At 37.4% G+C, this 57,671-nt stretch carries 51 protein-coding genes, 1 tRNA gene and 1 pseudogene; 40 read left to right on the plus strand and 13 right to left on the minus strand.

Annotated features, from left to right (window positions below; genetic code table 11):
* The first annotated feature begins 67 nt into the window (after window positions 1-67).
* From ACSKT4_RS04255 to ACSKT4_RS04290, 8 genes are all read left to right on the plus strand, one after another.
* Window positions 68-141: transfer RNA gene (locus ACSKT4_RS04255), tRNA-Gly, on the plus strand.
* A gap of 142 nt (window positions 142-283) precedes the next feature.
* On the plus strand, window positions 284-1,435 hold the full coding sequence (queG, locus tag ACSKT4_RS04260) for a tRNA epoxyqueuosine(34) reductase QueG (protein ID WP_186869256.1): 1,152 nt from the start codon (window positions 284-286) through the stop codon (window positions 1,433-1,435).
* 11 nt (window positions 1,436-1,446) lie between these two features.
* Window positions 1,447-1,962 carry a methylated-DNA--[protein]-cysteine S-methyltransferase gene (locus ACSKT4_RS04265; RefSeq protein WP_465822873.1) on the plus strand — a complete coding sequence of 172 codons (516 nt, stop codon included), beginning with the start codon at window positions 1,447-1,449 and terminating at the stop codon, window positions 1,960-1,962.
* A gap of 42 nt (window positions 1,963-2,004) precedes the next feature.
* On the plus strand, window positions 2,005-2,847 hold the full coding sequence (locus tag ACSKT4_RS04270) for an amidase domain-containing protein (protein ID WP_186869258.1): 843 nt from the start codon (window positions 2,005-2,007) through the stop codon (window positions 2,845-2,847).
* A 54-nt stretch (window positions 2,848-2,901) separates the two neighbouring features.
* Window positions 2,902-3,375: a TrmH family RNA methyltransferase gene (locus ACSKT4_RS04275; RefSeq protein ID WP_186869259.1), complete on the plus strand. Its 474-nt coding sequence runs from the start codon at window positions 2,902-2,904 to the stop codon at window positions 3,373-3,375.
* A 902-nt stretch (window positions 3,376-4,277) separates the two neighbouring features.
* Window positions 4,278-7,142: a 2-oxoglutarate dehydrogenase E1 component gene (locus tag ACSKT4_RS04280; RefSeq protein ID WP_186869260.1), complete on the plus strand. Its 2,865-nt coding sequence runs from the start codon at window positions 4,278-4,280 to the stop codon at window positions 7,140-7,142.
* Window positions 7,129-8,382: a 2-oxoglutarate dehydrogenase complex dihydrolipoyllysine-residue succinyltransferase gene (odhB, locus tag ACSKT4_RS04285; RefSeq protein WP_465822875.1), complete on the plus strand. Its 1,254-nt coding sequence runs from the start codon at window positions 7,129-7,131 to the stop codon at window positions 8,380-8,382. Before ACSKT4_RS04280 ends, odhB begins: the two co-directional genes overlap by 14 nt.
* A 145-nt stretch (window positions 8,383-8,527) precedes the next feature.
* Window positions 8,528-9,715, plus strand: a complete 1,188-nt coding sequence (locus tag ACSKT4_RS04290) for a NupC/NupG family nucleoside CNT transporter (RefSeq protein ID WP_186869262.1) — start codon at window positions 8,528-8,530, stop codon at window positions 9,713-9,715.
* A 189-nt stretch (window positions 9,716-9,904) separates the two neighbouring features.
* Here ACSKT4_RS04290 and ACSKT4_RS04295 read toward each other — a convergent pair whose 3' ends face one another.
* Window positions 9,905-11,275 carry an MATE family efflux transporter gene (locus ACSKT4_RS04295; protein ID WP_465822877.1) on the minus strand — a complete coding sequence of 457 codons (1,371 nt, stop codon included), beginning with the start codon at window positions 11,273-11,275 and terminating at the stop codon, window positions 9,905-9,907.
* 218 nt (window positions 11,276-11,493) lie between these two features.
* Here ACSKT4_RS04295 and ACSKT4_RS04300 point away from each other — a divergent pair, with 218 nt between their 5' ends.
* On the plus strand, window positions 11,494-12,564 hold the full coding sequence (locus ACSKT4_RS04300) for an undecaprenyldiphospho-muramoylpentapeptide beta-N-acetylglucosaminyltransferase (protein WP_186869264.1): 1,071 nt from the start codon (window positions 11,494-11,496) through the stop codon (window positions 12,562-12,564).
* A gap of 123 nt (window positions 12,565-12,687) precedes the next feature.
* Window positions 12,688-13,701, plus strand: coding sequence for a DUF3231 family protein (locus ACSKT4_RS04305; RefSeq protein WP_186869265.1), 1,014 nt, complete (start codon window positions 12,688-12,690; stop codon window positions 13,699-13,701).
* A gap of 60 nt (window positions 13,702-13,761) precedes the next feature.
* Here ACSKT4_RS04305 and ACSKT4_RS04310 read toward each other — a convergent pair whose 3' ends face one another.
* Window positions 13,762-16,875 carry an MMPL family transporter gene (locus tag ACSKT4_RS04310; RefSeq protein ID WP_186869266.1) on the minus strand — a complete coding sequence of 1,038 codons (3,114 nt, stop codon included), beginning with the start codon at window positions 16,873-16,875 and terminating at the stop codon, window positions 13,762-13,764.
* 16 nt (window positions 16,876-16,891) lie between these two features.
* Window positions 16,892-17,323 carry a MarR family transcriptional regulator gene (locus ACSKT4_RS04315; RefSeq protein ID WP_186869267.1) on the minus strand — a complete coding sequence of 144 codons (432 nt, stop codon included), beginning with the start codon at window positions 17,321-17,323 and terminating at the stop codon, window positions 16,892-16,894.
* A 582-nt stretch (window positions 17,324-17,905) separates the two neighbouring features.
* On the opposite strand from ACSKT4_RS04315, the gene ACSKT4_RS04320 reads away from it, so the two are divergent.
* The 3 genes from ACSKT4_RS04320 to ACSKT4_RS04330 all read left to right on the plus strand — a co-directional run bounded on the left by ACSKT4_RS04320 (window position 17,906) and on the right by ACSKT4_RS04330 (window position 21,048).
* The gene (locus tag ACSKT4_RS04320; RefSeq protein WP_186869268.1) at window positions 17,906-18,898 is read left to right on the plus strand and encodes an ABC transporter substrate-binding protein; all 993 of its coding nucleotides are present in this window, start codon (window positions 17,906-17,908) and stop codon (window positions 18,896-18,898) included.
* A gap of 90 nt (window positions 18,899-18,988) precedes the next feature.
* Complete coding sequence (locus ACSKT4_RS04325) at window positions 18,989-19,840, plus strand: ABC transporter permease (RefSeq protein WP_186869269.1); 852 nt, start codon at window positions 18,989-18,991, stop codon at window positions 19,838-19,840.
* Complete coding sequence (locus ACSKT4_RS04330; RefSeq protein ID WP_186869270.1) at window positions 19,840-21,048, plus strand: quaternary amine ABC transporter ATP-binding protein; 1,209 nt, start codon at window positions 19,840-19,842, stop codon at window positions 21,046-21,048. The genes ACSKT4_RS04325 and ACSKT4_RS04330 overlap by 1 nt, the downstream gene beginning before the upstream one ends.
* Before the next feature lie 57 nt (window positions 21,049-21,105).
* Here ACSKT4_RS04330 and ACSKT4_RS04335 read toward each other — a convergent pair whose 3' ends face one another.
* Genes ACSKT4_RS04335 through ACSKT4_RS04345 form a run of 3 tightly spaced genes read right to left on the minus strand, consistent with a single transcriptional unit; the run spans window position 21,106 to window position 24,867 of the window.
* Window positions 21,106-22,245: a Ger(x)C family spore germination protein gene (locus ACSKT4_RS04335; RefSeq protein WP_186869271.1), complete on the minus strand. Its 1,140-nt coding sequence runs from the start codon at window positions 22,243-22,245 to the stop codon at window positions 21,106-21,108.
* The gene (locus ACSKT4_RS04340; RefSeq protein ID WP_186869272.1) at window positions 22,242-23,357 is read right to left on the minus strand and encodes a GerAB/ArcD/ProY family transporter; all 1,116 of its coding nucleotides are present in this window, start codon (window positions 23,355-23,357) and stop codon (window positions 22,242-22,244) included. The genes ACSKT4_RS04335 and ACSKT4_RS04340 overlap by 4 nt, the downstream gene beginning before the upstream one ends.
* 7 nt (window positions 23,358-23,364) lie before the next feature.
* The gene (locus tag ACSKT4_RS04345; RefSeq protein WP_186869273.1) at window positions 23,365-24,867 is read right to left on the minus strand and encodes a spore germination protein; all 1,503 of its coding nucleotides are present in this window, start codon (window positions 24,865-24,867) and stop codon (window positions 23,365-23,367) included.
* Between the two features lie 512 nt (window positions 24,868-25,379).
* On the opposite strand from ACSKT4_RS04345, the gene ACSKT4_RS04350 reads away from it, so the two are divergent.
* The 5 genes from ACSKT4_RS04350 to ACSKT4_RS04370 all read left to right on the plus strand — a co-directional run bounded on the left by ACSKT4_RS04350 (window position 25,380) and on the right by ACSKT4_RS04370 (window position 32,266).
* The gene (locus ACSKT4_RS04350; protein WP_186869274.1) at window positions 25,380-27,131 is read left to right on the plus strand and encodes an ABC transporter ATP-binding protein; all 1,752 of its coding nucleotides are present in this window, start codon (window positions 25,380-25,382) and stop codon (window positions 27,129-27,131) included.
* Window positions 27,131-29,161: an ABC transporter ATP-binding protein gene (locus ACSKT4_RS04355; RefSeq protein WP_465822878.1), complete on the plus strand. Its 2,031-nt coding sequence runs from the start codon at window positions 27,131-27,133 to the stop codon at window positions 29,159-29,161. Before ACSKT4_RS04350 ends, ACSKT4_RS04355 begins: the two co-directional genes overlap by 1 nt.
* A 29-nt stretch (window positions 29,162-29,190) precedes the next feature.
* Complete coding sequence (locus ACSKT4_RS04360; RefSeq protein WP_186869276.1) at window positions 29,191-30,024, plus strand: S1C family serine protease; 834 nt, start codon at window positions 29,191-29,193, stop codon at window positions 30,022-30,024.
* Between the two features lie 347 nt (window positions 30,025-30,371).
* The gene (gene sigI / locus ACSKT4_RS04365; protein WP_255488095.1) at window positions 30,372-31,100 is read left to right on the plus strand and encodes an RNA polymerase sigma-I factor; all 729 of its coding nucleotides are present in this window, start codon (window positions 30,372-30,374) and stop codon (window positions 31,098-31,100) included.
* The gene (locus ACSKT4_RS04370) at window positions 31,097-32,266 is read left to right on the plus strand and encodes an anti-sigma-I factor RsgI family protein (RefSeq protein WP_186869277.1); all 1,170 of its coding nucleotides are present in this window, start codon (window positions 31,097-31,099) and stop codon (window positions 32,264-32,266) included. Before sigI ends, ACSKT4_RS04370 begins: the two co-directional genes overlap by 4 nt.
* A gap of 131 nt (window positions 32,267-32,397) precedes the next feature.
* On the opposite strand, the gene ACSKT4_RS04375 is transcribed toward ACSKT4_RS04370, so the two are convergent.
* Window positions 32,398-32,634, minus strand: a complete 237-nt coding sequence (locus tag ACSKT4_RS04375) for a YhdB family protein (protein ID WP_186869278.1) — start codon at window positions 32,632-32,634, stop codon at window positions 32,398-32,400.
* A gap of 160 nt (window positions 32,635-32,794) precedes the next feature.
* On the opposite strand from ACSKT4_RS04375, the gene ACSKT4_RS04380 reads away from it, so the two are divergent.
* The 8 genes from ACSKT4_RS04380 to ACSKT4_RS04415 all read left to right on the plus strand — a co-directional run bounded on the left by ACSKT4_RS04380 (window position 32,795) and on the right by ACSKT4_RS04415 (window position 40,173).
* Window positions 32,795-33,427, plus strand: a complete 633-nt coding sequence (locus tag ACSKT4_RS04380; RefSeq protein WP_186869279.1) for a YhcN/YlaJ family sporulation lipoprotein — start codon at window positions 32,795-32,797, stop codon at window positions 33,425-33,427.
* A 181-nt stretch (window positions 33,428-33,608) separates the two neighbouring features.
* Window positions 33,609-34,247 carry a class I SAM-dependent DNA methyltransferase gene (locus ACSKT4_RS04385; RefSeq protein WP_465822879.1) on the plus strand — a complete coding sequence of 213 codons (639 nt, stop codon included), beginning with the start codon at window positions 33,609-33,611 and terminating at the stop codon, window positions 34,245-34,247.
* Window positions 34,248-34,268: 21 nt separating this feature from the next.
* Window positions 34,269-34,730: an S-ribosylhomocysteine lyase gene (locus ACSKT4_RS04390; RefSeq protein WP_186869281.1), complete on the plus strand. Its 462-nt coding sequence runs from the start codon at window positions 34,269-34,271 to the stop codon at window positions 34,728-34,730.
* Window positions 34,731-34,746: 16 nt separating this feature from the next.
* Window positions 34,747-35,685, plus strand: coding sequence for a PLP-dependent cysteine synthase family protein (locus ACSKT4_RS04395; protein ID WP_186869282.1), 939 nt, complete (start codon window positions 34,747-34,749; stop codon window positions 35,683-35,685).
* 1 nt (window position 35,686) lies between these two features.
* The gene (locus ACSKT4_RS04400; RefSeq protein WP_211741762.1) at window positions 35,687-36,823 is read left to right on the plus strand and encodes a bifunctional cystathionine gamma-lyase/homocysteine desulfhydrase; all 1,137 of its coding nucleotides are present in this window, start codon (window positions 35,687-35,689) and stop codon (window positions 36,821-36,823) included.
* A 166-nt stretch (window positions 36,824-36,989) separates the two neighbouring features.
* Window positions 36,990-38,360, plus strand: a complete 1,371-nt coding sequence (locus ACSKT4_RS04405) for a dipeptidase (RefSeq protein WP_186869284.1) — start codon at window positions 36,990-36,992, stop codon at window positions 38,358-38,360.
* Between the two features lie 55 nt (window positions 38,361-38,415).
* Window positions 38,416-39,399 carry a phosphotransferase enzyme family protein gene (locus ACSKT4_RS04410; RefSeq protein WP_186869285.1) on the plus strand — a complete coding sequence of 328 codons (984 nt, stop codon included), beginning with the start codon at window positions 38,416-38,418 and terminating at the stop codon, window positions 39,397-39,399.
* Between the two features lie 15 nt (window positions 39,400-39,414).
* Window positions 39,415-40,173 (plus strand): (S)-benzoin forming benzil reductase, encoded by a 759-nt coding sequence (locus ACSKT4_RS04415; RefSeq protein WP_186869286.1) that lies wholly within the window; start codon window positions 39,415-39,417, stop codon window positions 40,171-40,173.
* Between the two features lie 54 nt (window positions 40,174-40,227).
* On the opposite strand, the gene ACSKT4_RS04420 is transcribed toward ACSKT4_RS04415, so the two are convergent.
* Window positions 40,228-40,326 carry a YjcZ family sporulation protein gene (locus ACSKT4_RS04420; protein WP_186869287.1) on the minus strand — a complete coding sequence of 33 codons (99 nt, stop codon included), beginning with the start codon at window positions 40,324-40,326 and terminating at the stop codon, window positions 40,228-40,230.
* Between the two features lie 81 nt (window positions 40,327-40,407).
* Window positions 40,408-40,500, minus strand: a pseudogene (locus ACSKT4_RS04425) (YjcZ family sporulation protein); the annotation flags it as partial.
* A gap of 219 nt (window positions 40,501-40,719) precedes the next feature.
* Between ACSKT4_RS04425 and map the strand changes: the two are divergent.
* The 3 genes from map (at window position 40,720) to ACSKT4_RS04440 (ending at window position 42,621) form a co-directional block, all read left to right on the plus strand.
* A complete protein-coding gene (gene map / locus ACSKT4_RS04430; RefSeq protein ID WP_211741760.1) occupies window positions 40,720-41,472 on the plus strand; it encodes a type I methionyl aminopeptidase in 753 nt (250 codons plus the stop codon).
* 127 nt (window positions 41,473-41,599) lie between these two features.
* Entirely contained in the window at window positions 41,600-42,328 is a 729-nt protein-coding gene (locus ACSKT4_RS04435; RefSeq protein WP_186869290.1) for an AzlC family ABC transporter permease, read from the plus strand.
* The gene (locus tag ACSKT4_RS04440; protein ID WP_186869291.1) at window positions 42,325-42,621 is read left to right on the plus strand and encodes an AzlD domain-containing protein; all 297 of its coding nucleotides are present in this window, start codon (window positions 42,325-42,327) and stop codon (window positions 42,619-42,621) included. Before ACSKT4_RS04435 ends, ACSKT4_RS04440 begins: the two co-directional genes overlap by 4 nt.
* 135 nt (window positions 42,622-42,756) lie before the next feature.
* Here the strand turns inward: ACSKT4_RS04440 and ACSKT4_RS04445 are convergent, their stop codons facing one another.
* Window positions 42,757-43,476 (minus strand): anti-sigma factor, encoded by a 720-nt coding sequence (locus tag ACSKT4_RS04445; RefSeq protein ID WP_186869292.1) that lies wholly within the window; start codon window positions 43,474-43,476, stop codon window positions 42,757-42,759.
* A 9-nt stretch (window positions 43,477-43,485) separates the two neighbouring features.
* Window positions 43,486-44,049, minus strand: coding sequence for an RNA polymerase sigma factor (locus tag ACSKT4_RS04450; protein ID WP_186869293.1), 564 nt, complete (start codon window positions 44,047-44,049; stop codon window positions 43,486-43,488).
* 132 nt (window positions 44,050-44,181) lie between these two features.
* Here ACSKT4_RS04450 and ACSKT4_RS04455 point away from each other — a divergent pair, with 132 nt between their 5' ends.
* The 9 genes from ACSKT4_RS04455 (at window position 44,182) to ACSKT4_RS04495 (ending at window position 53,735) form a co-directional block, all read left to right on the plus strand.
* Window positions 44,182-45,324 carry a COG1470 family protein gene (locus tag ACSKT4_RS04455; RefSeq protein WP_465822881.1) on the plus strand — a complete coding sequence of 381 codons (1,143 nt, stop codon included), beginning with the start codon at window positions 44,182-44,184 and terminating at the stop codon, window positions 45,322-45,324.
* A 3-nt stretch (window positions 45,325-45,327) separates the two neighbouring features.
* Window positions 45,328-46,281, plus strand: coding sequence for an ABC transporter ATP-binding protein (locus ACSKT4_RS04460; RefSeq protein ID WP_186869295.1), 954 nt, complete (start codon window positions 45,328-45,330; stop codon window positions 46,279-46,281).
* Window positions 46,271-47,314: an ABC transporter permease gene (locus ACSKT4_RS04465; protein ID WP_465822882.1), complete on the plus strand. Its 1,044-nt coding sequence runs from the start codon at window positions 46,271-46,273 to the stop codon at window positions 47,312-47,314. The genes ACSKT4_RS04460 and ACSKT4_RS04465 overlap by 11 nt, the downstream gene beginning before the upstream one ends.
* A 423-nt stretch (window positions 47,315-47,737) precedes the next feature.
* A complete protein-coding gene (gene metK, locus ACSKT4_RS04470) occupies window positions 47,738-48,928 on the plus strand; it encodes a methionine adenosyltransferase (RefSeq protein WP_186869409.1) in 1,191 nt (396 codons plus the stop codon).
* A complete protein-coding gene (locus tag ACSKT4_RS04475; protein ID WP_186869297.1) occupies window positions 48,928-50,424 on the plus strand; it encodes an aminotransferase class I/II-fold pyridoxal phosphate-dependent enzyme in 1,497 nt (498 codons plus the stop codon). Before metK ends, ACSKT4_RS04475 begins: the two co-directional genes overlap by 1 nt.
* Before the next feature lies 1 nt (window position 50,425).
* Window positions 50,426-50,857: an adenosylmethionine decarboxylase gene (speD, locus tag ACSKT4_RS04480; RefSeq protein WP_186869298.1), complete on the plus strand. Its 432-nt coding sequence runs from the start codon at window positions 50,426-50,428 to the stop codon at window positions 50,855-50,857.
* Window positions 50,857-51,711 carry a polyamine aminopropyltransferase gene (gene speE / locus ACSKT4_RS04485; protein ID WP_186869299.1) on the plus strand — a complete coding sequence of 285 codons (855 nt, stop codon included), beginning with the start codon at window positions 50,857-50,859 and terminating at the stop codon, window positions 51,709-51,711. The genes speD and speE overlap by 1 nt, the downstream gene beginning before the upstream one ends.
* Window positions 51,704-52,561 carry an agmatinase gene (gene speB / locus ACSKT4_RS04490; RefSeq protein ID WP_186869300.1) on the plus strand — a complete coding sequence of 286 codons (858 nt, stop codon included), beginning with the start codon at window positions 51,704-51,706 and terminating at the stop codon, window positions 52,559-52,561. Before speE ends, speB begins: the two co-directional genes overlap by 8 nt.
* A 334-nt stretch (window positions 52,562-52,895) precedes the next feature.
* Window positions 52,896-53,735: a P-loop NTPase family protein gene (locus tag ACSKT4_RS04495; protein ID WP_186869301.1), complete on the plus strand. Its 840-nt coding sequence runs from the start codon at window positions 52,896-52,898 to the stop codon at window positions 53,733-53,735.
* A 212-nt stretch (window positions 53,736-53,947) separates the two neighbouring features.
* Here the strand turns inward: ACSKT4_RS04495 and ACSKT4_RS04500 are convergent, their stop codons facing one another.
* Window positions 53,948-54,814 (minus strand): cation diffusion facilitator family transporter, encoded by an 867-nt coding sequence (locus ACSKT4_RS04500; protein ID WP_186869302.1) that lies wholly within the window; start codon window positions 54,812-54,814, stop codon window positions 53,948-53,950.
* Window positions 54,815-55,030: 216 nt separating this feature from the next.
* Between ACSKT4_RS04500 and ACSKT4_RS04505 the strand changes: the two genes are divergently transcribed.
* Window positions 55,031-55,264, plus strand: a complete 234-nt coding sequence (locus ACSKT4_RS04505; protein WP_186869303.1) for a hypothetical protein — start codon at window positions 55,031-55,033, stop codon at window positions 55,262-55,264.
* Window positions 55,265-55,391: 127 nt separating this feature from the next.
* Entirely contained in the window at window positions 55,392-56,852 is a 1,461-nt protein-coding gene (locus ACSKT4_RS04510) for a methyl-accepting chemotaxis protein (protein ID WP_186869304.1), read from the plus strand.
* A 289-nt stretch (window positions 56,853-57,141) separates the two neighbouring features.
* Here the strand turns inward: ACSKT4_RS04510 and ACSKT4_RS04515 are convergent, their stop codons facing one another.
* Window positions 57,142-57,525, minus strand: a complete 384-nt coding sequence (locus tag ACSKT4_RS04515; RefSeq protein WP_186869305.1) for a hypothetical protein — start codon at window positions 57,523-57,525, stop codon at window positions 57,142-57,144.
* Window positions 57,526-57,671: the final 146 nt, after the last annotated feature.

Below are 57,671 nucleotides of genomic sequence, written 5' to 3' on the forward strand. Positions count from 1 at the left end.
TGAAAAACTAGTAGACGCAGGGGCATGACTTTGCGTGAGTAATTATATTTAAATAAATTCACTTAATGCGGGTGTAGTTTAATGGTAAAACTCTAGCCTTCCAAGCTAATGTCGTGGGTTCGATTCCCATCACCCGCTCCATACATATGTCCTAACGCAGTGTCTCGTAATTACTTACGAGATGTTGCGTTTTTACTTTTCTTCTACAATAATTCCTCAGAATACTTAACAAAACAATTTCCACGTAGTATGGTAAAGATAATCAGAGAAGGGAGGAATGGCGATGAATACCGACCAGCTTAAACAGGAAATTATTGACTACAGTAAAGAAATTGGTATTGATAAGATTGGCTTCACAACGGCTGATGTGTTCACTGAACTAAAAGAGCGGTTGAAGCGACAGCAAGAGCTAGGGTATCAATCGGGTTTTGAAAAAGGTACTAATGAAGAACGAACGGAGCCAAAACGATTGTTGCCTGGAGCCCAATCCATCATTTCTATTGCCATGGCATACCCTTCCCGGATGAGAAAAGATGCACCTAAGAGTAGGAAGGAAGAACGGAGAGGTTTTTTCTGTCGTGCATCTTGGGGGATGGATTATCATGATGTTCTTCGGGATCGACTGCAGAAACTAGAACGATTTATCCATGAAAAAGTAACGGATGCTGTTACGAAGGTGATGGTTGACACGGGGGAGTTATCTGACCGTGCCGTAGCAGAGCGTGCAGGAGTTGGCTTTACAGGTAAAAACACCTTGCTGATTACCGAAGAATTTGGTTCCTTTGTATATTTAGGGGAACTCATCACCAATATTCCATTCATACCAGACAGCCCGATAGAGGATGGTTGTGGAGATTGTCGTAAATGTATTGACGCATGTCCAACTGGAGCGATTGTTCAAGGGGGGCAATTGAATGCACAGCGTTGTATTGCTTTTCTAACGCAAACTAAGGATTTTCTTCCTGAGGAGTTTCGTTCCAAGCTTGGAAATCGCGTTTATGGCTGTGACACATGTCAGCTAGTTTGTCCGAAGAATCAGAAGGTCGATTTTCATCATCATCCAGAATTTGAACCTGAAGACGATATTGCTAAACCACTACTTAAACCAATGCTGACAATATCCAATCGGGAATTTAAAGAACAGTTTGGCCATATTTCAGGTTCTTGGCGCGGAAAAAAACCAATTCAACGAAATGCGATTATTGGACTTGGTCATTATAAGGATAAAACGGCAGTAGACGAATTAATTTCTATTATGAATAATGACCCCCGGCCGGTAATTCGTGGTACAGCAGCATGGTCCCTAGGTAAAATCGGAACAGAGGAAGCATTTGATGCAATAACAAAAGCAATGGAAAAAGAATCGGATCAGGATGTGCTTTTTGAAATGGAGAAGGGCTTAGCATTTCGTGAAGTACAATCATCCAAAGGATAGGTGAATGGTTTATGGTAACGATTTATTATGGTGAAATTGACACACCAATCGGAAAGTTACTTATATTGACGGACGGGGAACAACTATACCGCATTGATTACGGATCATTTTCTGAGAATGAATCGAAGGTGATGAAATGGCTGGAAAAGCATATTCCACATACTTCCCTTGTTCATGATGAAGCAAAGGTTGCTCCAATAAAGGACCAGCTTGTTGCGTATTTTCAAAAGGATAGAAAAGAATTCACATTTCGCTTTGCCTTCTATGGGACTGCATTTCAAAAGAAAGTGTGGCAAACTCTGGTTGAAGAGATTCCTTTTGGGAAGGCAAAAACGTATAAGGATATTGCAATAGCTATAGGAAATCCAAAGGCTGTCCGTGCGGTTGGAGGAGCGGTAAACAAGAATCCTTTTTCCATTGTCGTTCCGTGTCATCGTGTCCTCGGGTCTGATGGCAGACTTGTGGGTTATAATGGTGGATTGGATAAGAAAGAATATTTATTAAAACACGAAGAAATTTTATCTTAGACATGCCTTCCCTCCATATATATTTTAATGGAGGGATTTTATATGAATATACTGGAGAAATTCTGGTTGGAGCTATTTGAATCAAATGATCCAAAGTTCGACTGGATAGAAAGTCATAAATTATTACATGATAAGCGTAATGTCAAGCTTGTTCGAGTACATGGGAAAGGTCATATTTACCAAAGAATGAAGTATGATCAGGAGGAAAAGGTATATTACCATTTACACTTAACGATGCTACTGAAGCAAGGGGATCATTTTACACGAGAAGAACGGACCATCCCGTACGAGTTTATTTTAAAAAATGGCAACATTATTGACCACAAGCAAACACTAGTAAGACAAACGGAAGAACCTACTGGTAAATTAGAACCTGATTCTGGGCAAAGTGAGTATGACCGATTCAGCTATGATCGCCTTGCTGCAGTTCAGTATGCAGAACGGTGGTGGAATAGTTATAATCCACAATATCGAAAATTCGATGTCGATTGTACTAACTATGTTTCCCAATGTTTGCGTGCAGGTGGAGCGCCAATGAGAGGAGCGCCGAATCGGAATCAGGGCTGGTGGTATACAGGTGATAATTGGAGTTATAGTTGGGCTGTTGCCCATTCTTTACGATGGTTTTTAGCTGGATCGACGCACGGTTTAAAGGGGACAGAAGTTGATTCTGCCAGCGAACTGCAGCCGGGTGATGTTATTTGCTATGATTTTCAAGGAGATGGCAGGTGGGACCATACAACTATTGTCGTCGCTAAAGATAGGGACGGGATGCCTTTAGTCAACGCTCATACCCAAAACAGCCGACATCGATATTGGTCATATGAAGATTCAAGTGCTTATACACCGAATATAAAATATAAGTTTTTCCGTATTGGTGATTAGTGATATAATAGTTCAGTTACTAGTGCAAAGGAATAAAGCAAGGAGAAATGAATAGTGAGTTTACATGTCGTATTATTTGAACCAGAAATTCCAGCTAATACAGGGAACATCGGAAGAACATGCTTAGCAACAGATACAAAGCTACATTTAATTCATCCATTAGGATTTTCTACGGATGAAAAGGCGGTTCGCCGAGCTGGATTAGATTATTGGCAACATGTTGATATGGCGGAGTATCAATCCATATTTGAGTTATATGATAAATATCCACAAGGGAAGTTTTATTATATTGAAAACTTCGGTACAAAGCATTATACCGATTATGATTATAGCAATATGGAGGAAGACATCTTCTTTGTCTTTGGCAAAGAATCAACAGGATTTCCTAAGGAGCTATTAGTAGGAAAAGAAGATCAATGCCTTAGAATTCATATGAATGACAAGGTTCGTTCTTTGAACTTATCCAATACAGCAGCAATCATCATATATGAAGCATTAAGACAACAAGGCTTTCCGAAATTAATCTAGGTTGGACGTCACTCACTAATATCGTGGGTGGCGTTTTTGTTTGCTATAGCAAAGTGAATATTGTCTGTACCCTGATTTGAGAGTTTGCCGTGGAAAAGGTAACAGAGAGAGGCTGTCAGTGCCCAAAAAGGAGAAAGCTCCGTGAAAAAGGTAACAGAGGAAGGCTGTCAGTGCCCAAAATGTAGAAAGTGCGGCGAAAAAGGTAACAGAGAGAGGTTGTCAGTGCCCAAAATGTAGAAAGTGCGGTGGAAAAGGTAACAGAGAGAGTTCGTCTGTACCCTAAATAGAAAATGTTAATAACAGAGAGAGCGCCTTTACTCTCTATATAGTGAATTTGCCAGAGTATAAAATGATATGTGTAAGAAAGAGGCAACCTGGAACTTATCCCCTATAAAAATCAGTACTATATTCGAGTAATCAAACACAAACATCTACCCACAAAACCCCAGCCAAACAAAAAACTAGCTCCATTTCGAAGCTAGTTTCTCTTATTTCAATTATTGATTTTTCTTAGGTACTCCTGGTTTTCCTTCATAGCCAGCAGTGAAGATGGATACTAGAAATGTTACTGAAACACCTATGATTAGGGCTAACTTCATGTTGGGGCCTCCTTTAAATTAAATACATATGTAAGAAAAGTTCATTATATCTGTCCTCATTATAGCGAAAAATATTCAGAATGTGAACTAAGATTGGTTACAAATGTATGAAATGATAAGTAAGAAAATTCGGCAAATTACTAATTCGATACAATTCTAGAATAATGGGCATAAGATATATTGTTTCCGCCCTGAAAATAAGGTATATTAGTTGATGTAGAATTAAGTCAGTTCTATAATAGAATTGCAATTAAAAACCGTTTTCATACGGAGAAATGTTAACTTCTAATGGGGGTATAAGACGTGGCACAAAATGATGAATCTTCACAAAGATTCTGGGGAGAGTTTCATGGTCCTAACATGGGGTATGTGGAAGAACAGTATGAGCTATATAAAGAGGACCCTCGAGCTATTGATCAGTCATTAAGACAGTTGTTTGATCAATATGGAGCTCCTAATTGGTTGGGCACTTCAACCGATAGTATTCAACAAAGTTCTACAAGCACTTCCATAAGCGATGTCAAGAAAATTACCTCAACCTATAGATTAGTTGAGGCTATTCGTCGTTTCGGACATTTGGAAGCAGATATTTACCCAGTAAATATTAACGAGGAAAGAAAATCGGAATTACTTAACCCACAGACCTATGGTTTAACAGAAGCAGATTTAAAAGAAATGCCTGCTAATTGGGTTTGGGAAAAAGCGCCTGTCGGTGTGGATACAGCGCTTGATGTCGTTCGCGAACTAAGAAAATATTATACGGGTACGATTACATTTGAATATGACCATGTAGATAGTGATGAAGAAAGAGCATGGTTATCCGATTATATTGAGTCAGGAAAAGCTCGTCTAGATTTAACCAATGAAGAGAAAAAGCAACTATTAGATCGTTTAGCTAACGTAGAAGGTTTTGAAGGATTTTTACAGAAGACTTTTGTCGGACAAAAGCGTTTCTCTATTGAGGGACTAGAATCCATGGTTCCTATGCTTGATCATATTGTTAAATATGCGACAGAAGATAACGTGGAAAATATTATGATGGGGATGGCACACCGTGGTAGATTAAGTGTGCTAGCGCATATATTAGGTAAACCAATGGATAAAATCTTCTCTGAATTCCATCATTCACCGAACAAGGAGTTAATTCCTTCAGAAGGTTCTAGAGGCATTAACTATGGATGGACTGGAGATGTTAAATACCATTTTGGTGCGGTTAAGGATGTAAAAGATGGAGAAGAAACAACGATAAAGATTACTTTAGCACATAATCCATCACATCTGGAATTTGTTAATCCGGTAGTAGAAGGATTTGCTAGAGCAGCACAGGATGATCGTACGCAAAGTGGGTATCCAAAGCAGGATGTTTCTAAAGCGATTCCAGTATTAATTCATGGTGATGCTGCATTTATCGGGGAAGGTGTCGTTGCAGAAACACTTAATCTGGCAAATTTACCTGGATATAGAACCGGTGGAACATTACACATCATTGCGAATAACTTGTTAGGGTATACAACGGACAGGGAGGATGGCCGTTCAACTCGTTATGCAAGTGATTTAGCAAAAGGATTCGAAATTCCAGTTATTCACGTAAATGCGGATGACCCAATTGCTTGTGTGTCAGCGATAAAACTCGCTTATGACTATCGTCAGAAGTTCAACAAGGATATTTTAATAGACTTAGTCGGATATCGTCGTTATGGTCACAATGAAATGGATGAGCCTAGGGTGACACAACCTAAGCTATATAGCTTGATCGATAATCATCCAACTCCTGCCAATGTTTTTGCTAATGAATTAATGGGTAAAGGAGTAATAACAAAAGAAGAATTTGACCAAATGGTAGAGAAGGTTGAACAAAATCTAAAAGCAATTTACGATGGTATGAAAGAAACGGAAATTGCTAAAGTAGAATGTAAACCGATGCCAGATGCACTAAATACCGATTTAGAAAAATATGAAACTGCTGTATCCATGGGTGATTTAGTAGCGCTTAATGAAGAATTATTTAAGCGACCTGAAGGCTTTACAGAAAATAAAAAGCTTGCAAGAATCTTTAAGCGTCGTAAAGAAGCATTAAACGAAGGAAATACAGTTGATTGGGGTGCAGGGGAAGCGCTTGCTTATGCAAGTATTCTTAAAGACGGTATACCTATTCGTTTAACAGGTCAGGACTCTGAACGTGGTACATTTGCACACCGCCATGCTGTTTTAAATGATGCGGTTACAAACGAAAAGTATAGTATCTTTCATGGGGTAGATGCTAATGCATCGTTTGAAGTCCGAAACAGCCCACTTTCCGAAGTGGCGGTTTTAGGATTTGAATATGGCTATAGTGTTCAAGCTCCTAATACATTAGTTCTCTGGGAAGCACAGTTTGGTGACTTTGCTAACGTAGCACAAACGGTCTTTGATCAATTTATCTCTGCTGCCCGGGCTAAATGGGGAGATAAGTCTAATATGGTTATGTTGTTACCACATGGCTATGAAGGACAAGGGCCAGAACACTCAAGTGCAAGATTAGAGCGTTTCTTACAAATGGCAGCTGAGAATAACTGGATTGTAGCGTATGTAACGTCATCTGCACAATTCTTCCATCTAATTCGAAGACAGGCAGCTTTGCGTAATAAGGAAGAAGCACGTCCATTAGTACTAATGACTCCTAAGAGTAGCTTACTTCGAAATCAACGTATTGCGTCAGTTGCGAAGGATTTCACAGAAGGGAAATTCGAGCCACTACGTAATCAACCAAACTTAAAAGTAAGTAAGAAAAATGCGAAACGTTTACTTATTGGTACTGGTAAAGTCATGGTAGATATTGAAGAGGCTATTGATAATTCTAATGAAAAGTATGATTGGCTACGCGCAGTGCGATTAGAGCAAATTTATCCATTCCCGATGAAAGAGTTGGAAAAAGTAATAAAAGAACTTCCAAATCTTGAAGAAATTGTTTGGGTTCAAGAAGAACCAAAAAATATGGGAGCATGGGATTTTGTAGATGATTATCTAAGAGACCTAGTAAAAACTGGTCAAAGCTTACGATATATTGGACGCCCAGATCGTTCAGCGCCAGCTGTTGGTGATCCAAATGTGCATAAAGCAGAACAAGAGAGAATTATACAGCAAGCAATTAACCCGACATTAGGAGGAGATTCCAGTGAAAGAAATTAAAGTACCTGAACTTGCCGAATCGATTACAGAAGGAACAATTGCCGAATGGTTAGTAAAAGTGGGGGATACAGTTGAAAAAGGCGACCCTGTTGTAGAATTAGAAACAGACAAAGTTAATGTGGAAGTGAATGCTGAAGTTTCCGGTGTTATTGCTGAAATCGTACGTGAAGAAGGCGATGACGTGGTTGTTGGTGATGTTATTGCAAAAGTTAGTGCTGAAGGCGGCGTAACTTCTGAGCCTACTAAAGAAGAGAGAGTGGCACCAGCTAAAGAAGAAACTCCAGTAGCTGAAGCTCCTAAAGCTGAAGCGCCAAAAACGGAAGAAGAGTCGGATTCAAGCCGTGATATTATTGCTTCACCAGCAGCAAGAAAACGCGCTCGCGAATTAAATATCGATTTAAGTACGGTGCCAACTCGTGATCCACTAGGTCGTGTACGTCCTGAAGAAGTAGAAGCTGCTGCTAATGCTCCAAAGCAGACAGAAACGCCTGCACCAGCTAAGAAAGAAGCACCTAAAGCGGAAGCAACAGAGTACAACAAGCCTGTTGAAATTGTTAAAATGTCTCGCCGACGTCAAACAATTGCCAAACGATTGGTAGAAGCACAGCAAACAGCTGCCATGCTTACTACTTTTAACGAAGTAGACTTAACCAATGTAATGAAGCTTCGTAGCGAACGGAAAGATAAATTCGTGGAAAAACACGGTGTGAAGCTTGGTTTCATGTCATTCTTTACAAAAGCAGTTGTTGGAGCATTAAAAGACTTCCCACTGTTAAATGCCGAAATTAATGGTACAGACCTTATCGTTAAAAAATACTATGATATCGGTATTGCTGTTTCAACAGATGATGGATTAGTAGTACCAGTTGTTCGTGATGCAGATCGCTTAGACTTCGCAGGTGTTGAGCGTGAGATTGCTAACCTAGGTAAAAAAGCTCGTAACAAAGAGCTTGGAATTCAAGATCTACAAGGTGGCACCTTCACGATAACAAATGGTGGAACATTCGGATCTATGCTTTCTACACCAATCTTAAACGCGCCACAGGTTGGGATTTTAGGAATGCATAATATCATTAAACGTCCAGTTGTAATGCCTGACGATTCTATCGAAGTTCGTCCAATGATGTATTTGGCACTTTCTTATGACCATAGAATTGTTGATGGTAAAGAGGCAGTTCAGTTCTTAGTTCGAGTGAAAAAACTACTGGAAGATCCTTACGATTTATTATTAGAAGGATAAATAATAGTCTTTCCCTGCTATAACGGGAGTTATAGCAGGGATTTTTATTTTTGGGAGTGAGATATTATCTTTATTCCTGTTATTACAAATTAAATTGGGTATTACTAATAGAGTAATGTAGACAACTTAGGAGGAAATACATCATATGAATATTATTCTTGGGATAGTAGCAATCATTGTCGTTTTAGTTATTGCTTATTTATTATCAAATCAACGTAGTTTAATTAATTATCGAGGAATTGGAGTTATGATTCTTGCCCAACTCCTCATTACATGGTTCATGTTTTCTACAACGATCGGTCAAACGATTATTAATGGCATATCATCTGTATTTAATAAATTGATTGAATTCGGTAATGCAGGAGTCGATTTCATACTTGGTGGTGTCATGCAAGCAGAAGGTGGCGTCTTTTTCTTTGATGTCTTACTGTTAATTATCTTCTTTGCTACTATATTATCTGTTTTAACTTACTTGAAGATACTTCCAATGATCATCAAATATTTAGGTGGACTTATTTCTAAAATTACGGGGCTGCCGAAAGTAGAATCGTTTAATGCAGTGAATAGTATTTTCTTTGGACAGTCCGAGGCTTTAATCGCAATTCGTTCACAGTTCCATCACTTAACAGCGAATCGATTATACATTGTCAGTGCCTCTGCGATGGGGTCTGTCTCAGCATCTATTGTCGGAGCATATATGCAAATGTTACCGGCAGAATATGTATTAGTGGCATTACCTTTAAATATGTTTAGCGCCTTAATCATTGCATCGGTAATTGCGCCAGTGCATGTTCCAAAAGCGGAGGATAAGGTTGATATTTCAGATGTTTCCAATGATAAGAGTATATTCGAAGCGATGGGAAATGGTGCATTAGAAGGTGGTAAAATTGCGCTAATCGTAGGTACGATGTTAGTAGCATTTATTGCTGCATTGGAGCTTGTTAACTGGATTATTCAAGCTATTTTTGCTGGTGTTACCCTTCAACAAATACTCGGCTATGTACTAGCACCGATTGGTTTTCTAATGGGTATCCCAGCCAGCGAAGTAATAGAAGCTGGTGGTATCATGGGAACTAAGATTGTAACTAATGAATTTGTAGCCATGCTAGAATTCCAAACATTGTTAGGACAAGTATCAGAAAAAACAGTAGGGATTGTAACCGTATTTTTAACATCCTTTGCTAATTTTTCATCTATTGGAATTATTGCCGGAACAGTTCAGGGTATTGACCGAGAAAAGGGTGGAGAAGTATCCAAGTTTGGATTAAAACTCTTATTAGGAGCAACATTAGCTTCCATCTTGTCGGCAACCATTGCAGGTTTGTTTATTTAACCATATAAAGACACAATCAAAAGGCTTGAGGAATATGACCTCAAGCCTTTTTGAATTAATCAATATTCTGATAATGTCTCAGCAACCACTTCTACATTAAATTCATACGTAATGAATTTTAATTTTTGCTCCATTCCGGACTTATCTTTCCTGCTTCTTAGAATAAATAACAAAAAACTCATCCACCAATTAACTAGCAGATGAGTCCATCATTTCTTTCCGATATTTTTTCTGAATGAACATCAGTCTTCCTAACAAGGCAATAGCGCCTGCACTTAAGCCGACGATGATGCCTACCCAATAGCCAAATGGTTCCAAGGAAGTGAAGTTAGCAAGTCCCCATCCTGTTGGTAAACCAATCACCCAATAAGAAACAAGGGCAATAACTAAGGTCATATTCACATCTTTATAGCCTCGTAGTGCTCCTTGAATAGGAGCGGCAAAAGCATCGGCAACCTGAAACACAATTGCAAAGCCAATAAATTGAACCGTTAAATGAATCAAATCTGGATCTGAATTATACAATCCAGCTACCCCTTCTCGGAAAATATAGAGGATGGCACCATTGAATAATGCAATAAAGATTCCACCACTTATTCCTAGAAGACCATAGATTTTTGCATCATGCATTCTTTTGGCACCGACTTCGTATCCAACAGTGATTGTCAATGCAATTCCAACACTTAACGGAATCATATAGAGAAGTGAGGCAAAATTCATAGCAGCCTGGTGAGCTGCAATTGTATTGGTATTGTATGTGCTCATCAGCAATGTTACAGCAGCAAATATACTGGTTTCAAAGAAAATGGCAAATCCGATTGGTACACCAATCTTTAATTGCTCTAACCAATCCGTAACCTTAGGCTTGACCCATTTTGTAAACAAGCTATAACCACGAAATGGATGCATCCTAGCTAAAATCAGAAAGGCAATAACACAGGTCACCCAATAGGTTAGTGCTGTTGCAATACTAGCTCCAATTCCGCCATAAGCAGGCACACCAAGCTTACCAAAGATAAACATATAATTAAATAGGATATTAATTGGTAAAGCGATTAAAATAATCACCATCGATATGCGTGTTTGTCCTAAAGCGTCAATAAAACTTCTTAACGTATTAAAGATGAATAAAGGAATAATACCAGTACCTAATGTAATAAGATAATACTTGGCGATATGGTTCACATTCGCTTCTAAACTCATCATTTGGAGAACTGGATCTAGTAGAATGAATCCAATGAGTAGGATGACAACTGCTAGCCCGATGGAAAGATAGATGGCCTGTTGTACTTTTTGACTGATAGATTGGTCCTCTTTAGCACCTAATAAATGGGCAATAATCGGGGTAATTGCTAGTAAAATTCCATTAATCCCAGTAAATACAGGTACCCATAAGCTAGAGCCTATAGCTACTCCTGCTAAATCTTCTGCTCCAGCCTGCCCAGACATGACCGTATCAAAGAAGGTCATTAGGTTTAAGCTTACTTGTGTAATTAAAATGGGAAAGAAAATATAGATAAATAATTTCAACTTTTGTTTTAAACTGTTAGTCTGATACATATAATGCTTCCTTTTTCCGATATTTTTTAATAGGATAAAGAGGTAATGGTTTATCATGCATAAACGTAATTATACGATGATGTGGAAAGAAAAGAAAGTGTATAGAAAGATGTCTAGCGAAAGTAAGAAATCAGGACTTCTTGAATTCTCATTTGCGTCGCTAAGTAGGCATTTCTAAAGCTTTTTTAGTAATTGGAAAGAGGGGACTTCAAGATATTATGAAAAACAAACGAATTCTATTCACAGGCGGTGGCTCTGCAGGACATGTTATTGTCAACTTGGCATTAATTCCTGTATTCCAGCGAGAGGGATGGGAAATTGATTATATTGGTTCTAAAAATGGAATTGAACGCACATTAATTGAACAGTTAGAGGGTGTCACATATTATCCAATCTCAACTGGAAAATTACGACGGTATATGTCGATAGAAAATATGAAAGACCCATTCAAAGTAATGAAAGGTACACTTCAAGCCTGGAGAATCATCGGGAAACGTAAGCCGGCTGTTATTTTCTCTAAGGGTGGTTTTGTATCTGTTCCGGTTGTTCTTGCTTCTAAAATGCGAGGTGTTTCGGCAGTCATTCATGAATCGGATTACACACCGGGTCTTGCTAATAAACTAGCCATTCCATTCTCGAAGAAAGTGCTAGCAACCTTCCCAGAAACAATGAAATACTTACCCGAGAACAAAGCGGAATATGTTGGTGCAGTTATTCGCGAGGAGCTATTTCAAGGTGATAAAGACAAGGGACTTGCATTATGTGGATTCAATCGGACCAAGCCAGTGTTGTTAATTATGGGTGGTAGTGGTGGTTCTGAAAAAATAAATGCAACCATTCGAGGCACACTCGATGAAATACTACCTCAATTCCAAGTTGTTCATATTTGTGGAACTGGTAAAATAGATGATTCCATTAAAAAAGATGGCTATATACAATTTGAATATGTAAATGAAGAGCTAAAAGATATATTTGCAGCAACAGATTTCGTCCTATCCCGTGCAGGATCGAATGCTATATTTGAATTTTTAGCACTACAAATTCCAATGCTACTTATTCCGCTATCAAGAGAAGCAAGTAGAGGGGATCAAATTATTAATGCGAAGTCATTTCAAGATAAGAGCTATGCTCGGGTTCTAGAGGAAGAGGATTTAACAGATGATACCCTCGTAAAGGAACTAGAGAAATTAGTTCAGCAAGCACCAATCATGCTAGACAAAATGAAAGAATTTCAAAGTGAAAAATCACGTGATCGAGTAGTTGAGATAATCAAAGATTCCGTTAAATAAGTGTATGAGCATGTTCTTGTCTCTTAAGTGAGGCAAGAACATTTTTAATGAGGTGAAATCTGATAAAAAAGAAAAGGTAGGAGATAATATACGTAATTATGAACCATGCTTAGGAGGTAAGCCGTGAATAATAATATAAATTTAACTTCAGGAGAAATAGCCTCACTTTGGACTAATTACATGAATGACAGTATGTCAAAATGGGTACTGCTTTATATGTTGAAGGATTTAGAAGATAGCGATATTATTCCTATTGTTCAGCATGCTAGTGAGCTTTCTATATCTCATTTAGAGAAAATGAAGGAGATATTTGAAAAAGAAGATTACGCGGTACCGATGGCATTTGAGGAAAACGATGTGAATATGGAAGCGCCATGGCTATATACGGATATTTTCTGCTTAAACTATGTGAATCATATGGCAAGGGTAGGGATGGTTGCCTACAGTGGATTTCTTACGATGTGTACGAGAAAGGATATACGAGATTATTATACACAAGCATTACAATCCACAGCCGAACTATATAATCGAACATTAGATATTCAACTAGAAAAAGGGGTTAATGCACGGCATCCATATATTATGGTGCCTAAAGAAGCGGATTATGTCCGTAGTAAACAATATTTAAGTGGTTTAAATCCTTTTAATGAGAAGCGACCACTAAATGCTATAGAAATTTCCTATTTATATATGAATATTATGACCAATGCTTTAGGAATGAAGCTTTGTATTTCTTTTGCCCAAACCTCTCCAAATAAAGAAGTACAGGAATTCATGCTAAGAGGAAAGGAAATTGCGAAGAAACATCTTAAACTATTTAACGATTTGTTAATGAAGGAGGATATCGAAGCTCCTGAGGTACCTGATGTAGCTGTTAGTGATTCAACAACGTGGACCTTCTCTGATAAAATGATGATGTTCCATGTCTCTTTATTAATGCAAGCAGGGGTTGGAAACTATGCCACTGCAGCAAGCCAACGAAGCGACCTCATGCTTAATTATGAGCGATTATCCTTGGAGGTAGCTGCCTATTCCAAAAGTGGAGTAGACATCATGATTAAAAATAAGTGGCTAGAACAACCACCAGAGACTAAATCACGAGATAAGTTGGCTAGAGAAAAGGATCGGATAGATTAGTTATAAAGAAAAAGCGTGTGAAACCTAAAATAAGATTCCACATGCTTTTTATTAGGGTAATTAATTCTTTTTAAATGGCCACCAGTTTGCATTACCAAATAGTTTTACCATTACTGGAATGAACAGTGGTAACATCACTAGGGCATATAAGAATAATCCAAGAAGGACAACGGTAGCAATTTGTAAGATAGAAAGTACTCCTGAAGGGAGCATGGCAGCAAATGTACCACCTAGGATAACAGCTGCTGAAATAATAACTGTTCCCATCTTCTTCATTGCTGTTAACATGGCATCCTTTAAATTTCCATCACGATATTCATTAAAGCGATCCATTAAGAAAATACTATAGTCAATACCAAGAGCGGTTAACATTACAAAGGCAAAGAATGGTACTGCCCATGTAAGTCCATCATACCCCATTATATTAACAAAAATAATTTCGGCTATAGCCATGGACGTAAAGTAAGTTAAGATTAACGATCCAATTAGATAGATTGGCATAATAATCGAACGTAGTAAAATAATCAGGATGATGAAGATTCCAATAATCATAAATAACACTGTTTTAGCGTAATCTTCATCTGACACGTTCTGTAGGTCATGATTCGTACTACTGATTCCACCTAATAACGCATCACTTGCTTCGAAAATGGTACCTCTTTTTGCTTCGTCCACTTTGTCACTAATTTTTTCAATCATGTTTAAAGCATCAGTCGAATAAGGGTTATAACCTAAGACGACTTCAAATTTTACAATCGTTTTGTCATTAGACAGATACATATTAGCAGCTTCTATAAATGCATCATTATTTAAAGCTTCTTCCGGAATCATGACAATTGGATTGTTCGTATCTGTTTCAATGTCTTCTAGATATCCTTTAACTTGTAATAGACCATCGCCAACTTGCTGTAAACCATCTGCACCTTCTGACAGGCCGGATGATAGTTCGCCTAATTGACTTTGCATATCTTCAAAAGCAGTCTTCAGTTCTTCCTGCCCACCATAAATTTGTGATAATCCATCGCGTAAGCTAGGTATATTGGCTACTACTTGTCCTTGCCCATTAGCGGCTTGGCTTAGACCAGATTCTAGTTGTTCAATACCACCTATTAATTCGCCGATACCAGCAGATAATTGTTCTTGTGCTTGAATTGATTGGTTTAGGTTGAACTGTTCATGTTGATCATTTAATTGTTTTAAAGGAATAATAACATTCGTTTGCATCATATTTTGGATATCTGCTAACGGTTCTGTTTGTTTTGAAAGCTCCTCTAATGTCATATAAGCCGTCATGAAATCCGTATCCTGCTGTAATTCAGGATGATTGCTTAATACAGTACTTAGACTGTTATAAACTTGTTTGATTGTTCCAGGAAGCTGACTTATTGTGCTAAACTGTCCGTCATTAAGCTCGGTTAATCCTTTCGCAACTTCTTGGTAACCTTTTAGTAATTCTTTATTTCCTTCGATTGTCTGATCAAGGTTATCATTTATTTGCTCTAGACCAGCCTTCGCTTCTCCAGCACCAAGAGCTCCGGAATTAATGCCTGTTTGAATGTCCTGAAGTGCGGTTTGAATTTCACCAATTCCGTCATTAGCTGACGCCGTTCCTTCTAATAATTGATCGATTCCATCTTGTGCTTCCTGCAATTGAGGTTCTGCATCTTTCAACTCGCCTGAAGCGTCCTGTAATCCTGCTTGGATTTCAGATAAACCATCGGTACTTTGGCCAATTCCATCAGCAAGCTGGCCGGTAACATTGTCTACAAGAAAATCATCTATAATGGAGCCAGTTGGTCGAGTTGCACTACGAACCTGCTCTACTCCTTCTATTTTGGCAATTGCTTCCGAGAGAGTCTCTATTTGTTGGAATGCCTCCGCCGTATCTACAGGTTGATCGGCTTCTAATACAACAGTAGTTGGCATCGTTTGACCTGGTCCAAAGCTATCTGCTATATAATTAAATCCCTTTACAGAGTCATAGGACTCTCCAATCTCTTCTAGAGAGTTATACGATTTGTCACCATGATAGCTTAATAAAGCCGGCACGGTAATCACCGCAATAATCGCTAATGCAATAATTGGTCTAGCCCATGCGAGTGTACCAATCGATCCCCATAATTTACTATCCTTATGAGAAACGGATTTATCAAAAGGCCAGAACAGTTTTTTTCCGAGAACAACTAGGAAAAATGGTACTAATGTGACTAAGGCAATTAATACGACGGCTACACCAACCGCTACAGCAACAGCAGATTGATATAATGAAAAGGTTGATAAGCCGATGGTAGAAAAGCCAATTAACACGGCAATTCCTGCAAATAGCACAGTTTTACCGCTAGACTTGTATGTGTGTAATACGGCATCTTTGATTGTATCGTGATTAGCCATTTCTTCTTTAAATCGACTAATTAATAGAATACAATAGTCTGTCCCTATCCCAAACATGACGGCTACCATGAATATTTGGGTAAAGGTGGACAGTGGGAAATCTACTTTATCTGCTAAAATGGACACGATTCCTTGAGCAGCTAAATAAGAAATACCTACTGTTAATAACGGAATAAATGGCGCGATAAAGGATCTAAAGACAACAAATAATATGATAAGAATTAATCCAACGGTAATAAGCTCCGTTTTCTTTAAACCTTCTTCAGAATTAATAATAATGTCTTTGGTAATAAATGATTCACCAGTTAAGTAATGTTCTAGATCAATAGATTCAAGTGCCGTATAGATTCCTTCACGGGCTTCTTCTATTTCTTGATTTTCTAACGATACTTGAAAGGGAACAATTATCGTCTTCCCGTCTTCAGAGACGGTTTGTTCTTCAATAGCGGGATCTGTATGAAATGCTAATACATCAGAAATCCCCAGTTTGTCCTGATCTGCTTCTAGTAGATCAATCGCCTCGATTACTTCATTTCTCTTTTCATCATCAAATCCATTATCCTCGTGAAACACTAGAACAGCACTTGCGGAATTTGAGGTACTATCATCAGACATCGATTCAATAAGCTTACTTGCTTGAGATGATGGTGAATCTTCTGGTGCAGTAATTTGTCCCTTTTCCCGCACTAGTTCTTGGAGGTTAGGGGCAAAGATAAATAAGCCGACAGCAGCTATTATCCAAGCAGCGGCTATGAACCATCGTAAACGAATGATTTGTTTCATACGACATTTCCTCTCCTTATTCTACTTTCATTTTCTCAGCTAATTTTTCTAATGAACAAATAAAGGTATAAATTTCTTTCTCATCAAAATCTCCTAAATAATTGCCTAGCTCTTGAAAGAGTTCCTTTTCCGTATTTTCAACAAAATCTATCCCTTTATCTGATACATATAAATAAATCACTCTTCTATCATCGTCATCACGATCACGTTCAATTAGACCTTTTTCATAAAGTCTATTAATTTGCGCTGTAACAGCACTTTTGCCAATTCCAAATTCAGTTGCTATTTCCGTACTGGTACATTTTTTTCGCTTATAAATAAAATGTAATGTCGTAAATAGATCAGTTGTTATATCGGATTGGATTTTTTCTTTTAAAATAATGTTTACTCGTCGATAAACGTGGGTAATTGCACTCTGATACCTTTCCACGAGATCCTTTAATTCCACGTAATAGCACCCCCTAATGATGTAATATGGTTCACGTTTTGAATAGTTCACGTATTGAACTATTATATCATAGCAAGGTATACATGGAGATGCAATGATTATCACCTTGAAAATGCAAGCAGTTGAGGGGATAACGTGATGGATGGATCGAATCTGACTTGGCATAGTATAATGACCACTATTGTCACAAGATGATGGAGAAGTAAAACAGGAGTATACGTTAGTTATAGAGAGAATCGGTGGTAATAAAGCTAATTTTATATGTTTATATAACTTTAAGCTTGGAAAATGTAACATAATTCAATAATTTCCATACTTATGCCGTTTGATAGAATAGGAATATTTCAGTAACATAATAGATGTTGTTGTATTCATGGTATATTCTTTCATTACCCCCACACCATTTCTATTATTCTCCTCTAAAGTGGATAGTGTTTTCACCTTTCATTTAAAATAGCGGTTTAGATTAGAGCGGAATAATTATACTTATAATTTTTGGATAATTAGGAATTTTATATTATCTATTTCGTGTGGGATTATCATGGATTCGAAAAAAAGTAAACGATAAAGGAGCTTATATTAATGAGAAAGATTGGCATTTTATTTTTAGCTAGTATATTGATAATCCTTTCTGCTTGTGGATCTAGTTCAGATGGTGAGCTTGATAAGATTGTTCTAGCAGATGCAGGGTGGGATAGTATTCGTATTCATAATAGTATTGCACAAATAATTATGGAAGAAGGCTTTGGCTATGATACAGAAGTAACATCCGGATCTTCGACAGCAACAGTACAGGGCCTTCGTCAAGGTGATATTAATGCCTATATGGAAATATGGACAGATAATATTAAAGAATTATATGAAGAAGCAACAGAGGCTGGAGACTTTGAAACGGTATCGGTAAACTTCAATGATAATAATCAAGGATTGTATGTTCCTACCTATGTTATCGAAGGAGATGCGGAACGTGGTATTGAACCTATAGCACCGGATTTACGCACAGTAGAGGATTTAAAGAAATACCCTGATGTGTTTCAAGACCCAGAAGATCCAGGACGTGGTCGTATTATTAATGCCCCGAGTGGATGGGTAGTTGCAGAAGCTATTGATGATAAATTTACGGCTTATGGATTAGACGAAACGATGAATAACTTTATGCCAGGTTCTGACTCTGCTGCAGTTGCGGATTTAGTTAATGCTTACGAATCGGGCAAGCCATGGGTAGGGTACTACTGGGAACCTACATTAATAACGGCGAAATATGACTTAACACTACTAGAGGAAGCACCATATGAAGAAGCAATTTGGAATGAATCAAAAGCGACGGAATTCCCTCCGAATGATGTTGTGGTAGCTGTTCATAAGGATTTTAAGGAGCAAGTGCCAGAAGTGTACGACTTCTTAAGTCACTATGAGACAAGTAGTGAACTTACAGAAGAAGCGTTGGTGTATATGGATGAGAATGGTGCAGATGCTTATGACACAGCCGTTTGGTGGATGAATCAGCATGAAGATATATGGACTAGCTGGGTATCAGAAGAGGTAGCAGATAAGGTTAAGAATGCACTACAGTAAAGCCCATAGCAGCTAGCCTGTTGGTTGGCTGCTTTCTAATTTATAGTGAATAATAAGTGAGGTGAAGGGACTGCGTCATGCAGTCTACTAATGGGGAGCTTTCCAGATATACGTACGAATATAGGAGATTATGTGGATCAGTTTGTTAGTTTCTTAGCTACAAACTTAGAAGGTTTATTTGACTTAATTTATTTTATTTCTTCTAGAACGATTAATTTTATTGACAATATGCTTGTAGCCATGCCTTGGTGGAGCTTTATTATCGTTATCTTTTTACTAGGGTGGTACTTTAAATCGATTTTCTCAGGGGTGCTATTTGCAATCTTTATATTCCTAATTGGAAGCTTCGGGTTATGGGAGGATATGATGACTACGATAGCAATAATAGTCGTAGCGGTCATCATTTGCTTATTAATTGGTATACCGATAGGAATATGGATGGCCTTTAATAAAGGGTTTTCCAATATCATGCGCCCGATTCTAGACGCCATGCAAACAATGCCAAGTTTTATTTATTTGATTCCAGCTATTTTCTTCTTTGGGCTTGGTAATGTATCAGCAATATTTGCGACACTAATCTATGCACTACCACCAGTTATACGGTTAACAGAGCTTGCGATACGAGGGGTAGACAAAGAAGTCATTGAGTCCGCGCAATCCTTTGGTTCCTCAAGGGGGCAAATGCTACGCAAAGTACAGCTCCCACAAGCAATGCCTACGATTATGGCTGGAGTGAATCAAACTACGATGATGGCACTCGCAATGGTAGTAATTGCTTCCATGGTTGGTGCAAAAGGGTTAGGTGAGCAAGTGCTCGTTGCGATAAATCGTATTGATATAGCACTAGGATTTGAAGCAGGTATTAGTATCGTATTTCTAGCGATTATTATCGACCGGGTGACAAATGGTGTGGCAGCTAAGTTCCAAAGGGGGATTAGTTAATGGAGACGAAGATAAAAATAGATCATGTATCGAAAATCTTTGGATCAAAGCCGAGGTCTGTTATACCCTTAGTTGAGGAAGGGAAGACGAAAGAAGAAATTCTGGAAAAAACAGGACACACGGTAGGCGTTTATGACGCATCTTTAGACATAAAAAAGGGTGAGGTATTTGTTATTATGGGCTTGTCTGGTAGCGGAAAATCTACCCTAATCCGTTGTTTTAACCTATTAAACAAGCCAACTGCAGGCTCTATTTATATAGATGGTATCGATATCACGAAATCAAATAAGCAAGATTTAAAAAAGATTAGGCAAGAAAAAATTGCAATGGTTTTCCAGCACTTTGGTCTATTTAGCCACCGGACGATATTGGCTAATGTTGAATATGGTCTAGAAATACGTGGTGTATCCAAAGAAGAACGAAAACAGATTGCCTTAAAAAATATTGAGATAGTAGGCCTGAAGGGGTATGAAGATAAGTATCCAGATGAGCTTTCAGGTGGGATGCAACAACGTGTTGGGCTTGCACGTGCATTGGCAAATGACCCAGATATTTTACTCATGGATGAACCATTTAGTGCGCTTGATCCGCTAATTCGTAGGGAGATGCAACTGGAATTATTAGATATCCAAGAGCGACTGCAAAAGACCATTATCTTTATCACTCATGATGTAAATGAAGCATTTAAATTAGGTGATAGGGTAGCGGTTATGAAGGAGGGTCATGTGGTACAGGTTGGAACGCCGGAGGAGATTATTGAAGCCCCGGCAAATAATTATATCTCAGATTTTATTAAAGATATTGACCGTTCTAAAGTCTTTCAGGCAGAACATATTATGATTAAACCGAATGCATTAGTATCCTTAAAGGATGGGCTAAATGTAGCAATTAAAGAAATGGAAGACAACGGTATCTCCAGTGTCTATGTTGTTGATAGAGGTCGTCGTGTTAAGGGAATCATTACCATTGATGATGCAATACAAGCAAAAAAAGAGAAGAAAACGTTAGTAGATATTTTACGTGCTGATTATGTCACCGTTCAACAAGATGAATATATTCATGATCTTATCCCGAAAGCCTTGGAATCGAAATATCCATTAGCTGTCGAGAATGAGGAAGCTAAACTAGTAGGATTCATTCTACGGGTTCATGTGTTATCCGGGTTAGTTTCAGAAGAAGTGACAGAAAGTGCACAGTATTATAGCTAATCGTTATGTGTAAGCAACTAACGTCATATGCAAATGAGTAGGGGTTTCTTCGTACCCCTACTTATTTATAGTTCCATGTCGAATAATATTAACATTAATATTAAAGGTTACATCAAGTTTAGGATACTTTTCGTCCCATTCTTTATCGGTTAATTTTCCATCCTTATTATTTATTCGATAAACGGTTCCATATCCGAAACTATCCGCATTGATTTCTTTTAAATATTCCAGAATATCCTCATATTGGGCTGTTAGTACTTTTTCTACTTCCTTTTCTAAGCTATTAATTGCTTTCGGATCATCTAAATTATATTTGCTGGAGATTTCTTGTAAGCTTACATCAAGCCTTATGTTCGTATCAAATGTAAGCTTTTCTTTGTCTGTAAGAACCTTTTTCGTAGTTCCATGCTCGATTAAGAACACGAGTCTTATCTCACCTATCTTCTCCGCTTCCTCAGAATTCATTAGATATTCAGAAACGGCTTCGCGAGGAATGATTAATTCAAGTAATTCTCCAGTCTGAGGACGATCCATAATGGTAAAGAGGTGTTCCAGTTCGATAGGGAGTTGCCCTTTCATTTTATCGTCTTTAAATAGCGCTATGCCAGTAATTGTCGGGATATCATCACGAACACCCATCATGGGTAATATTGGATCTACACCCTCATTATTTATAATAACGGCAAACTTATGAAGGGTTACACTAGGAAATATTTGAGATTCACCTGATGGCTCAATTAATCCATGCAAAAATTCTCCAAGGTTAGTGGAAATATTTTCAACTTGGATATGAAAAATATCCCTAGCTTTCTCCTCTGCGACAGCTAATAACAATGTATCAGGAATCGCTGCATCTCGTATTAACGTATCGATGAAAGGATTGATCCCGGATTGTGCGAGTTCCTTACCATATATTTCGAGCTGCATTTTCCCAGGTACTAAATAATGACTTACCTTCTGGTTAGCATCGGCCCTTGCTCCCTTAATGGTGTCCGATACTCCTTTAACGACGGTAGTAGGATGAGTAAAATTGGTTTGAAATTGTAATATAGCCATATTCATTTCAATTTCTTGATTTTCTATACGATCAACACCACGAGCGGTAATCACGCCAAGATCTTCTAATTGCGCTGTTTCAAGACAGCTACTTAATATAGGAACGATACCGAGCAATAGTAAGATACGTAAACGTTTCATGATGAACCACTGCCTTTTTTGTTTTTCCATTTCTTCTTCAACAAGACTAAAGGTAACAAAATAAACGGATATATATATACGACCCAAAAGCTTAACTTGGCTACCCAATCGGTTAAGGCGGTAATTTGGTAATCAAATCGAAAGTAATTCACGATGATTAAAATCAAGATTGTCACGACCCAATGGGTTTTTTTCTGAGAAATAGAATACATTCTTTTCATTCCGTGTGCAATTGCCCACATTAATAAGACGAGATTTGGAATAATGACCAGTAACCATCCTACTACTACAATATAGTCTAGACGTTCGAGGAACGTATACGATGTACTTTTCACTAATAGTAGTATAGCCCAATTAATATTCTTTAGCCCTGTTGGACTAAAGTAACCGATCGATATCATGGTAACGAGAATAAGAACGATTGCAGTGTACGTAAGACCGAGAAATGTCGGTAGTTTGGCTTTGTTTTTGTTTTTGACAAAAGGATAAATAACCATTAGAATCTCAAATCCTGATAACGTATAAGCGGTAGCCTTAGCACCTTTTAATAGCTCAGGAAAAGAAGATTGGAACAATGGTAAGAAGTTATACCAATTCATTCGTATAAACGGGTCATAGAGTGTAACAATTAACCAAAAGGTTATGATAAAGAGTATAAAGGTTACCCCAACTACAACTCTAACTCCCCCAAATACAGCATAAACAACAAGAATCATAATAAGAACGGTTAGTACCCAATTGGGAAGAGCATGGTATAAAAAGATTTGAATAACTTGAATGTAGGTCATTAGGATCGAAAGAAAGCTTATGCATATATATAAAATGAATAGTGTTCCTAATATTCTTCCAAGCCATTTTCCAAACACATCTACATGTATTCCAAAATAATCGGCATTTTCATATTGATTGAGAATAGTAAACATAGCAGCAACCACTAGACAAGTAAACAGAAATGCAATCAGTATAGCTAACCATGAATCACGTTCTGCCTCCAGGTAGATAAAGCGCGGAGCACCTATTATGCCAACACCGAGCTGTAATCCGGCGATGATAAAAAATAGGTAAAATGCCCGTATTTGTAAATTGGTCTTAACATTCAGATTGATTTCCATATGTCACCTACTCATCGATATCACGTTTCTGCTTGGCATCTTTTTTGTTAAAACGAATAATAGATTTGGGGCGATAGGTTTTAGCTCTCCGACTGGAATAGTTAAAGGGTGCTCTAAAGAACACTTTGTTAAAATCTTTAATTTGTAATGGATAAAGCGGTGCTAAATATGGACGGCCAAGGGATGTTAGTCGTAGCATATGGATAATGAGCCAACATAGCCCGAATGCAATACCTAATAAGCCTAATATTCCAGCAAGTACAATTAATGGAAAACGAATGATTCGAACTGTTGTACCAAATAAATAACTAGGTGTTGTAAAGGATGATAATGCACTCATTGCCACAACGATGATGAGGATATTACTGGTTAAACCGGCTTCTACTGCTGCTTGACCTATAACGATACCACCTACAATACCCATTGTCTGACCAACCTTTGTTGGTAGTCTGGCACCGGCTTCTCGTAGTAATTCTAGTAAAAATTCCAGAAGTAAGGCCTCAAATATTGGAGGAAACGGTACGGCAGCCCTAGATTGCCCAATTGATATAAGTAATTGCGTTGGTATAATAGCATATTGGTATGTCACTGCGGCCACATAGGTTGGTGTAATCAACACAGAGAAAATCATCGCCATAAATCGCATAATCCGTAGAAAGGACCCTGCTTGCCAACGCATATACAGATCCTCTGTCGATTCCAAAAAGGAAAAAAGAGTAGCCGGTGCAATAAATGCTGTTGGGCTATTTTCAACTAAGACACCGATTTTTCCTCTTGTAATATTGTAAGTAAAACGGTCAGGTAATTCCGTCTCAACAAATTGCGGGAAAAGGTTCGTCTGTGAATCCTCCATAAATTGTTTTAATACAATTGTATCTTCAATCTCATCTACATCTAATTCATTAAGTCGTTGGCGCATTGTATTGACGTCGTCTTCATTTGCAATGGATTTTAAATAAACTAATCGAACATCACGTGGAGATAAGTGCCCAATCTTCACTTCTTCAAATACTAAATCTGTTGAAATAATTCGAGACCGTACAATATTCATGTTTTTGGAAAGTGATTCCGTAAAGGAAATTTTTGGACCAAGTACTAATGATTCTGTTTCCGCTTTTTCGACATTACGATTTTCCTTTAAAATCATTGAAAAGCTGACAATCTCAGATTCAAGTTCTATATAGATAAATACCTCGCCAATGACTAATTTTTCTAAGACATCCTGTAAGGTGTGCGAGGTAGAACCAGAATTTAATGGTAGTTCATAAAGTAGCGTACTATTGGTTATTTTCTTATCCATATTAAGTAGAGGCTGAAGTAGGGATTGCTGTATTTTATCAATCTCTACTTGATAGTCAATGAAAAAGACAGCTACTTTTTTATCGTTTATATTGTATTTTGAGAACTTTAAATCGGGATTGTTGTTGAATTTATCTACTAACAATTTTTCTAGCTTATCAATTGTAACCGGGAAAATAGTATCCTTATTTTCTTTATTTCTTTTCCACATAGGAACCTCCATTAAAATTACTGGTTAGAGTTTAGTATGTAGGTTATTGAAAAAATTATGAGTTACCTGGAAAAGAAAAGGGTAAGGTGAAAAGAATGCACAAAAGTTTGTTAGTATGAGTATAGGTCAATATATTTGAAAACAATTTATCTTAAAAAAATGTTGACTATTCATTATTACCAATTTATACTAAAAAAGTATTCAAAATTAAGAAAAGGAGGTCATCAAAATGAAAAACATCATTATCGTAAACAACGTTGCTTTACAATTGAATAATTATATGACCTCTTACAAGAACGAAATTTGATTCGATTTAAGGTAGAATATATTCCGTTTTGTAAAAGGTCACCCATGTGCTGTGGCCTTTTTGTAATATAAGGGATTAGTGAGAGCTATTCTGTTCGTTTACATGCATGCGTCATTGGCGCATGCATTTTTTAATGGTTGAATATGTAAAGCAGCTAAAAGCAATTCAAAAATAGCAACGAAAGAGATAAAGAAGGTGATACGTAATGTTTCAGGTTTTTAAAAAGTTAGATTGGTTTTTTAAGCATTATTGGAAGCGGTATACGTTTGCCATTATTACATTGATTATCGCTAGTGCAATCGGACTAATCCCGCCTAGACTTCTTGGATATGCGATAGATCATATTCAATTTCAGACATTAACTTCCCAGCTACTTACGATAATAGTTGTCGGTTACCTGGTATTAATCGTAGTCCACTATAGTGTTTCCTTTATTTGGGATTATACGTTATTCAGTGGGGCGGTGATTTTGGAAAGATGGACTCGTTCAAAGTTAATTAATCATTTTCTTCGCATGACACCAACATTTTACGGGAAATACAAAACAGGTGACTTGATGGCAAGAAGTACCAATGATTTAAAAGCCATTGCCCAAACTGCTGGATTTGGAGTCTTAACCTTAGTAGACTCGACGACCTTTATGTTTATGCTCATTGCGATGATGGGGTTTTCGATAAGCTGGAAGTTAACACTTGCTGCCTTAATTCCACTTCCAATAATGGCTATTATTATGAATAAATACGGTGCAGCGATCCATGCTCGTTTTACTGAGGCACAGGCTGCATTTGGAAATATGAATAATGAGGTATTGGAATCTATTCGTGGTGTTCGGGTAATCCGTGCCTTTGTTCAGGAGAAGCAGGATAAGGACCGTTTTGAGGCCATGACAGAGGATGTGTATCAAAAGAATATTGCAGTTGCAAAAATTGATGCCATGTTTGAACCAACGATGAAAATTCTAGTTGGCTTATCTTATACAATTGGTCTCGGATATGGGACAGTACTTGTATTTCAAAATGTGATTTCCTTAGGGGATTTAGTTTCCTTTAATGTTTACTTAGGAATGTTGATTTGGCCAATGTTTGCTGTAGGAGAATTAATCAATGTTTTACAGCGTGGTAATGCATCCTTGGACCGTGTTAATGAAACAATTGGCTATGAAGCCGATGTAAAGGACCCAGAGAAGCCAATGTCGGTAACAGAAGTAGAGACAATAGAATTTGCCAATGTTTCCTTCTCCTATCCGGGAACAAAGCGAAATCAATTAGAGAATATAAACCTCTCCATTACGAAGGGGCAGACTATAGGAGTAGTAGGGAAAACTGGTTCCGGTAAAACGACATTATTTAAGCTAATGCTCCGTCAATATCCAGGAGTAGTTGGTGAAATCAAAGTATCCGGAGTTGATTTAGAGCGGATGAGCTTGGATCAAATTCGTTCTTGGATTGGATATGTTCCACAAGATCAAGTGATGTTCTCTAAAAGTGTTAGAGAAAATATTCAATTTGGTAAAAGTGATGCGTCAGATGAAGAAATCTATCGCGTTATGGAGCTAGCTCATTTTGTTGAAGATATAAAGCAGTTGCCACAAGGCTTGGATACGAAAGTAGGAGAAAGTGGCGTAACCCTTTCCGGTGGTCAGAAACAACGTGTAGCCTTAGCGAGGGCCTTTATTAAGGATCCAGAAATTTTAATACTAGATGATTCGTTATCTGCTGTAGATGGAAAAACAGAATCAAAGATTATTGCGCATTTACGAGAAGAAAGAAAAAACAAAACAACCTTTATTGCTGCGCATCGGTTATCCGCTGTTACACATGCTGACCATATTATTGTGTTAGAAGATGGAATTATTGCCGAAGAGGGTACACATGAAGAATTAATCCAAAATGATGGATGGTATAAGGAACAGTATGAACAACAGCAGCTTGAAGATGATAAGGAGGCGATCTCCTAATGCGAAAGAAATCGACTGAGAAAAGACTATTTCAATATGCACTACAATTTAAAAAGAAAATCATCATCGGTATTTTATTTTTAATCATTGCAACGGCTCTTGAGTTAGCTGGACCTTTAATTGCCAAGACAATTATTGATGATCACATTGTCGGTATAGAAGGTACATGGTATGAAATAAGCGGTGACAATGACCGAAATACGGTCGAATTCAATAAACGGTATTATAAGAGAGCAGATCGTATGAATGAAGAGGATGAAATAATTAGTACCAACTCCCTACTGCAAATTGGTAAGGAATACTACCTTGTGGAAGGAGAAGTTCCAATACTTGGGGAGCGAACAGTAGAGGATAATACAATTTCTGTGAAGTCACAAGAAGAAGTAACAACCTTTACAGGGCAAAAAATCTCTGTAAGTGACATTTATAGCTTTTTCCAACCAGAACAACGACCGATTTTATGGTTATTAGCTTTATACATTGGGTTGCTACTTATTGCTGGTATTTTTCAGTTTTATAAAACATTTTTATTACAACAAGCTTCGAATCAGATTGTTAAAAAGATGCGTAATGATATTTTTGAGCATACGCAACGAATTCCAATTAATTACTATGTCAATCAACCAGCAGGGAAGATTGTGGCACGTGTGACAAATGACACAGAGGCAATCCGTGATCTTTATGAACGTGTCTTAAGTATTATTGTTACGAGTGCTATCTATATGGCTGGAATCTTTGTTGCATTATTTATTTTAAATACGAAGCTTGCAGTGTGGTTCTTGCTCTTGATTCCATTACTACTAGTATGGATGCGATTCTATAAATTCTTTGGAACGAAATATAATAAAGTAATCCGGTCCACGATAAGTGAGATAAACGGTAAGATTAATGAAGCCATTCAAGGGATGACCATTATTCAAGCATTCCGAAGAGAGAAACAGACAAAGAAAGAATTCGAAGAATTAAATACGAGACACTTTAAGTATCAGCGAAAGCTATTGAAGCTAAGTGCACTTACGTCCTATAACCTTGTAACAGTCTTTCGAAATATTGCTTTTGTAGCATTTATTTGGTATTTTGGCACCGGCTCATTAAATTTGGAGACGATAATCTCGATAGGTATGCTCTATGCTATCGTGGATTTATTAACGAGATTATTTGAACCGGTAAATGATATTGTGAACCAGCTACCATTATTAGAGCAAGCAAGGGTCGCAGGTGGTCGTGTATTTGAATTATTAGATTTAGATGGAGAAGAAGTAAATCAGAAGGAGATTCCACGTTATAAGGGGAATATCAAATTCGACAACGTCTCCTTTGCTTATGAGAAGGAAGAATATGTATTAAAAGACTTATCCCTTTCCATAAAGGATGGAGAAACCGTTGCCTTTGTTGGTCATACAGGATCTGGAAAGAGTTCGATTATGAACCTATTATTCCGATTTTATGATCCGCAAAAAGGAATAATTACGATTGATGGCCATGATACAAGTAATTGGTCCAGACAACAGGTTAGAAGTCATATGGGGATAGTATTACAAGATCCATTTCTATTTTCCGGAACGATTATATCCAATGTTACGATGAACGATCCGAAGATTAGTAGAGAACGGGCAATTGAAGCATTAAAAACAGTAGGTGCAGACCGTTTTATCGAGAAGCTACCGAAAAAATATGATGAGCGAGTGACAGAAGGAGGAAGCACGTATTCCTTAGGTGAGAGACAGCTTATTTCCTTTGCACGTGCACTTGCATTTGATCCGGCTATTTTAATATTGGATGAGGCAACAGCTAATATTGATACGGAGACGGAAAATGTCATTCAACATGCACTAGAAGTTTTGAAAAAAGGAAGAACTACTTTAGTAATCGCCCACCGATTATCAACGATTCAACAAGCGGATAACATTTTTGTCCTAGAACATGGTAAAATTATAGAAGAAGGTAACCATGAACAGTTAATCGCTGAAAAAGGAACATACTACCAAATGTACAAGATGCAGCAAGGGATATCACAACGAGCTGTATAGTACGGAAGGACAAATGTGGGGTGAGTGTGATGGAACGTAATAATGACCAAAAGCCTGACATTATTGACGAAGATTTATATGAGGAATTTGATGAGGAAGAGCTACTAGAAATTGTTGAGGAAGCTCGTAAAGAAGCACTCATCAAATCTACTATGGAAGATAAAAAGCCAAAGCTTCCGTTTCCTAAATGGACGTTTTGGCTTATTGCTATTGCAATGCTAATTAATGTTGTAGCATTTTTTCCAAAGACTTTTTCGATTCCAGCAATTGATTTTTTAATTACTTCGGCGAAATTATCGGCTGATGATGAGATAAAAGCGTACAAAGAAGCTGTAGTCGTAGTGGAAACACAGGATAGTAAAGGGACTGGATTTGCTATCAATCAAGATGGGTATATTTTAACTAATGCCCATGTAGTGGATGATGAGAAGCACGTATCAGTCGCTTTTCCTAATTTAGGCTTATATAATGCAGATGTATTAGAAACCTATCCAGATGTGGATTTAGCGTTACTTAAAACAGAAAGTGAAGAGAAGTTACCGTACCTAGAGCTAGCAGAGCAAACCGTTTTTGAAGAAAATGAAAAAATAAGTTTCATAGGAAACCCACTTGCTTTCAATGGAATAGCTAATCAAGGAACGATAATCGGATATACACAATTAACTAGTTGGAATCTACCAGTTCTCATGATAGATGCACCAGTATATCGTGGAAACAGCGGAAGTCCTATCATAAATGAAAGAGGCCAAGTAATTGGGGTTGTATTTGCAACCTTAAATCATACAGAACACGGAAAGGTAGGGCTCTTCGTACCTATTGACTATTATTATTCAGAAGGAGTGAACCTTCACTTACCCTATTAGACCTAGACGAAGTAATAATGTAGTTTCTTTTTCGCGTTTCATAATATTATCTAAAACGCTTCCACAATTCGATAAAGCTACCGATAAAAAGAAAGAGATATTCGTCTCTTCTTTTTTTATAGGGAAAGTTACCTATTTTTAAACAAAATGTAATCCTCTTGTGACACTCCCTGTAATACTTGTACTGTAAGATAGTCATATTCTTGAAATGGAAAATTAGTAAAGTATGGTGGGTTAAAAATGACCTGTTTAAATATAAAACAATATATAATAATAAATAAGCTATTCGACACACCCAAAAAAATTGTAGCAGAATCGAAATATATGAATGCTAGGGGTGGTCTACTTTGACACGAGAAATGTTAAAAGACATCCCAATAGAAGAACTAATTGATCAAGCACAAAAAGGTGATGAAGCCGCACATAATTTCTTATTAAAGACATACCAACCCTTTATTGCTAAAACAGTATCCGAAGTTTGTAAACGATACATTGATCCAGAGCGAGATGATGAGTTTAGTATTGGCTTGTCAGCATTTAATGAAGCAATACGTATGTATTCACCAGATCGTGGGAGCTCTTTTTTAACCTTTAGTAGCTTAATCGTCAAACGCAAAGTAATTGATTATATTCGTTATCAAAATAAATATCCTGTAACCATATCGTTTGACGAAAGTTATGATGAAGAGAAAATGGAGAATCCAACCGAAGTAGAAGCAGTTAAGAGCAAGTATCAACTAGAACAAGAAGCATGGTATCGTAGACAAGAGATTCTTGAATTTCAGAACAAACTGGCCATGTATAAGCTATCACTTCAAGATCTTGTCGAAGTTTCACCAAAGCATCGTGATGCACGAGATAGTGCAGTTCGTATTGCAAGAATGATACGAGATGATAAAATGTTAAGTGAATATGTCGAAAAAAAGAAAAAACTCCCGATAAAAGAATTGGCTAAGAAAGTTGATGTGAGTAAAAAAACGTTAGAGCGTAATCGGAAATTCATTTTAGCCATTTTTATTATTCTTGGAGAGGATTATGTGTTTCTTAATGACTATTTGAAAGGGGTGGGCCAGTGAAAAAAGGAATAGTCATGGAGCAGCATCAGAAATATACCATTGTAATGACACACGATGGTTTATTTGAAAAAGCTTATCCGGTTAAAGGAGCCGAAATTGGTTTTGAAGTTGCCTATGAGCCTTTTACGAAAAATGAAAACTTTTCTAGATTAAGGGAAAAGTTTTTCACTGTGCGTGTTATTGCTATCGCATGTATATGTTTAATTATGTTAATTCCACTGTATATGGTAGTAAATGGGGATGAAGCATATGCATATGTGGATATTGATATTAACCCAAGTATGGAACTAGAAGTGAATAGCAGCTTGGAGATCACCAATGTAAGTCCCTTCAATGAAGAGGCAGAATTAATTATCCATGAGCTTGGTGATTTAACCGGAAAAGAGATCGATGACGTTATTGCTAATATTGTGATGATAAGTGAAGAAAAAGGTTTTGTGAATTCAGCTAAAAATGTTCTGATTGGTGTTCATTACATAAAGGAAACAGAAACAGAACCGATTATTGATAGGATTGATGAGCGCTTTGAAACGACTGATTGGGAAGTGGTGACTGTTAAGATTCCCGAAGATGTTAGAGTTGTAGCAGAAGAAAATAATCAATCGATGAATGAAGCATTAGCTAAAAAGGTTACCGAAGAACCTGATGAAGAGTTACAATCTATTGTCACAGAAGAGGATAGTCAAGTATTGCAATCATTTTACCTTAATAAAAACGCTAAAGCTGACGTGACAAACGAGAAAGATTCAAATCAGGTTATACAAGATGATAATAACAATGCTAATAAAGAAGAATTAGAGCTAAACAACTCGAAAAGTAATTCATTAGAAAAGAACAGAAATAGTAATGAGCAAAAAAAGAATAAGCATAAAGAAAATCATCCTAAAAAGAGCAAAAAATCAAAGGAAATCAACGGAAATAATAAAGAAAAACATCCCGGCATGAATGGAAAAGGCAAGAAAAATGAAAACAAGCAAGGCGCCAAGGGGAAGGACAAGAGAAACGATAAGCACCAAGAAAAAGACCACGGTAAAGGAAATGGTAAAGACAAGGGGAAACAGCGTGGTAAAGACAAAGAGCCTAAATCAGGTAGCCATCATAACAACAGCAACCACAACAATGGGAAAAAACATGGTCATAACCACAAAGATAATTCCAACAAGTGATGATACAGGTTGGGAATAACGGATTTATCGATATTTTTTTATGAAGGTTTCATCGAGATACATAATATGTTTTCCTGTCATCATAAGAAAAAACGCATTTGCTTAACAGAACAGCAAATGCGTTTTTTTATCTACATTTTTAAGGCGGTTTCGGGTGTGTATTTCATTGCGTGGTCTATATAGTAAAGAAGGTTGTCGTGTGAATCGATAATTTTTTGTTCATCTAAGGAATAGTGATAAGCATGCAAGAAATTCTGTATTTTCTTAGATAGCAAATCGTCTTTTGTGCGGACCATTAGAACGAGAAGATCATCCCACTGTCCCCATAATGTGTAGTACAACGCCTTGTCGTAGTCTGGAATATCCATGAATTCCCCTCCTTAAAACTCCAAGGGTAATTATAGCTTCCCCATATTATATATATATTTCCGAGAGACTATTTGGTGTGGTTTCCAATTTAAGGTCAGGGTTCTTTAGCATAAACAGTTTAGACTGATACATACTAAAAACGAAAAGGGGAGGGATAAAATGAAAAAGCAACTTATTACTGTCGCTGCAGCAGCTTTATTTATCGTTTCTGGTTGTGCAGCAGATAATGAAGAAGGCCAGCGTGGAACAGATAATAATAATATCGAACCCGTAAGATATCAAAATCATCCAGATGGCATTGGTACGCGTGATAATCGAAACTATACGATGCAACGTGACTTGGAGGAACCAAATCGATTCCGAAATATAAATAATCCAGGAAACAATAATACGCGTAATATAAATAATACCAATGAACAAACCAATGCAAATCGGTATGATGTAGCTGAAGAAGCGGCGGATTTAATCGTTCAACGAATCAATGTTATTGATAATGCCTATGTTCTGACCACAGACAATAATGCCTATGTTGCGGCTGAACTAGACACACATCAGAATGGTAATAATTTAAATCACAAGGATGGAGAATTAACCGATGAGGTTAAAGAAAAAATTTCATCCATCGTAAAATCAGTGGATAATAATATTGACAATGTATATGTGTCCACTAACCCAGATTTTATGGATTTAGCTGATAATTATGCACGTGATGTCGATGAGGGAAGACCAATTGAAGGATTCTTTGAAGAAATTGGTAATATGATTGAACGAGTTTTCCCACAAAATAGATAATGTCGAAAAAGGTGCCTACATAGGCACTTTTTTCCATTTCTGGATTATTTTATACATAATAGCCTAAGTTTTTGCACTAATCTCTTTTCTTTAAAAAAACGTTAACATGTGGTAATGTATTACATATAATTCATATTAAACATAGTGGTTTACTATGATTTCATTATATGGAGATGAGAAGATGGGACGAGAATTCTTAGAGATTTTTGAGGATTGGGCAGAGAACTATGATAATACAGTTAATGGGCATGACCGTGAATATAAAGAAGTTTTTCATCAGTACGATCAGATATTAGATGAAGTGGTAGAAAATTCGATTGGTACTGTATTAGAATTTGGAGTAGGTACTGGCAATTTAACAAAGAAGCTAGTGGAAGATGGACATACTGTGATTGGCATCGAACCTTCACCAGCTATGCGAGACATCGCGAAAATGAAGCTACCCGACGTAACGGTATTGGATGGTGATTTTTTAGATTTTCCAAAGCCTACTACTCCAATTGATACGATAGTTAGTACATTTGCATTTCACCATCTAAATGATGAAGAAAAAGAACTTGCAATTAAAAATTTTGCAACATTACTTCCTAAAGGTGGTAAAATTGTATTTGCAGATACACTTTTTGTATCGGACACTGCTAAGCAACGGAAGATAAGAGAGGCAGAGGAAGTTGGATATTCCAATCTTGCCGAGGATTTACGAAGAGAGTATTATCCTAATATTGACACAATCGAACAAATATTTACTGAGCAACAGTTTAATGTTTCTTTCAAGCAAATGAATGATTTTGCTTGGCTTATCATAGCAACATTTAAATAAGGTTTAAAGGAGAAGTGAAAGATGATGAAAAAGATGAATGTAGAAAGCTTTAATTTAGATCATACAAAAGTGAAAGCACCATATGTTCGACTAGTTGGTGTAACAGAAGGAGCTAATGGAGACAAGGTATATAAATACGATATCCGGTTCAAGCAACCAAATAAAGAACACATGGAGATGGCTGGATTACATTCTCTTGAGCATTTAATGGCAGAAAACATTCGTAATCATATGGACAACGTATTAGATATTAGCCCAATGGGGTGTCAAACAGGATTTTATTTGGCTATTTTAAACAATGATTCTTTTGACGAAGTATTAGTAACACTTGAAAAGACATTGGAAGATGTTTTAGCAGCAGATGAAGTGCCGGCATGTAATGAAGTACAATGCGGCTGGGCAGCCAACCATAGCCTTGAAGGTGCAAAGGAAATCGCAAAAGAGATGCTTGCGAAAAAAGAGGGTTGGAGAGAAGTTTTCTAACTAATGGGGTGATACTGTGGCATTATATCAATCGATTCATGATTTAATTGGCCATACTCCTCTGCTTAACATACGCCATATTGATGGTATTCCAGAAGGAGTTAACATCTATGCAAAGCTAGAATTTTATAATCCTGGTGGAAGTATAAAAGACCGTCTAGGAGCAGAACTAGTTGATGATGCTCTTACAAAAGGGAAGATTAATCAAGGTGGTACGATTATAGAACCTACAGCTGGTAATACTGGAATTGGCTTAGCGCTATCAGCGAAAGAAAAAGGCTTAAAAGTAATCTTTGTTGTGCCAGAACATTTTAGTCGTGAGAAGCAACTGATTATGCAAGCTTTGGGTGCAGAGATTGTCCATACGCCTAGAGAAGCTGGAATGAAGGGAGCAATTGAAAAAACAGAACAGCTGTTAAACGAAATCCCAAATAGCTTCTCGCCGCAACAATTCGCCAACCCTGCTAATCCAAATACGTATTATAAAACCCTCGCTCCAGAAATTTGGCATGATTTAGATGGGAATGTTGATGTTTTTATTGCAGGAGCAGGTTCTGGTGGTACATTCATGGGGTGTTCGCGATTTTTTAAAGAAAAAGATCCAACTATCAAGACTGTGATTGTGGAACCAGAAGGATCAATTATTGCAGGTGGTAAGTCTGGTCCTCATCGAACAGAAGGGATTGGGATGGAATTTTTACCTGCTTTTATGGATCCAAGCTATTTTGATTCGATTCATACGATCAGTGATGTAGATGCTTTTCAAATGGTGGAAAGCCTTGCCCGTAAGGAAGGATTGTTAGTTGGTAGTTCTTCTGGTGCCGCGATGCGTGCAGCATTAGAAGAAGCGAAACAAGCAGAGAGGGGTACGAATATTGTGGTCATTTTTCCAGATGGTAGTGATCGTTATTTAAGTAAAAAGATTTACCCGGATGTTATGGGGAAGGAGATTTAATATGCGTTCAAAAACAAAAATGGTACATGGTGGTATTACACGTGATGAACAAACAGGAGCAGTCTCTGTTCCAATTTACCAGGTAAGTACGTATAAGCAGGATGGTGTAGGGAACTTTCGCGGATATGAATACTCTCGTACAGGTAACCCAACTCGTCATGCACTAGAAACTGTTATAGCAGAGCTAGAAAATGGTACTCATGGATTTGCTTTTGGCTCCGGAATGGCTGCCATTACAACGGTTATGATGCTGTTAGATGCAGGGGATCATGTTGTATTAACCGATGATGTATATGGTGGATCTTATCGGTTAATGAGCAAAGTTTTAAACCGATTTGATTTACATCATACATTTGTGGATACGAGTAATCCTGAACAAGTCGAGGCAGCAATAAAAGAGAATACCAAGGTTTTATATGTTGAAACACCTACGAACCCATTACTAAAAATTACAGATATAAAGAAAATGGCAGACATAGCGAAAAAACATAATCTGCTATTAATTGTTGATAATACCTTTGCAACACCATACTGGCAACAGCCTTTAGATATGGGGGCAGACATTGTCCTTCATAGTGCAACCAAATATATTGGTGGACATAGCGATGTCGTGGCAGGATTAGTGGTAGTAAAGTCAGAGGAACTAGCAGAAAGAATTCACTTTCTACAAAATTCTGTTGGTGCAGTATTAGGACCACAAGATTCCTGGTTATTAATGAGAGGAATTAAAACGTTAGCACTACGAATGGAAGCAATTGAATCGAATACGAAAGAACTTATTCAGTTTTTACAGGGCCATGAAAAAGTAACGACAATTTATTATCCAGGTATTGAATCCCATCGAGGTCATCATTTAGCTCAAGAACAAATGAGTGGTTTTGGTGGAATGATTTCATTTGATGTAGGTAGTGGTCATCTGGCGGAAGAAGTATTGAAAAAAGTGAAGTACTTTACGCTTGCAGAAAGTCTAGGTGCAGTTGAAAGCTTAATTTCATTACCAGCTAAAATGACCCATGCATCAATCCCAGCAGACCGAAGAGCAGAGCTTGGAATAACCGATGGGTTAATCCGAGTTTCAGTAGGAATAGAGGATGTTCGTGATTTAATAGAAGATTTATCACAGGCATTAGGTAACTAAGTAAAGGGGCAGCGGATGAGCTGTCCTTTTTTGCTTATGTACAGTAGTAGTAGTATTTGATTGATCGTATCATAGAAGTTTAGCTGTAGCATGAAAGTCTTATAGTTATTTTTTAAAGAAATATGCTAAAATGAACACAATATTAGTTTAAAAGGGGATGTCCATAATGAGTGAAAAAGCATTGCAATATTTAACTGATAATCGGAACCAATTATTAACTAAGCTAAATGAATTTTTATCCATTCCTAGTGTTAGTACGGATAGTGTACATAAAGAAGATGTAAGAAAAGCTGCAAGCTTTTTAGAAGAATACTTAACTGAAATTGGCTTTAAGAATACTCAACAAATCGAGACTCAAAAGCATCCTATCGTTTATGCAGAATATATGGAAGCTGGGCCTGAAGCTCCAACGGTTCTATTATATGGCCATTATGATGTTCAGCCAGTGGATCCGATTGAATTATGGGAAAGTGATCCATTTAAACCAGAAATAAGAGATGGACGACTTTATGCACGAGGTTCTAGCGATGATAAAGGACAAGTGTTTATGCATCTAGCGGTGTTTGAAGCACTGATGAAAACAACCGGTAAGCTTCCTCTTAATGTCAAGGTTTGTTTAGAAGGTGAAGAGGAGATAGGTAGTGAAAATCTCTATTCGATGCTACAAGAGAAAAAGGAATTATTCGAGGCTGATTTTGCAGTAATCTCTGATTCGGGGATGGTAGCCAAGAATCAACCAACTATTCTTTATGGATTAAAAGGGTTCACCGGTATTGAAATTACCGTTACCGGACCAGATCATGATCTACACTCAGGAATGTATGGTGGCGCAGTGCGTAATCCGATTATGGCTCTATCTCATATTCTTTCATCTATGAAAAATAAGGAAGAGGTAGTGACAGTAGAGGGTTTCTATGACGGCGTAGAAGATTTAACCGAGGAAGAGAGAGAATTAATCGAACAAGTACCAGGAGAAGATTTTGTGAAAGCTACTGGTATTCCGGAAACCGTATCAGAAAAGGGCTATTCACCTAAGGAACATACCATGGCTCGTCCAACGTTTGAGGTTAATGGAATATACGGTGGGTATCAAGGAGAAGGAACGAAAACCATTATCCCTACCTCAGCCACTGCTAAAATTACGTGTCGATTAGTTCCAGGACAAGACCCAGTGGATATTCAACAAGCTCTTGAAGCACATGTGAAGAAGGTTGCACCTAAAGGAGTAACCGTAGAAGTGAAGAAAGAAAAGCTTTCTGCAAAAGCCTATAAAGTGGAACCTAATCATCCATTAATTGAAAAAGCGGCCAAAAGCTATACGAAAGCATTCGGCAAAGAAACGGTTTATGTTCGTATGGGCGGCTCCATTCCTGTAGTGGAGTGGATTGAAGATATCTATCAAATGCCGATTGTTTTATTAGGATTCGGTACACCAGATGATAGACTACATTCACCAAATGAAAGCTTCCCACTAGACAGTTTTGATAAAGGAATGGAAACATTAGTCTATTATTGGAATGAAGTAAACAAGTTATAGAACGGTTATATATTTCCTAGGAATCTCCATAGGAACTCTTTACAGGGGGAGTTGGATGGAACAGGCAGTGGAGTTACTTTACCATAAGGATATTTTGAAGGAATTTCTTGCACGTTACCATTTAGATAGCGAGCATACATTATTAGGGGACTTTGAAAACTATGTGTACGAAGTAATGAGGGAAGATCAATCATTTATATTACGTGTTACACATAGTTCACATCGTAGTGAGGAAGAGATAATAGGGGAATTAGAGTGGGTAACTTTTCTCCAGCACAATGGGGCTAATGTGCCAACCGTTTATTTTTCCTCCAAGGGTAACTGGATAGAAAAACAAGTAGCAGAGGATAATTCTGTATTTTACGCTTGTTTATTTTCTAAAGTAAAAGGTAAATCTGTTCGTTCCAGAGACGAACTGTTCCAGGATAAATTATTCGCTAGTTGGGGTAGGGAAACGGGGAAAATACACCGAATTACAAATCGGTATCTTCCTACAAACGGTATGAGAAAACACTGGCATGAGGATGATTTATTCAGGGTAGAGCTATATGTGCCAGATGAACCTCTTGTTATCGAGCGTACAAAAGAAATAAGGACCCAATTAAAAGAACTTCCCCAAGAAGATTATGGGCTTATTCATAACGATGTTCATAATGGGAATTTCTTTTATGATGGTAAAGAAATTCATATTTTTGATTTTGATGATGCATGTTACTTTTGGCATGTATCGGATATAGCTATTCCTTTATACTACTCTTGTACGTCTTTATTTCCCAATGAGGGTGATCAAGAGGAGAAATCGCGGTTTGCGAACAAATTCATTACATCATTTATGGAAGGGTATATGGATGAGATGAGTCCTCCAAAGGATTGGATGGAACTTCTTTCTTTATTCTTAAAAGTACGAGACGTCACCTTGTATGCAGCACTAAATAAAAAAATTGCACCAGAAAATCGGAATGTAAAAATCCTACGATGGATGGACCAAATTAAACATAGGATTGAACAATGTATTTCAATTGTAACTATTAACCAATGAGAAGAGGTTGTTTAAATGAAATTAGCTCTAATTACAGGAGTTTCCAAAGGACTGGGAGAATCCATTGCGAAGCTATTTCTAGAGTCTGGCATTCATGTACTTGGTATATCAAGAAGTATAAATAAACAGCTAGAAAAAATTGCAGCAAATAATCATGTGAAATACCATCATTATACTTGTGACCTTGGAAATATGGGAGAAATAGAGGAAGCAATTGAAAAAGTTAAAGCAGATATCCAGCAGTATGACCCATCGCTACTATATTTGATCAATAATGCAGCTGTCATTGAACCGATAAATCAAGTAAGCAAACTAGATAATCAAGCACTCGCCTACCATGTTCATCTTAATACAGTCGTCCCGATGATATTAACGAAGGAGCTATTAGATTTCTCTTCGAAAATAAATACCTCTTTCATTTGTGTCAATATTACTTCGGGTGCTGCGGAAAGGCCAATATATGGTTGGGCTGCTTATTGTAGCTCGAAGGCGAGTATCAATATGTATACGAGAACAGCAGCACTCGAACAAGAAACATTAAAGACTGGTCATAAAATAATTGCCTTCAATCCTGGGATTATGGATACGGATATGCAACAAACTATTCGATCAAGCGCTAAAGAGGCTTTTAACGAGGTAGAAAAATTTAAAGCGTATAAGGAAGGTAATCAACTAAGAGATAGTGATACGGTTGGTGGCATTCTAATTGATATTTTGAATGATGAAGCGAGTATTGAAAATGGAAAAATATATCAAGTTAACGAATATGTATAGTGATGAAAAAGGATGTCATGGTGGAATTGCTACCATGACATCCTTTGTTATCGTTTAATAGTATCCACCAGCATATCCACCTGCACCAACGATGATTAGCAGGATGAAAAGAACAACGATTAACGCAAACCCGCCTTCAAATCCACGTCCCATTATTTCACCTCCAGTTTTAAAAATTTTTATATTCACCGACGATTAATAGCCCCAACCGCCGCCATATCCGGACCCGTAGCCACCACCGTAGCCACTAGCACCAACAATGATTAACAAAATAAACAACACAACAATCAAAGCAAAGCCTTTTCCATATCCACTATCTTTACTCATGCATTGCCACCTCCTCTAGTACAATGTATGTATCATTTATCATGGTGACAGGGCGAATGTACTGGTAACCAAGTTGAATCCGGGAATTTTGTTTCGTCGAGGGTACATGCTTCGGTGAATATATATGGTGTAATGAAAGTGTTTAGAAATTATGGTACACTAGGAAAATGAAAAATATGTAATGAGCAGCGTAGGCTGATAAATAGAAAGGACGATTAGATGATTACAAGAAAAAGTAAACGTGAAATTGAACAAATGCAGAAGGCTGCAGACATACTAGTTCAAGTTCACAAAGAGATTGCAAAAATGATTAGACCGGGAATTAGTACGATGGAAATTGATACGTTTGTAGACCGATTTTTAGAAGAGCATGGAGCTATTCCAGAGCAAAAGGGGTATAACGGATTCCCTTATGCAACTTGTGCTTCTATTAATGATGAAATCTGCCATGGATTTCCTAGAGAAGACAAACTTAAGGATGGCGATATTGTAACGATTGATATGGTGGTTAATCTAGACGGTGGGTTAGCAGATTCTGCATGGACTTATGCCGTAGGAGATGTTGATGAAAAAGGTCTTCGTCTTATGGAAGTAACAAAGAAATCACTTTATATTGGAATTGAGCAAGCAAAAGCTGGTAACCGAATTGGTGATATTGGTCACGCGATTCAAACATATGCTGAGGCAGAAGGCTTCTCTGTTGTAAGAGACTTTACCGGCCATGGCATCGGACCAACGATTCATGAGGATCCACATATCCCACATTTTGGATTACCTAACAAAGGTCTTCGTTTAAAACCAGGAATGGTAATTACGATTGAGCCGATGTTAAACGAAGGAGATTGGCAAAGTAAAGTAGATTCTAATAATTGGACTGCTAGAACGGTTGATGGTGGTCGCTCGGCACAATATGAGCATACGATTGTGATTACAGAGGGAGATCCAATTATTTTAACAGAGCAAGATAAATAATTCTTTAGGAGGTCTGTACGTTAGTGCAGATTTTCTTTTTTATAATGAAAAGATTAAGTTTGAACAGTTTTCACCACTAATAAAATCAGTTATAATTAGTTAAAATTTCTGAGTGGAGGAGACTAGGATGGAGACCGTTAACGTAACAAAGAATACTGTATCTACGTCTATGACCATGCTTAAACGCGGTCTAACAGTAGGTTTTCCTATCATGCTTGGTTATATACCCATTGCGATAACCTACGGAGTTCTTGCGAAACAGGCAGGACTTACATTAACAGAGCTTACGTTAATGAGTGTATTGGTATTTGCTGGAGCAAGTCAATTTATGGGAGCCAATATGATTGCTCTTGGTGCAGGGGCTGTGGAAATCATTATCGCAACCTTTGTTTTAAACTTTCGTCATTTTGTGATGAGCTTATCCTTTATGAATCGAATGCGGCCGGTTGCGTTAAAGTGGAAGCTGCCATTAGCATTAGGGCTAACGGATGAGACATTTGCTGTTTCTTCCTTACATACGAAAGAAGCAAAAGAAGAGAAGGGATTTTTCTTTTATGCTTCGCTCACCTTAATTGCATACCTATCTTGGGTTATTGGTTCATTACTTGGCGGTGTGTTAGGGGAAATTATTCCAGAAGCTTTGAGTCAAAGTATGGGAATTGCGCTATATGCCATGTTCATCGGTTTATTAGTTCCTTCCGTCAAAAAGGAGCTAAGAGTAGGCTTAATTGCGCTTATTGCGATGTTGATTAATGCTATTTGTCTTCAGTTCATGAGTAGTGGTTGGGCAATTGTTGTCGGTACAGTGCTTGGTGGATATAGTGGTGTCTTTTTGTTGAAGGGGGAACGCTCATGATATGGTTCATTATCATTGGTATGTCTTTAGTAACCATGATTCCAAGGATTATTCCAGCATTTATTGTAGACAAATTACAATTTAAGGATTGGGTAAACCGTTGGTTAAATGCAATTCCATATGCAGCATTAGGTGCTTTAATTTTTCCTGGTGTATTAAGTGTAAATCCAGATAAACCACATATTGGATTCGTTGGTGGACTAGTCGCAGTAGTTCTAGCCTATATCGGATTAAATGTTATTTTTGTCGTCATTGGAGCTATATTATCCGTGTTTTTATTAACAACCTTATAAATTATATACATGCGTAATCGCTTGAGTTCGAGAAAAAGAATTATTTAAAGGAAAAACCGAATGATTACCTAGTATCGTATATCATTCGGTTTTTCCTTTAATTTTTATAGTTATGTCCTAGACTCAACCTTTTCCTTACTGCTGTAAATCAATATACAAAGTCTCTGGCCCTGTAGGTACCCTACTACCTCCTAGTGGTTCAACACTTACTTTAATAAAACGGATTGTTTGCACATCGGGTCCCTTATAATACACATGAACCATTCCATTCTTTAGATGTAGTAGCTCATCCTGCCAGTCATTATCATTTCGGACAAGCCATACTTGATAATCCTGACTTTCCAAAGGTCTAAGCCCTTCAACCTGTAGATACAATTCATTGGTTACTTCATTTAACCATATGTTACCGGTAATATTTTGATCCATTGTCACCGGGATGATATCGAGTTGATTAGTAGCTGGGTTATTCATGAAAGGTTGTTCCGGTATTAAATCATATTGTGCAGTTAAATATTCTTGGTCACTACTATCTGCAATTGGCTGCTGTTGGGTAATTTGCAATAGACCTAAGCAGATAATGAATAAAGCTGCTGCACCTGCAATGAAATAGAAGGCTTTACGATTTCCTATCTTTGGTTTAAAGTGCCCTTTTATATGAATGGTGTTTTTAATTCGTTTATTTAAGCTTTCAGAAGGGGTTACCTTCTGATTGTTACTTAGTAGTAACTTCCACGACGTTAATTCTTCCTGACAATGTGAACACCGGTATATATGTTCATCCATTGATTGACGTTTTTCGTTTGATAAATTCCCTAATACATAATCAATCATGAATTCTTCTGGGATATGTTTCATTCGTGCGTTTCACTCCTTATCAGTTCTTGCCCAATGAAGTAAGGACTTTTGCTTGCGTAGGTTCTGTAGTCCATAACGTATCGAAGATTTAATTGTCCCAATTGGTTTCCCGTAAATTGTTGCAAGCTCCCGTTGTGTTTTACCTTCAAAATAAGCCCCGTATATAAGCTCCCGTTGTTTTGGCGGAAGTTTATTAATTGCATCTTCTAAAATCTCTTTCTCTATCTCCTTTAAAACGTACATTTCCAATTTAACTGATTGTATTGTATCAAGTTTTTCTAGTTTATTTAATAAGACAGGTTGATGCTTTCTGAGACGATCGATACATCTACTTCGTGTTTTAACCGCTAACCAAGCCTTTACACTACCTTTATCTGGCTTGTATTGCATCGGTTTTTGAAATACTTCGATAAAGACATCATGACAAATATCCTCTGCTTCTTGGCGGTCTGCTAATACAGTTATCGCAATTTGAAGGACAAAGGATACATAGGTTTCATAGAATTGATTGAAAGCAGCTTGAGAGCCTTTAGCCATTAATTTTAGTAGTTTCTCATCTTGTTTCGTATCCATTATTTTACCCCCTTCACATTCACTGACCATATCTTAGCAAAAAAATATGGAAAAATTATAAAAAATTAAATCCATCTTTTAATCTTGCACGTATCATAGATGAATTTTTGAAAATAGAGGAGGATATGTCAGATGCTTAAAAAGATGTTCTATTCACTATTAGCAGTAGTATTGGGGGGGATGTTACTTACTTCAACTGTTTATGCAGAGGTCTCTGTCTATACTCCATACACGGGATTATCTGTATCACCTGGGGAGGATATTGAGTACAATGTCTCTATTATTAATTCTGGTAGTTCCATTGAAAATGTTAGTTTTGGGATGAAAGGATTACCAAAGGATTGGGAATATCAAATCACAGCAAATGGAACGAGTATTGAGCAATTATCAATTCGTCCGAACGATGAACAAGATATACGATTAGTTGTAACTGTACCACTTCAGGTGGATAAAGGAACCTATGAATTTGATTTAGTAGCAGATGGAAGTAGTACAAGTACATTAGGGTTAGTGGTAAATGTTACAGAGAAAGGTACATTTAAAACAAATTTCACGATTGACCAACCAAATATGCAAGGACATACAGATTCAACTTTTGAATATAATACGACATTGAAAAACCAAACGGCAGAAGAGCAGCATTATTCCTTAACCTCAAAAGCTCCAAATGGATGGAATACCGAATTTAAAGTAGATGGAAAGGCTGTTACATCGGTCACACTGGAACCAAATGAGGAAAAAAAGATAGAAATTGTTGTGACACCTGCTAATAATGCAAAATCAGATACGTATAAAATTCCTGTAAGTGCACAATCTGGTGGAACCTCTAGTGAAATCGAATTAGAAGCTGTCATTACCGGCACGTATGGGTTAACATTAACCACTCCAGATGGCGTACTAAGTGATGATATTACAGCTGGAGGAGATACGGTTGTTGATTTAGTAGTTGAAAATACAGGAAGCGTGGATCTGACGGATATTAATCTAAAATCAACTACTCCACCAAAATGGGAAGTAGAGTTTGACACGGATACCATTTCTACACTAAAGGCGGGAGAAAATGTCACCGTTAAAGCTACGTTAAAAGCACCAAAAGATGCTATAGCAGGGGATTATGTGACCACGTTTAGTGCATCTAGTGCTGAAGCTTCCTCTGATGCTAATTTCCGTATATCAGTTAAAACCTCTACTGCTTGGGGATTTGCTGGATTTGGAATTATTTTAGTGGTAGTAGGTGGATTGTATTCTATTGTTAGAAAATATGGGAGGAGATAACGAGTGAATGAGGCAATTATTGAAATACAAGAGCTTAGCAAAATCTATGACGATGTACCTGCAGTTGATAAGTTATCCCTCTCCATCCAAAAAGGAGAGATTTTTGGATTATTAGGCCCGAATGGTGCTGGAAAATCAACAACCATTTTTATGTTATTAGGTTTGACAGAGCCGACAAGTGGAAATGTCCATGTCTGTGGGATTGACCCAACAAGAAATCCACTTGAAGTAAAAAAGCGAGTAGGTTATCTACCAGATGATCTGGGATTCTATCAAAATATGACAGGCTATGAGAATCTCTTATATACGGCATCCTTAAATGAAATTCCGAGGGAAGAAGCTGAAAAACGTGCCCGCTCATTGCTAGAGCAAGTAGGTCTAGAGGGGGCTATGCATAAGAAAACTGGAAAGTATTCTCGTGGTATGAAGCAACGGCTTGGCCTAGCTGATGTATTAATTAAGAACCCAGAAGTTATTATTTTAGACGAACCGACCCTTGGAATTGATCCGGAAGGTGTACGGGAGCTATTAAGCTTGATTAACAAGTTGAATAAAGAGAAGAACATAACGGTACTACTCTCTTCCCATCACTTGCATCAGGTACAGCAGATATGCGATCGAGTTGGAATATTCGTTAAAGGAAAGTTACTCGCGAAAGGGAATATGGATGATTTAGCTGGACAATTATTTAAAAATGAAGCTTATATTGTCCATGTAGAAGCCGACCCAATTGATGATTACATGGTGAACGACATAAAGGGAATGAAGGAAGTGAGTCGAGTGGAGCAACTTAATCACAATACCATGGAGATTTATTGTGATAAAGATATTACACCGACCATTGCTAGAACTGTTATGTCCTATGATATAAATCTAACGAATATTAGTAAGAAAAATTACGGCTTAGACGAGATTTATCATCTGTATTTTGAAGGGCGTGAAACAAATGAAGCTTGAGCAAGTTCTATCTAAGATTACCTTCAAAGAACAAGCCAATACGGAAGAACGAGATAAGAAAGTAAAAAGAACATCTGTATTTGGTTCAATCGTACGAAAAGAGTTTACTGACTATATTAGAAGTTGGAGAATAATTATCTTACTCATCATAATTGGCTTAACCTGTCTTGGTTCGTTGTACACAGCGATTACAACGATAAAAGATGCTTTAGATCAATCCGATGAAGCAAAGCAGATTGCAAAAGATTCTTACTTATTCTTGAAACTATTTACTACTTCAGATGGTACTTTACCACCGTTTATTACGTTTGTAACGTTTCTAGGGCCCTTGCTCGGTGTTGCACTAGGATTTGATGCGATAAATTCAGAACGGAATAAGGGAACATTGACTCGTTTAATGGCACAACCGATTCCTAGAGATTATGTCATTAATGCAAAATTTGTTGCCGCCTTATTAGTTAATGTTGTATTATTCTTTGCACTTGGATTTCTCGTGATGGCATTAGGGATTATCATTATTGGGTTACCAATTACGTTTGAAGAGTTTATTCGAATCGTATGCTTTTTAGTATTGTGTATTGTCTATATCGCTTTCTGGTTAAATCTAGGAATTCTATTTTCTGTAAGGTTTAAACAAGCTGCTACGTCCGCCTTATCTGGAATCGCAGTTTGGATATTCTTTAGTATCTTTTACAATATGATCATTGATTTTATTAGTAAAAGCTATTTAGATTCACAGGCCATTTCAAGTGTGGACGAGGCTATTAGTAAACAAGAAACGATTCTAAATTTATATCGACTATCACCGAGCTATTTATTCTCTGAATCTACCACTACCTTACTTTCACCTGGGGTAAGAACTTTAGGGCCATTGACAATGGAACAGACGGTAGGGGCGATAGCAGGACCATTACCACTTGGACAGAGTCTATTACTAATATGGCCTCAATTAACCGGTCTTATTGCAGCAACGTTAATCTGCTTTATAATTGCGTATAACTGGTTCATTAAACAAGAAATCAGGACAAATTAATAAGCGAATCTATTATGAATAGTCACTAGAAAATCAAAAATCCGAATATCTATTGGACATTCTTTATCAGAGTGGGAATAGGTTCGGATTTTTCTTTATTATGACGGAAGGTCACTAGTTGATGAATGGAAAATTTTTCTGTTACAATCGACAAAAAAAGAAATTGACATGAATACTAATATGTTTTACTATTAATCCAGCATAATAAAAGTCTATCTTATTAATAGCCGCTGAGACGAGGGGTCGAAGATGCGGTGGCAAACCAGTTTGATTAATAGTCAGATATGGGGCCCAACCTGAGCGCAAAACAGCTTTGTTTTGTGAACAATAAGAGGATAGCAGCTGATATTTATCGAAGCTTTCCTTAGGTTGTAGGAGAGCTTTTTTTATGCCCTGAAATGAAAAAAATGGAAGGGATGGTAAATTTTGTCAGAGAAAATATTATTTACGTCGGAGTCTGTATCAGAAGGACATCCGGATAAAATTGCCGATCAAATTTCTGATGCAATATTAGATGCTGCATTAGAACAGGACCCAAGTTCAAGGGTTGCCTGTGAAGTATTTACAACAACAAATACAGTTATTGTTGGTGGTGAAATAACTACCAAAGCGAATCTAAATGTGGAAAAAATTGTCCGAAACACGCTGATTGAGATTGGGTACACGGATAATCGTTATGGAATTGATGGAAGCTCTTGTAATGTAGAAGTTCTTCTTCACACTCAATCACCTGATATTGCTATGGGAGTAAATGTCTCCAGTGATAGTAAAGCAATAGGTGCTGGTGATCAAGGAATTATGTTTGGCTATGCAACAGATGAAACGGATTCTTACATGCCATTAGCAATTGAAATAGCTCATAAATTAGTGAAACGTGCTTCTCAACTCCGTAAACAAGGTGAATTCACTTGGGCACGCCCGGATATGAAATCACAAGTTACCATTGATTATACGAATCCTAAACAGCCCATCATTGATACGGTTTTAATGTCTATTCAGCATGATGAGGACTTTGATAAAGATAAATTTGAAACGTATGTAAAAGAAAGTATTATTAAACAAATTGCACGTGATTACGGAATGAATGAAGAATTCCGTATTTTGATTAATCCGACTGGTCGTTTTGTTATTGGTGGCCCACATGGAGATACAGGGTTAACTGGTAGAAAAATTATTGTCGACACCTACGGAGGAGCTGCTAAGCATGGTGGTGGAGCGTTCTCTGGTAAAGATAGTACTAAGGTTGATCGTTCAGCTGCATATGCAGCACGTTATGTAGCGAAGAATATCGTAGCTTCCGGATTTGCCAAACGTTGCGAGATTCAATTATCTTATGCGATTGGTGTCAGTGAACCCATTAGTATTTCTATCGATACATTCGGCACAGAGACAGTCGAACATGAACAATTGCTTAAGGCCATACGAGAAGTTTTTGATCTTACCCCTGCAGGTATTATTAACATGCTGAACTTGCGTAAGCCACAATATAAACAAGTGGCAGCATATGGACATTTTGGTCGTCATGACTTAGATGTTACATGGGAAAGAACTGATAAAGTAGAAGCGTTACAAGAAGCGTTAGCAAACTATGCATATGCTGGGGTTCTACGGTAATGAACCATTTAAAGGAGCTTGTTGCGAGTCCATTTCCGTTAATGAATCAAGATAAGATGCCTTTATTTGATGCGCTAGTAGAATATGCTAGACAAGATGTAACCCCATTTGATGTGCCAGGTCATAAAATGGGTTCTGCTATGACTCCGTTGAAGGAAGTACTTGGGGAAATGGCGCTACGAATGGATGTTAACTCCATGAAGGAATTAGATTTGTTAAGCCATCCACAGTCTGTTATTAAAGAAGCTCAGGATTTAGCTGCCGATGCCTTTGGAGCAGAGCATGCCTATTTTCTAGTAAATGGAACAACTGTTGGAATTCAAACCATGATTATGGCGACATGCAAACCAGGCGATACATTACTAGTTCCTAGAAATGGTCATAAATCTGTAATGGATGGAATTATTTTAAGTGGAGCAAGACCCGTGTTTATCCAACCAGAGGTGGACTATCATTTCGGTATATCACATGGTGTTTCGGTAGCCAGTGTAGAAAGTGCAATGAAGGAGCATCCAGAAGCTAAGGCATTATTAATTACGTATCCAACGTATTTTGGTTCGATGAGTGATTTAGAGAAGATATGCCAATTAGCACATGCTCAAGACATTGCTGTCATCGTAGATAGTGCACATGGTGCTCATTTGCCATTTCTATCAGATGAAATCATTGATCCAATCCAAGCGGGGGCAGATGGGGTAACAGTCAGTATGCACAAGACTGGTGGCTCCTTAACACAAAGCTCACTCCTACTTTTACAACATAATCGAATAGCACCGGAAGCAGTCCAGAAGCTCCTAAGTATGCTTCAGTCGACAAGTGCTAATTACTTGTTGATGAGCTCTTTGGATGTAGCGAGAAGGGAGTTAGCGTTATTCGGTAATGCAAAGTATCAAAGTTTAAAGCCTATCGTGGAGAAGGCTATTTCTGAAATTGAGTTAGATTCTAGATATGAAGTGCTAAAGAAAGGTTATGTAGTCAATCAATTTAATCAATCATATGACTGGACAAAATTAGTAATCCGGGTGAACGGAATTGGATTGACCGGATTTGATGTATATACAATATTGAAACAAAAATATGGAATTCAAATGGAGCTTGCGGAAGGCTATGTCGTGATGGCTGTCATTACTCCAGCTGACACTGCAGAATCAATTGGAGAATTGGTCACAGCATTACGTGATATTGCGGAAACATATGGTGAGAGAACCGTCATCATGTCTACCAGTGTAACAGCGGACCAAGTTAATGAACTAATGCTAAGCCCAAGAGAGGCATTTTATGCTGAGCATGAGTCCATCGCCATTGATGAGGCTGTAGGAAGAATCAGTGCAGATACGTTAATGATATATCCACCAGGCATTCCACTTGTTATTCCAGGAGAGCTTATATCACATGATGTGGTAAAGCAATATCATTATTATCGTCAAACGTTAGGGGAAGTGTTAACCGAGGCGAAAGAAAAACATCATATTACAGTTGTAAAGGAGAATGCGTAAAATGGGTTTCAAATTATCGACATTAGGAAGACATGTATTAATTGAGTTTTACGGTTGTCCAAGTGATATTATTGAAAACAATAAATTAATTGAGAAGTTCATGAATGAGGCGGCAGATTACGCTGGGGCGACAATAGTTGAATCGGTGTTTCATCATTTTAATCCTTATGGGGTTTCAGGAGCGGTAATTATCGCGGAATCTCATTTAACCATCCATACTTGGCCAGAATACGGCTATGCCTCCGTAGATGTATATACTTGTGGTGATTCCGTAAGCCCTTGGAAAGCAGCAGAATATTTAGGTGAAAAGCTGCAAGCGAAGCAAACCGAATCATTTGAAGTGCCACGTGGTATGGTTGATAAAATCAAACAATTTGCAGACCGTGAAATCAACGACGTACAAGTAAAACCATTATTAGAAGGTGTTAAATAATGACATGGTATACAGAACAATGGAGTAATGAATGTAACTTTTCCATAAAGTATGAGAAGGAATTGCACAGTGAAAAGAGCCCATTTCAACAAATTGATTTTTATCAAGGAAAAGAATTTGGAACCTTTTTTACATTAGACCGATTAATGATGGTAAACGAAAAAGATGAATTTATTTACCATGATATGATTGTCCATCCTGCCTTTGCAACTAATCCTAACATCAAGAAGGTATTAATCATTGGTGGGGGAGATGGTGGAACGGCTCGTGAAGTACTACGATATCCTAGCGTTGAAGAAGTAGTGATGGTTGAAATTGATGAGCGAGTATTCCGATTATGTCAAGAATATTTACCCGTTACGGCTAAAGGAGTAGAAGAAGATAAGCGAATGGAGCTTCGTTTTGAGGATGGATTAGCGTATGTGAAGAATGCTCCAGATGCCTCCTTTGATCTCATATTAGTAGATTCAACCGATCCTATTTCCGTTGGTGAGGGATTATTTACCACTGCATTTTATCAAGAATGCTATCGTGTTTTAAATAAGGACGGTATCCTAATTAATCAGCACGAATCACCTTATTTCGCTGAGTATGCGGAAAATATGCGAAAAGCACGGAAAAAGATTAAAGCGATTTTTCCGATTACGAATGTATACCAGTATCATATGCCTACTTATCCATCAGGCCATTGGTTGTTTGGATTTGCATCGAAAACATTTGATCCAGTAAAGGACATCCGTGTAGAAGATTGGAAAAGCTTTGGGCTTAAAACGAAATATTATAATACGGATCTACATGTAGGTGCATTTCAATTACCTTCTTATGTTAAGGAGGCTCTAGAGACGGATGAATAAGCAATTAAATATAAGCACCTTTATCGGCTGTGAGAAAACTTATGAGGAAGCGGAAGTAGTACTGTTTGGTATTCCATTCGATGGAACGACTAGCTTTCGACCAGGAACTCGTTTTGCCATGCAGGCCATACGAAACGATTCTTTTGGCTTAGAAACGTATTCGCCATATTTAGAGAGAGATTTAGAAGATGCTTTTATCTATGATGGTGGTGATTTGGAATTGCCGTTTGGAAATACGAATAAAGCACTTGAGCAGATTCATACGTACAGCCAAGAGGTATTAGAAGCTGGAAAGAAATTTCTAATGGTTGGTGGAGAACATTTAGTTAGTCTACCTACGATTAAAGCCGCATATGAAAAATATCCGAACCTACATTTGATTCACATTGATGCGCATACAGACTTACGTGACGATTATTTAGGTGAAACATTGTCACATGCTTCGGTTATCCGTCGTAGTCATGATTTTTTGGGTGATGGAAGAATTTTTCAATTTGGTATTCGCTCGGGTATGAAGGAAGAGTTTGAGTGGGCCAAGAAGCACACGTATTTAGAACGTTTTGCCTTAACAACCTTGAAGGAAAAAGTACTAGAATTAAAGGATGTACCAGTTTATGTAACGATTGATTTAGATGTACTAGATCCTGGTATTTTTCCTGGTACCGGTACACCGGAGCCTGGCGGGGTTACTTATAAAGAGCTATTAGAGGCCATTCATCATTTACAGCAATTAAACCATATAGTTGCAGCAGATATCGTAGAACTCTCTCCGCCATATGACCCATCTGGTGCTTCGACAGCGATGGCTTGTAAAACAGTTAGAGAAATGTTATTGACACTTGGAAAATAAGTAATAGATTCACTATTGATTTTATAAAGGCCGTTCCCTATACTTGAGATAATATAAGGTGAACGGAGGTATCTCTTAGCGAATGGATAACTAATCTTTTGTTTGCAGAAAATTTGATCGTAAAATCAAATGCTTCTAGAGACAAGGGATTAGTATGCCATTTCGCCGGGATACATTGATATGCTATTTTGCTATAGCGGAAAATTGCATGACTGTTACGTATTCCCCCAGAATGCTGTACATTCTAATCCCCTCTCTATTTAGGAGGGGTTTTTTATGTTGAATAATTAGATATCTTTCTAGCTTATTATGAAATAGTAGGGGGAAATTGATTATGGATACGAAGTTAATATTGGTAGAAGGCCTACCTGGATTTGGAAAGTCAATGACAGCAAAACTTATCTATGATTCCTTAATGGAAAGGAACATAGATGCAGAGTTGTATTTGGAGGGAGACCTACATCACCCAGCCGATTATGATGGAGTTGCTTGTTTTACGAGAGAACAGTATGAGGATTTGTTATTACACAGTGGGGGACTTAAAGAAGCTATTAAAGATTTTATACAAGTAAAAGATCGTCATTATTTTTTACCTTACGAGATAATGAAACTTCGTTTGAATAGGCAATTTCCAGATCCGCTAATGAGCAAGGTATTCGAGCATGATATATATGAACTTCCATTCGAACGAAATAAAGAGCTAATTGCAAATAAATGGGAAGAATTTGTGCAGGAATACTCTTTTGCCAATAAAATCGTAATTTTTGAATGTTGTTTTATTCAAAACCCAGTAACAATTGGAATGGTAAAATACAATAAACCGAAGGAAAATGTGTTAGCGTATGTTTTAAAGTTAGCGAATATTATAGAAAAACTAAATCCTGTCTTAATTTATGTGGAACAAGACGATTTAGAATTTTCCTTTGAAAAAGCGGTTCAAGAGCGACCGAAAGCATGGTCTGACGGGTTTGTAGATTACTATACGAATCAAGGATTCGGGAAGGAACAGAAGTATATAGGGAAGGGAGGAGCTTTGGCGGTACTTAAGGAGAGACAGAAGATTGAAGCGGAGATCTATGATAGGTTAAGTATGACAAAATTCAAAGTTAATAATTCAAATTATGAGCTACAACGATATCAGAAGCTGTTAAATAAACGATTATCTAGCTTGTAGCTACATAGGAAAAATTAGGGAATAACTGATAGTAGCTCCGGAAAAATGCAGAATACTAAATACGGTAAACTCTATACGCTTTCGTGCTTCGAGCTTTTGTTTCTGAAGTAACGGAACTTTTTCCGGAGCGTTTATATGCCAAGGCTATTGTTTCTTTATAGTGGTTGAACTTCTTCGTAAAGCCATATCACAAACAACGTAGCTAAAAACATTCAATTTATATATGGTTCAATGTGAATATGTGTGTACAGTATTCCATATTCATTAGCAAGCTTTTTTTCAATTCGAACGGTAATGTCATGGCTTTGGATTACGGTGAGATTGGGGTCCACTTTAATGGTTACATCTAGTACTGACTGATTACCAAGTGCTCGTCCCTTAATATCAGGTACAATTTTTACCTCTGGGAATGTTTTAATTTCTTGTTTAATTTTTTGCAAGCGTTCCTCATCAAAAGCATCTGTTAATGATAAGGTTGATTCTTTAAAAATACCCCAGGCTGTTTTACAAATAATCAATCCCACAATTAACCCAGCAAGCGGATCTAGCCAATAAATTCCGAACTGAGCACCTATAATTCCAATAAATGCCCCTATACTTACAAGTGCATCAGAGCGATTATCCTGTGATGCGGCATATAATGCACTACTATTTACTTTTCTTGATAAAGAAAGATTGTAGCGATAAACGATATACATGATAATTGCTGAAGCGATAGCTGTCCAGGCAGTTAGTAGGTCAGGTTTTGTTGCGTTGTCTCCAAACATGTTACCTACCGTAGCAAAAATCACCTGTAATCCGACTGCTACCATAATAAATGCTGCTAGCAACGATGCAATCGTTTCTGCCCGATAATGCCCATAGCGATGATTATGATCAGGTGGCTTCTGCGAGATTCGTAATCCAATTAAGATAGCGATGGAGGCAACAATATCCGTTGAGTTATTTAAACCATCTGCCCATAATGCATCGGAATCGCCTATATGTCCGATTAACAGCTTTGTTGCAGAGAGAAAAAGATATGCGAAAATACTGATCCAAGCACCTTTTTCCCCTCCTTTTATATTTGGTTGGTTCATTAAACTACCCCCATGAGCTGACATAATGTATCTATGTTTTACCGAAGCTATATTGGTCTAGTAAAAGTATCAAGTATATAGGAAGGTTATGTTATCAGTATGTTTCCTATCTCCAATAATATGAGCAAGTTTCATCTTGTACGTTTTGTAAATTTTCATTGCAATTATTCTAAAAATTTAGGATAATATTAATAAAGGAACAAAGGGGCATATCCAATGAAAAAGGAAAAGGTAGTTTACCGCTTTCATCCATATAAGGGAAAGGTCCTGATTGCTACAAGAGAAATATCCTTTGAAATTAAGCTGTCATCACGGTTAATCTTAGATGAGTTATGCTTTAACTGGAATAAGAGGATGCTTGAAGAAAGAATGAATCAATCGATTCAAAAAGGAAATAAGGACGAATTTACAAGCATTCGCAAAGAATATCTACATTATATTTGGGAATAAATCTACTGTGCATCAACAGCCTTGCCGACGTTTGGTGAGGCTGTTTTTATATCAGATAGTAATGAGTAACTATCTTTCTCAACCTATCTTAAAATATATATAAAAGTTGATTAAAGGGGACAATACGATGAATTTAAATGAGACAATCATAAAAAGGCAGAATCGAATATTACTGTACATTTTACTTATTGCATTTTTACTAGGACTTGGAGCGGAACTTGTCGTGATGGCACCTTTAGGGAATTTGTTAGCGCTTACGATTGGCGGGGGTATCGGTATCGGGTTAATCGCGTTGTTAAATTATAAAGCAATATTTACGAAGGCAGTACCATATCTCGCTATTGTTTGTCTGACTGGTGTGTCACTCGTCGTTATGCTCAGCTCAGATTATGTTACCAATATGTTATTTACCTTCTTTCTCCTGGCTGTTGCAGCTGTATCTTTATCGAAGGCGGTACTTACAACTGGGGGAGTTTTAGGACTAATATTATTAGGGTTCTTTATTTCTGTAAAGGGTGAACTAGTAGGGTTTGATACAAGAGCGGTAGCAATTACAGTCGTGTTTTTCGCATTAGTATTTCTTGTGTTATTCATCCAAATTCGAGTGACGAGAGGTTTTATCCAATCGATGCAACAAACAGTAACAGAACTTAGAGCTAAATCGCTACAGGAAGAGGAGCGATCAGCAAATGTCCGAGAAGGCGTTCTTCATGTTAGAGAGCAAATGTCGATGATGGAACAAGATAGTAGCATGAACCAAAAGCAAATGAGCGAGATGCTAGCAGCGTTCCATGATATTGCGAAGGCAAGTCAGGAACAAGCGGAGTCTGCTTCCGGAATATCTGAAGCGACGAATTCGAATCATAAATTATTAGAGAAAATGATGGTATCGTTTAGTAAAAGTGTAGAAGATGGTGAAGATTTAATCCAATTATCAACAATGGGACAAGAATCCATCCAATCCTTGACGGTAACGATAAATGACTTTAAACAGTCGTTTGAAAAACTAACAGAGAACATGGAAAGTCTTGTTCATCGAATTGACGAGAATAATACATATGCAGCAAAAATACAAGGTATTGCAGAGCAAACTAATCTTTTAGCTCTCAATGCAAGTATTGAAGCTGCCCGTGCTGGGGAGTTTGGAAAAGGATTTTCGGTAGTAGCTTCAGAAATTCGTAAGCTTGCCGAAGTATCACAGCATACTGCCAAGCATATTAGGGAGAACATGACGATGATTGAGCATGCTGCAAAACATACTCAATCTGAGGTAGCTCAAAATAAAGAGAAATTAATGGTAAGTACGGAGCGTACATTAGTCGCTAAAACAAATTTTGAAAAAATAACCGAGCAATTACATAACTTCATTAAGTATTTGAACTATTTAAATGAAAGTGCTGGTGAAATTAAAGATTCTTCCGAGCATATTGATCAATCCGTGGATCATCTAGCTTCTATCATTGAGGAAACAACAGCTACAATTGAAGAACTGGAAGCAATGGTGGATGAACAGGTTAATCGAATGGCTAATTTTGTTACTGCTATTGAGACGACAACTAAAGCTGCTGCCTCATTAGAGAATGCGTAAAGAAGCTAATTTGCTCCATAGTTAGCGCATGGATTCTTAGTGTGTGGAAAAAGGAAGGAAGTTATGAAGGTAGTGGAAGAAATACGCCATATTGCAAATTTAGTTTGTTGATAATGCCTATCATAAGGAGGACAAGTGCTGTCCATGGCTTGGAAAAGGAAAAGATTTATAACGAAATTCAGATTGCATATCCGTGTTTTTTATGAACTTATCGATTCTTTTCCTTCTCCTGGTATTTCGTTACTAGGCCATGTATTATCCGGGAATAACTCCACCTTTGTTTGAAAGGTTATGAATTTGTAAGTAATCTCTCCTTCTTCAACCCTACTGAAACGGTAACAATGATACTACAAATACTAGTAGCAACGCCAAGAAGTCCTAAAACGATAATTGGAACACTAGGAAGGATTAATCCTACTAGGATTAGACCGAAAAAAGTCAAAACAATAAACCCTTGATAAATAGCGGAGATAATCTTTACTGCAAGATGATTAAATAACGATAAAATTAATGGTGGTAAAAATAACACGATTAGCATTCCAAGAGATGTCCATAGACCGACTGGATCATCGAATGAAACGGTATTAGGTCCTGTTGGTTTGGAAGCCGCTATCAATAAAGTAACAATTGCTAACACCAGGGTTAATAGCAACATTGAAATTTTTTTTAACAAGTTGAATCCCTCTTTTCATTTGGTTCATTATTCAGAGTGGCTAGTGGAAAGTAGCATTTAGCTGGGAACTATTCTCCCGCCACTAAAGCGTAACTGCTTAACATTTCTATAATAATCCTCGTAATGGTAATGGATTACTAAATTTT

The organism is Ornithinibacillus liuyingii (assembly GCF_055550225.1).

Bases quoted from the DNA above. Each gene is read 5' to 3' on its own strand.
- queG (WP_186869256.1), top strand. From the start codon at position 284: ATGAATACCGACCAGCTTAAACAGGAAATTATTGACTACAGTAAAGAA.
- ACSKT4_RS04265 (WP_465822873.1), top strand. From the start codon at position 1,447: ATGGTAACGATTTATTATGGTGAAATTGACACACCAATCGGAAAGTTA.
- ACSKT4_RS04270 (WP_186869258.1), top strand. From the start codon at position 2,005: ATGAATATACTGGAGAAATTCTGGTTGGAGCTATTTGAATCAAATGAT.
- ACSKT4_RS04290 (WP_186869262.1), top strand. From the start codon at position 8,528: ATGAATATTATTCTTGGGATAGTAGCAATCATTGTCGTTTTAGTTATT.
- ACSKT4_RS04295 (WP_465822877.1), bottom strand. From the start codon at position 11,275: ATGTATCAGACTAACAGTTTAAAACAAAAGTTGAAATTATTTATCTAT.
- ACSKT4_RS04300 (WP_186869264.1), top strand. From the start codon at position 11,494: ATGAAAAACAAACGAATTCTATTCACAGGCGGTGGCTCTGCAGGACAT.
- ACSKT4_RS04310 (WP_186869266.1), bottom strand. From the start codon at position 16,875: ATGAAACAAATCATTCGTTTACGATGGTTCATAGCCGCTGCTTGGATA.
- ACSKT4_RS04320 (WP_186869268.1), top strand. From the start codon at position 17,906: ATGAGAAAGATTGGCATTTTATTTTTAGCTAGTATATTGATAATCCTT.
- ACSKT4_RS04325 (WP_186869269.1), top strand. From the start codon at position 18,989: ATGGGGAGCTTTCCAGATATACGTACGAATATAGGAGATTATGTGGAT.
- ACSKT4_RS04330 (WP_186869270.1), top strand. From the start codon at position 19,840: ATGGAGACGAAGATAAAAATAGATCATGTATCGAAAATCTTTGGATCA.
- ACSKT4_RS04335 (WP_186869271.1), bottom strand. From the start codon at position 22,245: ATGAAACGTTTACGTATCTTACTATTGCTCGGTATCGTTCCTATATTA.
- ACSKT4_RS04340 (WP_186869272.1), bottom strand. From the start codon at position 23,357: ATGGAAATCAATCTGAATGTTAAGACCAATTTACAAATACGGGCATTT.
- ACSKT4_RS04345 (WP_186869273.1), bottom strand. From the start codon at position 24,867: ATGTGGAAAAGAAATAAAGAAAATAAGGATACTATTTTCCCGGTTACA.
- ACSKT4_RS04350 (WP_186869274.1), top strand. From the start codon at position 25,380: ATGTTTCAGGTTTTTAAAAAGTTAGATTGGTTTTTTAAGCATTATTGG.
- ACSKT4_RS04355 (WP_465822878.1), top strand. From the start codon at position 27,131: ATGCGAAAGAAATCGACTGAGAAAAGACTATTTCAATATGCACTACAA.
- ACSKT4_RS04360 (WP_186869276.1), top strand. From the start codon at position 29,191: ATGGAACGTAATAATGACCAAAAGCCTGACATTATTGACGAAGATTTA.
- ACSKT4_RS04375 (WP_186869278.1), bottom strand. From the start codon at position 32,634: ATGGATATTCCAGACTACGACAAGGCGTTGTACTACACATTATGGGGA.
- ACSKT4_RS04380 (WP_186869279.1), top strand. From the start codon at position 32,795: ATGAAAAAGCAACTTATTACTGTCGCTGCAGCAGCTTTATTTATCGTT.
- ACSKT4_RS04385 (WP_465822879.1), top strand. From the start codon at position 33,609: ATGGGACGAGAATTCTTAGAGATTTTTGAGGATTGGGCAGAGAACTAT.
- ACSKT4_RS04390 (WP_186869281.1), top strand. From the start codon at position 34,269: ATGATGAAAAAGATGAATGTAGAAAGCTTTAATTTAGATCATACAAAA.
- ACSKT4_RS04400 (WP_211741762.1), top strand. From the start codon at position 35,687: ATGCGTTCAAAAACAAAAATGGTACATGGTGGTATTACACGTGATGAA.
- ACSKT4_RS04405 (WP_186869284.1), top strand. From the start codon at position 36,990: ATGAGTGAAAAAGCATTGCAATATTTAACTGATAATCGGAACCAATTA.
- ACSKT4_RS04410 (WP_186869285.1), top strand. From the start codon at position 38,416: ATGGAACAGGCAGTGGAGTTACTTTACCATAAGGATATTTTGAAGGAA.
- ACSKT4_RS04415 (WP_186869286.1), top strand. From the start codon at position 39,415: ATGAAATTAGCTCTAATTACAGGAGTTTCCAAAGGACTGGGAGAATCC.
- ACSKT4_RS04420 (WP_186869287.1), bottom strand. From the start codon at position 40,326: ATGGGACGTGGATTTGAAGGCGGGTTTGCGTTAATCGTTGTTCTTTTC.
- map (WP_211741760.1), top strand. From the start codon at position 40,720: ATGATTACAAGAAAAAGTAAACGTGAAATTGAACAAATGCAGAAGGCT.
- ACSKT4_RS04435 (WP_186869290.1), top strand. From the start codon at position 41,600: ATGGAGACCGTTAACGTAACAAAGAATACTGTATCTACGTCTATGACC.
- ACSKT4_RS04440 (WP_186869291.1), top strand. From the start codon at position 42,325: ATGATATGGTTCATTATCATTGGTATGTCTTTAGTAACCATGATTCCA.
- ACSKT4_RS04445 (WP_186869292.1), bottom strand. From the start codon at position 43,476: ATGAAACATATCCCAGAAGAATTCATGATTGATTATGTATTAGGGAAT.
- ACSKT4_RS04450 (WP_186869293.1), bottom strand. From the start codon at position 44,049: ATGGATACGAAACAAGATGAGAAACTACTAAAATTAATGGCTAAAGGC.
- ACSKT4_RS04455 (WP_465822881.1), top strand. From the start codon at position 44,182: ATGCTTAAAAAGATGTTCTATTCACTATTAGCAGTAGTATTGGGGGGG.
- ACSKT4_RS04465 (WP_465822882.1), top strand. From the start codon at position 46,271: ATGAAGCTTGAGCAAGTTCTATCTAAGATTACCTTCAAAGAACAAGCC.
- ACSKT4_RS04475 (WP_186869297.1), top strand. From the start codon at position 48,928: ATGAACCATTTAAAGGAGCTTGTTGCGAGTCCATTTCCGTTAATGAAT.
- speD (WP_186869298.1), top strand. From the start codon at position 50,426: ATGGGTTTCAAATTATCGACATTAGGAAGACATGTATTAATTGAGTTT.
- speE (WP_186869299.1), top strand. From the start codon at position 50,857: ATGACATGGTATACAGAACAATGGAGTAATGAATGTAACTTTTCCATA.
- speB (WP_186869300.1), top strand. From the start codon at position 51,704: ATGAATAAGCAATTAAATATAAGCACCTTTATCGGCTGTGAGAAAACT.
- ACSKT4_RS04495 (WP_186869301.1), top strand. From the start codon at position 52,896: ATGGATACGAAGTTAATATTGGTAGAAGGCCTACCTGGATTTGGAAAG.
- ACSKT4_RS04500 (WP_186869302.1), bottom strand. From the start codon at position 54,814: ATGAACCAACCAAATATAAAAGGAGGGGAAAAAGGTGCTTGGATCAGT.
- ACSKT4_RS04505 (WP_186869303.1), top strand. From the start codon at position 55,031: ATGAAAAAGGAAAAGGTAGTTTACCGCTTTCATCCATATAAGGGAAAG.
- ACSKT4_RS04510 (WP_186869304.1), top strand. From the start codon at position 55,392: ATGAATTTAAATGAGACAATCATAAAAAGGCAGAATCGAATATTACTG.